Below are 57,671 nucleotides of genomic sequence, written 5' to 3' on the forward strand. Positions count from 1 at the left end.
ATCCTTGTCGACCGAGGGGATATTAAAAGTAGGCAAGCCGTTTTTAAGAGAGCCCAGAAGCGCATTGAAAGTGGCCTAAGTATTTGTATTTTTCCAGAGGGAGGTGTCCCCCCAGAATCGGTTGTTTTAGACCGTTTTAAGTTAGGGGCATTCCGTTTGGCCGTTGACCATCAATTACCATTAGTCCCCCTCAGTTTTCTAGATAACAAAAAAAGATTATCCTACACTATTTTTAGCGGAAGCCCCGGGAGGATGAGAACAATAGGGCATTCTTTTTTACACCCAAAAAATTATGGTAAAGATGCTGCAAAAAAAATGAGCAGTGCGGTCTATGACCTTCTGCTCAATTCTTTAAAAGGGGAATAAATTAATTTTCTGTCGTTTTAGACCCCGTCTTTGATGGCTGTTTTAATTTTTTCTTCAAGCTCGTCCATAAGGTCTGGATTGTCTTTTATCATTTGCTTAACGGCATCGCGTCCTTGTCCTAGTTTAGTCTCGTCATAGCTAAACCACGACCCACTTTTTTTGATAATTTCAAAATCAACAGCAAGATCGAGGATTTCACCAACTTTAGAAACTCCTTCACCATACATGATGTCAAATTCCACAAGTTTGAATGGAGGAGCAACTTTATTTTTTACCACTTTGACCCGAGTTTTGTTCCCACGAACCGTTCCGTCCGTGTCCTTTATTTGGGTCGACCGCCTAATATCCAAACGAACAGAGGCGTAAAATTTTAGGGCATTCCCCCCCGTGGTGGTTTCTGGATTTCCAAACATTACCCCAATTTTTTCACGCAATTGGTTGATGAAAATCATGGTACAGTTTGTCTTACTTATTGATCCTGTAAGTTTTCTAAGTGCTTGAGACATCAGTCGAGCGTGAAGCCCCATTTTTGAATCGCCCATTTCTCCCTCAATTTCACTTTTTGGCGTTAGCGCCGCAACCGAATCAATAACAATCATATCGATTGCCCCTGAACGGACTAGGTTATCCGCAATCTCTAGAGCTTGTTCTCCGTTGTCGGGCTGTGAAATGATGAGGTTATCAATGTCAATACCTAAGTTTTGAGCATAAAATCGATCGAAGGCATGTTCGGCATCAATGAATGCCGCAATCCCTCCTGCTTTTTGAGCCTCGGCAATAGCATGAAGAGTAAGCGTTGTTTTTCCGGATGATTCTGGTCCGTAAATTTCTACAACACGTCCCTTGGGGTATCCACCAACCCCTAAGGCAAGATCTAATCCCAATGAGCCAGAAGAAATAACATCCACATCAACCACAGGGGCATCACTCATTTTCATTACAGTGCCTTTTCCGTATGCTTTGTCGAGTTTGTCTAGGGTTAATTTTAGCGCTTTGAGTTTTGCTTCTTTTTCGTTGCTCATGTTTTAATGTTTTAAGGGTTGTTTTAGTCTTGCTAAAATACTATTTCTTTGCAAAATTCACGGTATTCAAAAACGCTTTTTGTATAAATTTAACGCGCCAGGTGCGGTTTTTTTGATAAACCATTTGCAAAACCATTTCACTTTCCTTGACAATTATAAAAAGTGTTACATTTGTAGCTGATATATTCATTAACTTAAACTCAGGTATAGCATGCAACTGTACAACAACTTAAGCAATAATGAAAGAGCAGATCTTATAAAAAAGGCAGGTAAAGATCGCCTTACCATCTCTTTCTACAAATATGCCAAAATTGGCAACCCAGAACTTCTTCGAAATCATTTGTTTATATTTTGGAACTCCATAGATGTCCTAGGCCGGATTTATGTTGCCCACGAGGGAATTAATGCACAGTTATCCGTGCCGGCAGAAAACTTTAATGTCTTTAAGGCTCATTTAGATACTATTTCATTTCTTGAACATGTTCGGCTCAACATCGCTATTGAACAAGACATGTTTTCTTTCCTTAAGTTGAAAGTGAAAGTGAGAAATAAAATTGTCGCCGATGGACTAAGCGATGAAACATTTGATGTGACTGACATTGGAACACATGTTGATGCGGAAAAATTCAATGAACTTATTGAAGACGAAAACACGGTTCTTGTTGATATGCGCAACCATTACGAAAGTGAAATAGGACATTTTAAAAACGCCGTAACTCCTGACGTAGACACATTTAGAGACTCCCTTGATTTGATAGAAGATCAGCTCAAAGAGCACAAAGAAAGTAAAAAGCTTGTGATGTATTGCACTGGAGGAATTCGTTGTGAAAAAGCCAGTGCTTATTACAAACACAAAGGGTTTAAAAATGTTTATCAGCTAGAGGGCGGAATTATAAATTACGCCCGACAAGTCAGCACTCTAGGGTTGGAAAATAAGTTTTTGGGTAAAAACTTCGTATTCGACCAAAGACGAGCGGAAAAGATCTCTGATGAAGTTATTGCACAATGTCATCAATGCGGTGCGCCTGCAGATATTCATGTAAATTGTGCCAACGAGGCATGTCACTTATTATTTATTCAATGCGATTCGTGTAAAGAAACCATGGAAAATTGTTGTTCATCATCTTGTATGGAGATCAACCGCTTACCCTACGAACAGCAAAAAGCGCTGCGCAAAGGTCAAGGTAATAGCAATGATATTTTCAAAAAAGGCCGTGCGGATCATCTACCATACAAAAAAGACCTCAGAAATATTTTTGAGACCTTGCAGAAGCAGCCCTAACTCAAACAGGGTTTTGTGTAATATCAATCTTTTTTAAGTTCCTAAATAAGCTTATATTTACCTATCGATTGAATTAATAAATAATTGTTTGTGTTTTTGACACAAACAGTCATAATATAAAGCAATATGGGGTGTGCAAGTTGCGCAACAAGTAAAAATGGCCAGCCAAAAGGATGCAAAAACAACGGGACTTGCGGCACAGATTCCTGCAACAAACTCACCGTATTTGATTGGCTTTCAAACATGAGTTTACCAAATGGTGCTCAGCCATTCAACTGGATTGAAGTCCGCTTCAAAAATGGGCGTAAGCAGTACTACAAAAACACTGAGAAGCTCACATTAAGTATTGGAGATGTGGTTGCAACAGAAGCTGAGTCTGGACACGATGTTGGTATGGTGACTTTAACAGGGGAGTTGGTAAAGGTACAGATGAAGCGTAAAAAAATACCAGAGACCGCAGAAAAAATATTAAAAATTTTCCGTAAAGCAACTCAAAGGGACATCGACACTTGGATACAGTGTAGAGATAAAGAAGAGGCGATGCAAGTTAAAGCACGACAGTTTGCTATTGATTTGAGGCTAGACATGAAAATCTCTGATATTGAATTTCAAGGGGATGGAAGCAAAGCAACGTTTTATTACACTGCAGATGCGCGAGTTGATTTTAGAGAGCTTATTAAGGTTTACGCTAGAGAGTTCAGAATCCGGATTGAAATGAGGCAAGTCGGTTTGCGCCAAGAAGCTGCTAGACTTGGCGGAATTGGCTCATGCGGCCGCGAGCTGTGCTGCTCAACATGGCTTACTGATTTTAGATCGGTAAGCACCTCTGCCGCGCGCTACCAACAATTGTCTTTAAATCCTTTAAAATTAGCAGGGCAATGTGGAAAGCTAAAATGCTGTTTAAATTATGAATTAGATGCCTATTTAGATGCACTTCAATCTTTCCCAAAAACAACGGTCAAACTAAAGACAGAAAAAGGAACTGCAGTTTGTCAAAAAACGGATATTTTTAAAGGCATTATGTGGTATGCTTACGAAGAAGAGTGGATGAATTGGTTCACCTTAACTACTGAGCAAGCCAATGCTATAATTGACTCTAACAAATCGGGGCAAAAAGTATCGAGTTTAGAAGAATACGCTCTTGATCTTTCCGCTACAACTGATACTAAAGTCGATTTTGAAAACGTTGTTGGACAAGACAGCTTAACACGCTTTGATCGCCCCAAAGGTAATCCAAATAATAGAAAAAGAAAACGCAGCAATAAACGAAAGCCTCGAAATGAACGCGCACAAAAAAATAATTCTACGAAGTCTAAAAAGAATGCGAATTAGACCTATATATGGCATTTTAGTTATTGTTTTGATGGCTTCTTGTAATCGAAACTCAACTTTTGATCATTACACTTCAATTGATGGTAATTGGGGGAAAGACGAGCTTATTTCTTACGATTTCACAATAACGGATAGTATTAAAAAACATAATCTATTTTTTAAAATCAGAACATCTGAGGACTATAAATACAGTAATTTGTATCTTATAGTCGATTTAAAGTACCCTAACGGCAAGCTGCAAAAAGACACTTTAGAATACCAAATGGCAAGACCAGACGGTTCTATGTTGGGGGATGGTCTAATGTTTATTAAGGAACACAAACTTTGGTATAAAGGACATCAAAACCCTTTTGTGTTTTCCGAAATTGGAGATTATACGATCAGTATACGTCAAGCAATGCGCGCACTGAACAAAGTCTCTGGGCTGAAATCTTTAGAAGGAGTTTTGGATGTAGGGTTTAGTATAGAAAACTTGGATTAATTATTAATGGCAAAGAAAAGAACAAATAAGAAAACAAATTTTTCAAAGCAAAAGCGCTGGTTTTGGCTCTTATTTATTTGCGGAATAAGTTTGATTCCTGTTATTTTCCTTTTGGCTTCTTTCGGTACATTTGGCTTTATGCCCGACCATACTGCACTTGAAAACCCCAGAACAAATTTAGCAACTGAGGTAATTTCATCGGACGGCGTTACACTTGGGAAATTTTACTACGAAGACAACCGTACGCCAGTCAGTTTTAAAGAGCTTCCAAAACACTTAGTAGACGCCCTTATTGCGACTGAAGATATTCGTTATTTTGATCATGCAGGAATAGATGCTCGTGGAACTTTAAGAGCATTATTTAAGTTTGGCCAAGGTGGTGGTGCAAGTACAATTTCACAACAGCTTGCCAAGCAGCTTTTTCATGGAGAAGGTTCAAGAAATACATTTGGGCGAATTACTCAAAAAATTAAAGAATGGGTCATCGCAACACGCCTCGAAAAACAGTACACCAAAGAGGAGATTATAGCTCAATATTTTAATATTTACGACTTTGGAAATAACGCTGATGGGATTCGAAGTGCTGCTCGAATTTATTTTGGAAAGGAACCTTCAGCTCTTAATTTAAAAGAATCAGCGATGTTGGTAGGGATGTTCAAAAATTCTTCCTTGTATAATCCCCGTCCAGAGCGTAATCCTGTTGGAACAAAAAACCGACGAAATGTCGTGCTTTCACAAATGGAGAAGTACGGATTTATCACTCAAACAGTCAAGGATTCCTTACAACAAACCCCATTAGATTTAAATTACACGCCAGAGTCGCACCGCGAAGGTATTGCTACTTATTTTAGAGCGTATTTAAAAACCTTTTTAAAAGACTGGATTAACAAAAGCGAAAATGTTAAGCCCAATGGCGAAAAATACAACATCTACAAGGACGGACTTAAAATTTATACGACAATCGATTCTAGAATGCAATTCCTAGCAGAGCAATCCGTCACAGAACACATGAAAGCCTTACAGGCCGAATTTTTTGTGCAAAACACACCCCGTCGCAATCCGACAGCTCCGTTTTTAGACCTTGAGGATGAAGAAATAGAAAGGCTGCTTAAGCTAGGGATGAAGCGATCAGAGCGTTGGCGAAAAATGCGGTATGATCTTAAAAAACCAGTACGAGAAATTATTGCTTCATTTGATAAGCCTACAAAAATGCGGATCTTCTCTTGGACAGCGCCCAATAATGAAATCGATACTATACTAACGCCAATGGACTCAATGCGTTATTATAAATTTTTCTTAAGGGCAGGGATGATGTCTATGGAACCACAAACCGGTTTTGTAAAGGCCTGGGTAGGTGGGTTTAACTACAAGCATTTTCAATACGATATGGTAAAACAAGGGAAACGACAAGTGGGCTCTACATTCAAGCCATTTGTTTATGCTGCAGCTATAGATCAATTACAGCTTTCTCCCTGCGACACTTTTCCAAAAGCGCAAATTACTATTCCAGCGTTTAAATATGGAAATATAAAGCCTTGGGCCCCAAAAAATTCCAGTAAAAATTATGCTGGTTTCGAAACCTTAAAATCTGCTTTGGCCAATTCTAGAAATACAATTACTGCGCGGTTGATGAACGAAATTGGCCCTCAGCCTGTAATCGATTTAGCAAAGAATCTTGGGGTAGAACAAAGAATTCCAGCGGTTCCATCTATTGCACTTGGGACGCCCGATTTGAGTGTTTATGAAATGGTGGCAGCCTATTCAACCTTCGCAAATAAAGGGGTGTATACAAACCCGGTCATGGTAACCCATATTGAAGATAAAAACGGGACACTGCTCTATCAGTTTTCTCCTCAAACCAAAGATGTTCTAAGTGAAGAGGTTGCTTATGTGGCGGTTAACTTGATGGAAGGGGTTACAAAGTTTGGCTCTGGTCAGCGTTTGCGCCACGATTTTGCCAAAAATCAAGCCGTCTACAAAGAAATTATAACAGGGTACCCCTATCAATTTGACAATCCAATTGCGGGGAAAACCGGAACTACACAGAACCATAGTGATGGCTGGTTTATGGGTATGGTCCCTAACTTAGTTACTGGTGTTTGGGTAGGAGGAGAAGATCGCGCAATACATTTTAAGAGCATCACCTATGGTCAAGGCGCCTCTATGGCGTTGCCTATTTGGGCAAATTTTATGAAAGGATGTTATGCTATAGAAGACCTTGAAATTTCAAAAGAAGAATTTGAAAAACCAGAACAACTTTCTATTGAAACGGAATGTGATACAACTCTTTCCGATGAAGAGGAAATGCCAGCCCAAGAGCTAATTATACCAGAAATTGACTTTTAATAAGGTAAAAAAAACACGCTTATGATTAATAAAAAAGTAGAAAATGTACAACAAGCATTGATGGGGGTTGAAAGCGGGATGACCTTACTCTTAGGAGGTTTCGGATTGTGTGGAATACCCGAAAATGCTATTGCTGAATTAGTTGCCATGAATGTCAACAATCTTACATGTATTTCCAACAATGCTGGGGTAGATGATTTTGGACTTGGTCTTTTATTACAAAAACATCAAATTAAAAAAATGGTATCTTCATATGTTGGAGAAAATGATGAATTTGAGCGTCAAATGCTTTCAGGAGAACTTGATGTTGAGCTTATCCCTCAAGGGACATTAGCAGAGCGTTGTCGCGCGGCTCAAGCGGGCTTCCCAGCAGTATTTACCCCTGCTGGCTTTGGCACTGAAGTTGCAGAGGGAAAAGAAACCCGTGAATTTGATGGGAAAATGTATGTTTTAGAACATGCATTTAAGGCCGATTTTTCTTTTGTCAAAGCATGGAAAGGTGACGCAGCAGGAAATTTAATTTTCAAAGGAACGGCTCGAAACTTTAACCCGAATATGTGTGGGGCAGCAACTATTACTGTTGCGGAAGTCGAAGAATTAGTACCCGTAGGCACATTAGATCCAAATCAAATTCATATTCCAGGAATCTTTGTTCAACGCATATTTCAGGGTAAAGATTACGAGAAGCGCATAGAGCAACGAACAATTACCCCAAAAAATTAAAACCAGAATGCTATGTTAGACAAAAATGGAATTGCAAAACGTATTGCAAAAGAAGTTAAAAATGGATACTATGTCAATTTAGGCATCGGTATTCCAACCCTTGTTGCGAATTTTGTTCGCGATGATATTGAGGTTGAGTTTCAGAGTGAAAATGGAATTTTGGGTATGGGTCCTTTCCCTTTTGATGGAGAAGAAGATGCGGATTTAATCAATGCGGGAAAACAAACCATCACTGCCTTGGATGGAGCTAGTTTTTTTGATTCGGCCATGAGTTTTTCAATGATCAGAGGGCAGCACGTCGATTTAACTATTTTGGGGGCCATGGAAGTGGCTGAAAATGGGGACATTGCCAATTGGAAAATCCCTGGTCGTTTAGTTAAAGGCATGGGCGGTGCTATGGACTTAGTGGCAAGTGCTGACAATATAATTGTTGCTATGATGCATACCAATAAAAAAGGCGCCTCCAAACTTTTGAAGCGGTGTACCCTTCCTCTTACAGGAGTTAATTGTGTGAAAAAGATAGTCACAAATTTGGCTGTTCTGGAGGTTACCTCCAAAGGATTTAAACTTCTTGAACGCGCACCAGGGGTGTCGGTTGAAACTATTCTAGAAGCTACTGATGGGCATGTTATTATTGATGGTGAAATTCCTGAAATGGATTTATAACCCTTTTGGAATAGCGTCAATCAGCCGCTTTGTGTAGGCGTTTTTTGGGGAGTTATAAACTTCATCGGCCTCGCCCTGCTCTACAATCTCACCCTTGTTCATGACCAGCAGTTGATCGGCCATATATTTCACAACAGCTAAATCATGTGAAATAAAAATGTAGGTGAATCCAAAATCTTCCTTGAGGGTGTTGAGCAAATTCAAAACTTGGGCCTGTACAGAAATGTCTAGAGCTGATACGGACTCATCACATAAAATTAATTTTGGTTCAACGGCTATAGTTCGTGCAATGCCAATACGTTGGCGCTGACCGCCTGAAAACTCATGCGGGTAGCGATCAAAAGAGGAAGCTTCCAGCCCAACTTTTTCTAGGAGCTCCAGTGTCTTTAATTTGCGTTCAGAGCTGTTATTGTACAGTTTATGAATTTTCATGGGCTCCATAATTGCTGCACCTACGGTCAATCTAGGATTGAGTGATGCAAAAGGGTCTTGGAAAATGATTTGAATTTCTTTTCTTAATGTGCGAATTTCTTTAGAGGTCATTTTACAGAGGTCTTTTCCTCTGTAAAAAACAGTTCCAGCAGTTGCTTTATCAAGTTGTAAAATGGTTTTTCCTAATGTTGATTTTCCACATCCAGACTCTCCAACAAGCCCTAATATTTCTCCTTCATAAAGCTTAAAACTCACCTTATGGACTGCTTTAAAAGCTACAGGTTTTTTTAAGAACCCAATTTTGCTGTAATAGGTTTTTTCAAGATTGATAACCTCTAAGAGTGGGGCGCTGTTGTACAATTGGGTATGCTTTTTAGCCCGATCGGCTTTTGAAATCTCTTTGGATGCGTTTGCATTAGCCAAAATCGAGGCAACCGTTGGCAGTTCTTTTAAGCGCACATTAAGGGACGGCCGAGCAGAAATTAAGGCTTTGGTGTACTCGTTTTTTGGAGCCTTAAATACACTTTTAGTAAGGCCTTGTTCTACTATTTTCCCTTTGTACATCACTAGTGTTCGTTTTGCAATTTCAGAAACTAAAGCAAGATCATGACTAATAAAAATGACACTCATTTCTGTCTCTTTCTGAAGCTCTTTAATCAGGGAAATAATCTTCTTTTGAACAGTCACGTCTAGTGCTGTTGTAGGCTCGTCCGCTATTAACAAGTCGGGTTTACAAGCGACTGCCATTGCTATCATAATGCGTTGTTGCTGACCTCCAGAAAGTTCGTGAGGGTATTTGTTAAACGCTTGGTTTGGAAGTGGAATTTTTACCTGCTCAAATAGACGAATAACTTCTGTGTTGGCTTCAGCTTCAGTTATTGTTTCATGTTGCAAAAGAACTTCGCTTACTTGTGTGCCACACTTCATTGAGGGGTTCAGTGCGCTCATAGGTTCTTGAAAAACCATACTGATTTTTTTACCTCTAATGCGTTCAATTTCTTTCTTTGATGCCTTGTTCAAATCTAAGCCATCAAAAACAATTGCACCTTCAATTATAGCATTGTGAAGCAATCTCATTATAGCCAAAGCGGTAATAGATTTGCCACTACCGGATTCTCCTACTAGACCTAAAATTTCATTTTTATGAACGTCAAAATTAATACCGTGCAGGGCGCTGTATTGAGCATCATTCTTTTTGAAGGAAATGTTTAGGTTTTTAACAGTAAGTAAATGCTGGTTTTTCATTACTTAAATATAAGCAATTTCAGCTTTGTCTAGTAGCATTTCTCCACGAAGGCGCAATAGTATTTGAGCTACAGCCAAGGTGTCTTTTTCACAGTAGTTAATGATCCGTTCAATGTTATTTTCTTTGTAAAAAACACCATACACTTCACTGCCATCTATATCATCTTTAGGGCTAGGAATTCCCAAGACATTGGTCATTAACTTAAGTGAGGTGTAATGTTTGTAGTCGCCAAATTTCCAGAGATCAAGAGTGTCTAGGTGAGGAACTTCCCATGGTTTTTTTCCAAAAAGGTTGAGTTTTGAAGGGAGCTTCATTTTGTTTATGATCATCCTTCGCGCGATGTATGGGAAGTCGAACTCCTTACCATTGTGGGCACATAGAATAAATTTGGGGTGTTTAAAATGGCGTTCAATTAGTGAATTGAATTGACTCAAAATTTCTTTTTCTTCGCCATAAAAAGAGGTGATTCGAAATGCTCTTGAGGGCGAATCGGACGCGAAATAACCTACAGAAATACAGATAATTTTGCCAAATTCTGCCCATATTCCTGCGCGGGGGTAAAACTCCTCTGCAGTATATTCGTCTTTACGCTGGTATTTGGATTTTTGTTTCCAAAGTGCTTTTTTTTCAGCTGTTAGGGCTGAGAAATCTTCAAACTCAGGGACGGTTTCAATGTCTAAAAACAGAACATGCTCAAGATTGATTTTGGAGATCATCATTTAACATTTTATAAGCTTCTTCGATGTAGATTGAGATGTCGTCAGAAAATATTTGGTTTGCTGCATCAGGCGATTTTTGATGCCCCAATCGGACAATAATGATATTGTCTTCGGGCTCTACTATAACATATTGACCAAGGTGACCACGCATCATAAAAAAGGATTTACCGTCGCGTTTTTGCATCCAAAATCCGTAGCCGTATTGTGGACTTTCAGCAAACCTTGGGGTAATTGACTTTGCAACGAATGCAGAATCCAAAAGCTGTTCGCCCTTCCATTTACCATGATCTTTATAGAGTTTTCCAAAGCGGGCAAAATCTTTAGCATTGCTTGCAATGCAGCAGTAGGCTTTTACCAAGTCGTGTTCTTTGCTGTCTACTTGCCATAGGGTCTCATTTTCACTGCCTAAGGGTTTCCAAAAACTTTCAGTGAGGTAGTTATATAGCTTTTTACCAGTAGCTTTTTCAATGACCATCGCCAATAATTGCGTGTCACCACTTGAATATTTATAGGCCTGACCAGGTTCTTTAATAACTTTAAGTCCAAGAATGATTTTTTTTAAATCATCATCAAAATAGGCTCTAGTGGTAATGGATAAAGGGGAGTAATATTTTTCAACCCAATTGGTACCTGAAGACATAGAGGACAGGTCACCCACAGTCAATTTGGCTGCTAGACCCTCGCTAAACTCAGGAAAAAAATCACTTACGGGCTGATCCAAACTTTTTATATACCCCTCTTCGATGGCCTTACCCATAAGCCCAGAGACATAGCTTTTGGCCATTGAAAAAGAGTTGGTTTTTGAGTTTTCATCAAACCCATCATAGTAGTTTTCAAACCAAATGCTATCATTTTTTATAATCACATAGGCGATGGCCCCATAAGCCTCATTGTATTTTTGAAGGCGCTCTGTTTCAGTAACGCTGTTGTAATCTTTGTGCTTTGGCCATGGTTGAGGCACATCATTCTCAATTTTTACATTATCAAACTCTTTATAGTCTTCTAGATAGGCAGTGGTATAGCCCTTGGCATAAATTGTTCTAACAGCCTTGAGCAGGTAGTCTGTGTCTGTAATATAAAGGATGGCGATAAGACCAACAACGGTCAGTAAGCCCCATTTTAGCGTACGCTTTAGTGTGTTCATGCTGTTTGTAATTTGGTCTAAAGATAATTAAAAAAAGGCTTCAGATTTTTTCCTAACCAAGAAGTTTCACTACCTCCTTGGCAAAATAACTGGCAATAAGGTCTGCCCCAGCGCGTTTAAACGCCATGGTGGTTTCTAGTACCGCTTGGTCGTGGTCTAACCATCCTTTTTCGCTTGCCGCTTTAATCATGGCATATTCGCCACTCACTTGATAGGCCGCAACAGGCACATCAAATTCATTTTTGACCTCTCTAATGATATCTAAATAGGGTAAGCCCGGCTTCACCATCACAATGTCGGCACCTTCATCAATATCCATCTCTGTTTCGCGCAGGGCTTCAAAGCGGTTGGCATAGTCCATTTGATAGGTTTTTTTGTCTTTTGGAATATTGTTTTGTTCTGCTGGTGCAGAATCCAGTGCATCTCTAAACGGGCCATAAAATGAGGAAGCATATTTGGCACTATAACTCATAATGCCCGTGTCTATAAATCCATCGTCTTCCAGCGCCTCTCTAATGCTTAAAATGCGGCCATCCATCATGTCGCTAGGCGCCACAAAATTGGCGCCTGCTTCGGCATGAGATATACTCATTTGTGCCAAAACATCAACGGTAGGGTCGTTAACGATTTTTCCGTTTTCTAGAATGCCATCATGGCCATAAATGGAATAGGGGTCCAAGGCAACGTCTGTCATGACCAACATTTCTGGACAGGTGTTTTTGATGGTTTTAATGGCGCGTTGCATCAGTCCATTGGGGTTTAGGGCTTCTGTTCCACGGTTGTCTTTTAACTTATCTTCAACTTTGACAAACAACAAAACGGCTTTAAGCCCCAAAGACCATAAAAGTTTTACCTCCGCTTGTAGCGTATCCAAACTAAAGCGGTAGTAATTGGGCATCGATGGAATTTCGTCTTTAATTCCTTTACCTTCTACCACAAAAAGAGGGACTAAAAAGTCATTTGGTGTAATATTGTTTTCACGCACTAAACTTCGAATGGTTGCGTTGGCGCGTAAACGTCTGTTTCTTCTTAATGGATACATAATTAATAGTTTTAAGCTTTAAGCTGAAGCAGCCCATTCAATAGGGTTTTTTAAGACTTCAATTAATTTTTCTTCTTCGCTACCTTTTTCAGGGTGGTGATCGTACACCCACTGCACGTGTGCGGGCAGACTCATTAAAATACTTTCAATTCTACCGTTAGTTTTTAGTCCAAACAAGGTGCCTTTGTCATGAACCAAATTAAATTCCACATAACGCCCTCGTCTGATTTCTTGCCAATCGCGTTGGGCTTCTGTATACGTTAGGGTTTTTCTTTTCTCGACAATTGGTGTATAAGCTTCCAAGAAACTATCGCCAACTTCTGTTACAAAAGCGTACCATTGTTGCATATCCATGGTGTCGTTGGCTTTACAATAATCGAAAAACAATCCACCAATACCACGACCCTCATTTCTGTGGCTGTTGTAGAAATATTCGTCGCAACGTTTTTTGTAGTCTTCGTAAAAGTTTTTGTCGTGTTTGTCGCATGCAGATTTACAAACGCTGTGGAAATGCTTTGCATCTTCTTCAAACAAATAATATGGGGTTAAATCTTGTCCACCGCCAAACCACTGATCTACAATAGCCCCCTCTTTATCATACATTTCAAAATAACGCCAATTGGCATGAACTGTGGGGACCATGGGGCTTTTCGGATGAATAACCAAACTCAAACCGCAAGCAAAAAAATCGACTTCACCAACATTAAAATAGGCCTGCATTGCTGGAGGAAGTGGGCCATGGACTTTAGAAATATTGACACCTCCTTTTTCAAATACAGCACCATTCTGAATGATACGTGTGCGGCCACCGCCCCCTTCCTTGCGCACCCATAGATCTTCTTCAAATTTTGCCAGGCCATCAATCGCTTCTAGACTAGAAGTGATTTGATCTTGTAGCCCTTCAATATAGTTGTAAAATTGATTCTTCACAGCTGTTGCTTTTGGGGTTAGTTCGAATAGGATTTTACCGCATCAATAAATGCTTTGGCATGATCGACAGGAATGTTAGGGAGTATTCCATGACCAAGATTCACAATGTATTTATCTTTACCAAAAGCATCAATCATTTGATGTACCATTGTTTTGATTTCGGAAGGTGGAGAAAGCAATCTTGAAGGGTCAAAATTACCTTGAAGTGTGATGTTCCCCCCCGTTAAATATCTTGCGTTTCTAGCCGAGCAAGTCCAATCGACACCCAAGGCAGACGCATTAGATTTTGCCATTTCCCCTAAGGCAAACCAGCATCCTTTACCAAAGGCAATTACGGGGGCATCGTCTTTAAGAGCTTCAATTATTTGGTTAATGTACTGCCAAGAAAACTCTTGATAATCCGTAGGGGAAAGCATACCGCCCCAAGAATCAAAAATTTGTACAGCATTCACACCAGCTTTTACTTTTTCTTTTAAATAAGCAATAGTGGTATCTGTAATTTTTTGTAATAATTGATGTGCTGCAATGGGATTTGAAAAACAGAATGCTTTTGCTTTATCGAAATTTTTACTGCCTTGTCCTTGAACACAATAGCACAAAATTGTCCATGGAGACCCTGCAAATCCTATTAAAGGAATTTCATCGTTAAGCAGTTCTTTTGTGGCTTTAATAGCTTTATACACATAATCTAATTCTTCTTTTACGTCTGGAACAATTACATGATCAACATCTTTTTGCGTGCGTACAGGGTGGGGTAAATAGGGCCCAAAGTTTGGCTTCATTTCGACCTCAATGTTCATCGCTTGAGGAATGACAAGTATGTCGCAAAATAAAATTGCGGCGTCCATTCCAAATCGACGAATAGGTTGAACGGTAATTTCACTTGCAAGCTCGGGAGTTCTACAGCGTGTAAAAAAATCATATTTTTCTTTAATGGCCATAAATTCAGGTAAATAGCGTCCTGCTTGACGCATCATCCATACAGGAGGGCGTTGGACGGTTTCCCCTTTTAGTGCACGTAAAAATAAATCGTTTTTAATCATTTTTTTTGTCTTTAGCAATGTAGTGTTCATTGACCATTTCAATGACACTTTCTATTGTTGGGATCTTTGCAATACGAACGTCGTTGAAGTATTGTTTTGCCTCTTTGGCTGTTGTTTCGCCTATGCAATAGGCGGTACAATTAGGAGTGTTATTTTTCAGGAAACTCTGCACAGTTGATGGGCTATACAACAGTACTCCTTCAACGGACTCTGGTAATTTTGGCGCTTCTAGTTTTGTGCTGTACACCACAATTTCGTTAACTTTAATATTATTTTTAGCTAAGATTGATGGTAAATCGTCCATTCTAATGTCGCTACAGAAATAAGAAACTTCGCTGCCATTCATGAATTCCACAAGATGTTCTGCAAGTACTTTTGCGTTTTTAGCGCTGTGTTTGACAGGGCCAATTTTCTGCTCAATCAATTTTTTAGTCCGTCGTCCTACACAATAGATTGTCTTGAACTTCAAGTCCTCTACGGCACAATTATTTAGCAGTGCTTCAACTCCATTTTTGCTTGTAATTACGACATTTTCATGTACGGCTTTAAGTATTGATCTTTTAATTCTATTTGGTGTAGTTTTTATGAAATCTGAACTTTCAACTTTAATAGCATCAGCAAACAAATCTTTTTGCCCTTCGCTAAGTATTTTTGAAGAAAAGATATTGGTTTTTTGTGGTTTTAAGGCCGTTTTACTTACCAAGTTTTTCCCTCCTCGCTCTACAATAAATGCGACACATTCATCCACTATACCTTGATGTTTTCCCAAAGGAGCGCTGCGCTTTGCTTCAACTTTTTTTGTGCCGTCTTCACTCAGTATGATACCATGGAAATGAACTTCTTCGTCTTTTATGAAAGCCAAAGCGCCAATGGGTGCGCTACATCCGCCTTCTAATTTATTTAGGAAAGCACGCTCCATATGTGTGCAAATTTCAGTTTCTTCGTGATTTAATGCCGAACAGATTTCCAAAGTTTCTTTATCCGATTCTAAACAGGCAATCATGATAGCGCCTTGTGCAGGCGCAGGAACCATCCATTCTAGATTAACGGCATTTTGTGGCGTCAGACCAATTCGGCCAAGGCCTGCGGCAGCAAAAATAGCCCCGTTCCAATCGCTATTGTTTTCTAGCTTTTGTAGTCTTGTGTTGACATTTCCTCTCAACCCAACAAGGGTGTGCGTGGGGTACCTGTTAAGCCATTGTGCTTTTCTTCTAAGGCTGCCAGTAGCAATAATTGCATTTTCTTGCGCCAAAAACTCCTCGTTTTTTTTGAACACAAGCGTGTCTCTAACGTTTCCACGCTTAAGCACAGTTGCCTGAACTATGCCTTTTGGGAGTAGGGTTGGAACGTCTTTTAAAGAATGTACGGCGATATCAATTTCTTCATTGAGGAGTGCAATATCTAGTGTTCGTGTAAAAACACCAGTAATTCCTAGTTCATAAATGGGCTGGTTTAGCATTAAATCTCCAGTAGACTTTACAGGCACTAGTTTTGTCTTGTGCCCTAAGTGTTCGAGTTGTTCTTGAACAGTTTTTGCTTGCCAAAGCGCAAGTTGGCTATCACGAGTTCCAATGCGAATAGTTTTTGACATAATTATGAGTCTAGTTGAAAGATTTCCTGAATCAATTCCAAGCTTTTTTTGCCAGAACTAGCCTCTTGTTTGAGGTGATGTGCAAAATGATTGGTAATTTTTTGCACAATCTGCGCGCTGATAAGATCGGCTTGTGTTTTATTGAAATCTTCTAGTTTTTTGCGCTGCACATCAATTTCTGCTTCTGCAAATACATTGAGTTTTTCTTTCAACGCTTTGATCGTTGGTGCAAATTTACGGTACTCTAGCCATGCTAAAAACGCATTTTTAATCTCTTCAATTATGGCTTCGGCTACAGGGATAAATTCTTTTCTTTTATTTAGTGTCTCATCGGTTATGTTTGACAATTCATCCAAATGCGTTAGGGTTACGTTTTTCAAGTCTTTCACGTTCTCATCTACATTTTTAGGAAGTGACAAATCCAAAATAAGCAGCTCTTTTTTGTTTTGTATGAGTTGCTTATCTACGGTAGGGTTTTGTGCTCCAGTAGCCACAATGAGGATGTCAGTGTTTTTAATTTCCTCTGGTAGTTGACTGTAATCTTTCACCAAAACCTTGAACTTTCCAGCGATTTTTTCTGCCCTATCCCTTGTTCTATTGATCAAGGTAATGTGTTCATTTTTGGTGTGTTTGATGAGGTTTTCACAAGTATTTCTTCCAATTTTCCCCGTCCCAAAAAGAAGAATATTTTTGGTGGTTACATCCTTTACCGATTTTAGAATGTATTGTACAGAAGCAAAAGATACCGAAGTTGCACCCGAAGAAAGCTTTGTTTCTGTTTTAATGCGTTTGCTGGCCTGAATTACAGAATTTATGAGCCGCTCGAGAAAGGCATCTAAAAGACCATATTTTTTTGATACTCTTGCGCTCGATTTCAGTTGGCTAATGATTTCGAAGTCGCCAAGAATTTGGCTGTCCAATCCCGCCCCCACGCGAAACATATGCTCAATGGCTAGGCTATCTTTTAAAGTATATGCCACTGGCTCTAATGCTTCGATCGTCCCAACGGTATTATTGCACAATAGCTGTACCAATTCATTAGGGTCATTTACAAAAGCATAGATTTCGGTACGATTACAGGTTGATGTGGCTACAATACTTTGAATTCCTGATGTCTTGGCTTGATTGAGTAAACGCGCTTTTTTTGTAGGACTTAAACTAAAGTCTCCGCGAAGTTTAGCATCTGCTTTTTTGTAGCTTATGCCGATAACATAAAAAGAAGTTTTTTTAGTGCTTCCGAGTTGCTCCATTTATTTGGGTAATGTGTGCGTTCGTGGGCAAAAATAGCATCTAAGCTAAACAAAAAATAACGCTAGAGGAACTTTATTTGTCGTTTAGGGTTTTGTCTGTAATAATTCCTTATTTTTGCAATTCAATTTCAAACAACAGGTTTAAATTGATTAAAAATGCAATTTTTATTTATAATGAATCTAAATAAAGAAAATTCTTATTCGTTAAGTCCATCCTCAAAAAGTGTCGCTACAGGGACTTTTTTAGAAACTTCTATTGAGTCTGGGTTTTTGGTGATGACATTTCAAAACGAAACGGATAAGCTTAAGTTACTAGAAAAAGACATAGATAACTCCTACATTCAATTTCATTTTTGTTTAAAGGGTTCTGCTCAATTTTGTTTTAATAACAATACGTACACGCTTGATATTCCTGAAGAAAACTCTTTATTGTTGTACAATCCTCAACGCGATCTGCCAATTCATATGATTACTCAGCCAAATACTTGGGTTGTCTCTGTTTTAATTTCTATCAAGAAGTTTCATGGCTTGTTTTCTCATGAGGCAAATTACATCACCTTTTTAAAAGACGACAACAAGCTTAAGAAGTATTATAAAGATGGATATATTTCGCCATCTATGGCAATCGTTTTAAATCAAATCATTAACTATAATTTGAATTCTAATCTGCGTGAGCTGTACTGTAAAGCTAAAGTATACGAATTACTCAGCCTTTACTTTAACCGCGGAGAAGATGCAAACATAGAGCAGTGTCCTTTTCTGGAAGACGAGTCTAATGTTTTGAAAATAAAGAAAGCGAAAGACATAATTATTCAGCGTATGGCAGAACCACCAACACTTGTCGATCTCGCCAACGAAATAGAGCTTAGTTTAAAAAAGCTAAAAGAAGGGTTTAAGCAAATCTACGGGACTACCGTCTATGGTTTTTTGTTTGATTACAAAATGGAACTTGCTCGTAAATTATTAGAATCTGGGGGGCATAATGTTAATGAAGTTGGCCTGAGGGTTGGTTACAGTACAGCAAGCCATTTTATATCTGCTTTTAAAAAACAATACGGGACCACTCCAAAAAAATATATTCAATCCTTAAATTAATTATACAAAAAAATGAAAGGTGTTTTATTAGTCAATTTAGGCTCACCGGATAGCCCAAATCCAAAAGATGTTAAGAAATATTTAGGCGAATTCCTAATGGACGAACGTGTTATTGATGTCCCAAAGTGGGCGAGAACACTTTTGGTCAAGGGGATTATCTTGAACACTAGGCCTAAGGCTTCAGCAAAGGCTTACAAGAAAATTTGGTGGGACGAAGGCTCTCCTTTAATCGTGTTATCGGAACGTCTCAAAGACAAGGTTCAACAACAAATAGAACTGCCACTGTCTTTGGCTATGCGCTATGGTAGAATGTCTATTAAATCAGGGTTACAAGCCTTGGCAGACAAAGGAGTCACAGACGTCTTGATCATTCCATTATACCCACAATTTGCAATGGCAACAACAGAAACAATTTTGGTCTTAGCCGAAAAGTTGCAAAAAGAATTCTTCCCCCAAATGAATTTGGAAAATTTACCTCCTTTTTATAACAATCCAGACTATATTAAAGTTCTTTCGGAGTCAATAAAAGCATATTTGAAAGGAAAAGAATATGATCATTTGTTGTTTTCATACCACGGAATTCCAGAGCGCCACATCCGCAAAAGTGATGTTACAAAATCACACTGTAAGATTGATAAATCGTGTTGCAGTACAGCTTCTGAGGCACATGCATATTGCTATAAACACCAGTGTGTTGAGGTGACCCGTTTAGTGGGCGAGTATTTAAAAATGTCACCCGATACGTTCTCCACGTCCTTTCAGTCACGATTGGGGTTTGACCCATGGCTTCGCCCTTATACCGACCGTACGATAGAGCGTTTAGGAAAAGAAGGAACAAAAAACATGGCTATAGTTACTCCTGCATTTGTTAGTGATTGCTTGGAAACTTTGGAGGAAATTGCTATGGAAGGCGAAGAAATTTTCCACGAAGCTGGAGGAAAAGTATTCAACACTATACCGTGTTTGAACGATGATCCACAATGGGTTGCTTTATTGGCACAATGGATCCAAGAATGGGCAACTAAAGCTGTAACTACTACTTAGATGTCTAAACCAATAGTGTCAGACTTTGGAGCAGAGCCTATAGGAAAATTACTTGTGCGTCAAGCTGTTCCTGCATCAATTGGTATTTTGGTGATGTCTCTCAATATCTTAATCGATACTATTTTTGTTGGGCATTGGATAGGTGCCCAAGCGATTGCCGCTATAAATGTGGTTTTGCCAGTTTCTTTTTTTATAGCTGCCTTGGGGATGTCTATTGGTATAGGTGGATCCTCAATTATTTCGAGAGCTTTAGGGTCCAAAGCGAAACCCAAAGCCCTAACTACTTTCGGCAATCAAATTTCACTCACGCTTTTGCTTACCCTAACTCTTGTTGTTTTTGGGCTTTGTTTTATAGATGAAATCATCCCTATTTTTGGCGGCAAAGGCACTATTTTTACTCCGGCTAAAACATACTACAGAATTGTGCTTTATGGAGTGCCACTATTAGCACTTTCTATGATGGGCAATACGGTGATTCGCGCTGAAGGTAAGCCAAAATTTGCTATGTATGCCATGATGATACCTTCTGTTACCAACCTAGTTTTAGATGTTATTTTGATTAAGGTTTTGGATTTAGGCATGCTTGGCGCTGCATGGGCTACTACAGGATCTTATGCATTTTGTTTTCTTTTTATTTTATGGTTTTTCTTCTCCAAATACTCAGAAATGAAAATTGATTGGCATCATTTTGGCCTCAAAAAACCAATAGTCTCAGAAATAAGTAGCTTGGGCCTGGTGACCTTATCTCGTCAAGCTGTAGTAAGTGTAACTTATCTATTAATGAATAATATTTTATTCGATTTTGGTGGAGAAACTTCAGTCACAGCCTATGCCATTGTTTCTAGAATGCTCATGTTTGCTTTATTCCCCATATTTGGTATCACACAAGGCTTTATCCCCATAGCAGGATTTAATTATGGCGCTAAAAACTATGTCCGTGTGCGTCAATCCATTAGTATTGCCATACGTTATTCTATGATTCTAGCAACCTTAGTTTTTGTGGCTTTAATTGGGGCTCCAGAACTCATTACGAAGATGTTTACCACAGATCCGTTGGTGTTGCAAAAAACGCCAAGCGCTATGCGTTGGGTTTTTGCAGCCACACCAATTATCGCGGTACAGCTTATTGGCGCAGCTTATTTTCAGGCTGTAGGAAAAGCTACACCAGCCTTATTACTTACCCTTTCCAGGCAAGCATTTTTCTTTATACCTTTAATTTTTATCTTACCTTTATGGTATGGAGAGCTCGGCGTTTGGATGGCATTCCCTGCCTCTGACGTCTTATCTACTTTAGTAACTGCTTATTTTTTGAGGAAAGAAATGAAACAAAATTTAAAAGAATCCTAATGGAATATTACAACTACATTAAAGCGCTGCATTTGATTTTTGTGATCACTTGGTTTGCAGGGCTTTTTTACATTCCACGCTTGTTTATTTACCATATAGAAGCCAGTCAAAAACCCTTAGTGGAAAGCGAAATTCTCTGCACACAACTAAAGCTAATGTCGAGCAGGTTGTGGTATATCATTACATGGCCTTCAGCAATATTAGCTACTTTTTTTGCATTATGGTTGTTACATTTGGCTCCATACTGGATGGAACAGTCCTGGATGCACGCAAAGCTTGCCTTTGTGGTGTTGCTCTTTGCATACCACATCAAAACCCACATGATTTTCAAATCATTACAAAGCGATAAGATCAATTACTCATCAAATTTTATGCGTATTTGGAACGAAGGTGCGACCCTTATATTATTTGCTATAGTATTTTTAGTAATCCTCAAAAACACATTAGATATGCTTTACGGCCTTTTAGGCCTTTTGGGCCTTGCTCTTGTTTTAATCTTAGGAATCCGTCTTTATAAAAAGACAAGAGGTAGCTAGGGTTGCAAATCCTTCATTTTTCATATATTTATAAAAAAGAGCTCAGTATGGCAAAACGCAGTCTGTCTTTAAGTTCAAGAATTTTCTTTTACATGATCCTTTTGGTGGTTTTGGCTTCCATTTTGATTGCTGCAGTTACTGTTTACCAATACAATGAGCAATCCCAGGATTACCACCGCAAAAGATTGGAGCGTAAAGAGGTGCAACTCATGTCAAGCATAAATTATGTTTTGAAGGAGTCGAGCTGGGAGATAAAAACAGACAATTTAGAGCTCATTTTTAAAGATAAGATTTATGAAATTGCCAATATTCACAATGTTGCTTTCAATCTTTATGATCTAAAAGGAAAGCTGATCAAATCTTCTAAACCTTGGCTGGAAAATGATCCAGTTCCAGACCAGCTTCCCAGTTATATTATGGATACTTTAGCACTGATTTCATCAAAGCGTTTTGTAGAAAAAAACAAACTGTTGGATGGTAATTACCGTTCTTCTTATTTGATTCTTAACGCCCCTTCATCAAAGCCCCTAGGAATTTTAAATGTACCCTACTTTGACGATGATTCTTTGAATTCTGGAGAGTTAAAAGAATTTTTAATTCGGCTCGGATATGCGTATATCATTATGATGCTAATTGCCATAGCATTTGCATATTTTATGTCCAAACTAATTACAAAGTCGCTAAAGGCTATAAGTGATAAAATGTACCAAACCCGTTTTGAAAAGCGCAATAAAAAAATTGCACTAGACGGGGCTACTTCCGAAGTGATGTCGCTTGTAGAATCCTATAATAACATGATTGATGCTTTGGAGGAAAGTGCACAAAAATTAGCTTCAACTGAACGCGAACAAGCATGGAGAGAGATGGCAAAGCAAGTCGCTCATGAGGTAAAAAATCCCTTAACCCCAATGCGCTTGAGTGTACAAAGTTTTCAACGAAAATTCAATCCAGATGACAAAGACATTCTAAAAAAAGTAGACGAATACAGCAAGACGCTTATCCAGCAAATTGATACTATGAGTAAAATTGCCGAAGCCTTTTCTAGTTTCGCTAAAATGCCCACACAAAAGATAGAGCACCTAAATGTTGTTAAAGTGGTTGAACACGCTTTAGATATTTTCCCTGATTCATCAATCGATTTTTCGAGTACCGCACAATTGATTCAAGCAGATTTTGACAGAGATCAGCTTAACAGAATTGTAACTAATTTGGTCAAAAATGCTATTCAAGCGATTCCAGAAGACCGAACAGCTGCTATAAAAGTCGAACTCTCTGAAGAAGCCCATCATATCTTTATTAAAGTAAAAGACAACGGAAGCGGAATAGAAAATGGAATAGGGCAGAAAATATTTGAACCAAAATTTACAACTAAAACTAGCGGAATGGGACTAGGTTTGCCAATGGTAAAAAACATAGTTGAAGCCTACAATGGGGAAATTACGTTTAATACAACTTTAAATAAAGGGACTGTTTTTGTAGTTTCTTTTCCAAAAAAACAATAAATCATGCAGTTCAATAATCTTCTCTTACATATTGATCAAGGTGTTGGTGTTATTACAATCAACCGACCGAAAAAATTAAATGCTTTGAACAAGGAAACTATTCAAGAATTGCACGATGCTGTAAAAAGCTTGAACGCATCTAAAGATATCCGCGTTATTATCATCACTGGAAGTGGCGAGAAAGCATTTGTAGCAGGTGCTGATATTAGTGAATTTTCCGATTTTAGCGTCCAACAAGCAGCGCAATTGGCTCGTGAGGGGCAGAATATATTATTTGATTTTATTGATCAACTATCCACACCTGTCATTGCAGCTGTAAATGGTTTTGCTCTTGGCGGGGGCTTGGAGTTGGCTATGGCAGCGCATTTTAGAGTCGCTAGTGCTAATGCACGCATGGGGCTTCCAGAAGTGAGTTTGGGGGTAATCCCTGGTTATGGAGGAACACAGCGCTTGGCACAATTAATTGGGAAGGGAAGAGCTTTAGAAATGATCACCACAGCACAGATGATTGATGCCTTGAAAGCAGAGCGTTGGGGTCTTGTAAATGCGGTAATACCTCAAGATGAATTACTTTCATATTGCCTGTCATTGGCTGAAAAAATCAAGCGAAATAGCCCTTTGGCAATAGCCGCAGCAATAAGAGCCGTAAATGCCAATTACCAAGAGGGTGTACAAGGGTACGATGTCGAAATTTCTGAGTTTGCTAAGTGTTTTGGGACAGATGATTTTTCAGAAGGGACGTCGGCATTTTTAGAAAAGCGAAAAGCAAAGTTTTAAGGCTAATTTCTGAGCATAAAAAAACCCAAAAACAGATGTTCTAGGGTTTATGTTTTTTCAAAATTTTGTTATTAATCTGCTAAGACAATAATTTTGTTGGCGTTCATTTCTATTGTTCCAGAGCTTATTGCAAGCCAATACCCTTTTTCTTTTTGTTCAAATTTTGAGGCATTGTTTTCATCCAGATTAATCGATCCACGAATCTTTACAAAACCTTCTTTTAAAATTGAAACAATTGGCGCGTGATTATTTAGCATTTCAAACTCTCCATTGGCACCAGGGACAGAGACACTATCGACCTCGCCTTTAAAAAGCGTTGTTTCAGGAGATACAATTTCTAAATACATATGTTTCAGTATTAAGCCTCAGCCAACATTTTTTCACCTGCTTCAATCGCTTCTTCAATAGTCCCTTTAAGGTTGAAAGCTGCTTCTGGCAAGTGGTCCAATTCACCATCCATAATCATAGTAAATCCTTTGATGGTTTCTTTAATGTCTACAAGTACACCTGGAATTCCTGTAAATTGCTCAGCAACATGGAATGGTTGAGATAGGAAACGTTGTACACGACGAGCACGCCCTACGGCCAACTTATCTTCTTCCGAAAGTTCTTCCATTCCTAAGATGGCAATAATATCTTGTAATTCTTTATAGCGTTGTAACAACTCTTTTACACGTTGCGCACAATCGTAGTGCTCACCGCCAAGAATGTCTGCCGTCAAAATTCTAGAGGTTGAATCTAGAGGATCTACCGCAGGATAGATACCGAGCTCGGCAATTTTTCGAGACAATACTGTTGTTGCATCCAAGTGCGCGAATGTAGTTGCTGGCGCTGGATCTGTAAGGTCATCCGCAGGAACATATACTGCTTGTACTGAAGTAATAGAGCCTTTTTTCGTTGAGGTAATGCGCTCTTGCATTGCACCCATTTCTGTAGCTAGTGTTGGCTGATATCCTACCGCTGAAGGCATACGCCCTAGTAGGGCTGACACCTCAGAACCTGCTTGCGTAAATCGGAAAATATTGTCAACAAAGAACAAAACATCTTTTCCTTGACCATCGCCTGCACCGTCACGGAAATATTCGGCAATAGTAAGTCCCGATAGCGCAACACGTGCACGTGCTCCAGGGGGTTCGTTCATTTGACCAAAAACAAAAGTTGCTTTGGATTCCTTCATGGCAGCTTTGTCAACTTTTTTCAAGTCCCATCCACCGTCTTCCATAGAATGCATAAAGTCATCACCGTACTTTATAATACCTGATTCTAACATTTCGCGAAGCAAATCATTTCCCTCACGCGTACGCTCTCCAACTCCGGCAAATACTGATAGTCCTCCGTGTCCTTTGGCAATGTTGTTAATTAGCTCTTGAATCAATACGGTTTTCCCTACACCTGCACCACCAAATAGTCCAATTTTTCCTCCTTTGGCGTAAGGCTCAATGAGGTCAATAACTTTTATTCCTGTAAAAAGAACTTCAGTTGAAGTAGAAAGGTCTTCAAATTTTGGTGCTTCTCTGTGTATTGGAAGTCCGTCTTTTCCAGCTTTTGGCAAGTTACCTAGGCCATCAATAGCATCACCAATGACATTGAATAAACGCCCGTATACATCATCGCCAATAGGCACTTGAATAGGTGCTCCAGTGGCATTTACTTCTGTACCACGGCTTAATCCATCGGATGAGTCCATGGCAATTGTACGGACTGAATTTTCGCCAATATGTGATTGCACTTCTAAGACGAGTGTTGAGCCATCTGGACGATTGATTTCTAGAGAATCATATATTTTTGGAAGGTCTGTTCCAGAACCAAATTCTACATCGATAACTGGGCCAACAATTTGAGAAACTTTACCTGTAACTTTTGACATTACTTCTTTGAGTTTTATTTTTAGCTAAAATTTTGTTTAAAAACCACTGGTTTTTGCGCTGCAAAGATAGATAATATAATTAAAAAACCCAGAGCAAAACTCCGGGTTTTTTTAAATTTTATAATCTAATTTTAGAATTGGATTTTGGCACCTCCATAGTATAGAGAACCAATATTTCCTGAACCAGGGATACTGACATATTCGCGTCCAGCGATATTGTTTCCTCCGATTTCAAACTTAACGTTGCTTAATGCATTTATCCCAAATGTAACCTTCGCATCTACGACCGTGTTTTCTCTAATCGTCGCGTCAATAAATGAAGATTCATAATAATATTCAGAATTGTATCGTGCATTTGCAGAGATTGTAAGGTTTTCACTAACATTAGAAGTAAGCCCCAATTTTATTCGGTGCTTAGGCGTATTCCAAGATAATTCAAAATCAGAATTTGCTTTGGCTTCGTAATCTAACTCATTATACTCGTAAATGAAATTCATTGAAGTAGAGGCGTTTAAGCGTTGAATGGCCTCTAAGCTGAATCCGTAAGTATCAAATGGAACGTCTAAGTTAGCATCAACTCCAAATTGAGCGTACGCACCTAGACCCATAGCTACTGCTGCAGGCTGTCCAATTGCCGCAGGCACATAAACACTATTAGTTCCTATAAAATTTTCATATTGGCTGTAATAAGCATTCATATCAAGAGTAAAATTTCTTGAGTTGTAGCGGTAACCAAGATCGTAAGAAGTTACTTTTTCTGCTTCAACATAACTTAATTCTTCTGAAACTATGCTTCCATCTGTATCAAAAGCACTTTTGTTCAAAGCAGTTTCAAAAACTTGACTTCCTGTCCAATCAAAACCACCTAAATTAGTATTAAATCTGTCAATATTTTCTTTAGTAGACCCAAGTAACACCTCTTCACCATTGTATAGGCCAATAAATTTATCTTGATTGGTTGGGTTTCTGTACCCAACTTGTCCAGAAACTCTAATGTTTGATTGTTCAGATAATTTAAACAACAACCCTAGTCTAGGCGTTACATTAGCGTCTTCCATCACACTTTGTTTGTCGTAACGCATCGATGCGGTCATGGAAACATTTTCATTGAATAAATCTTTTTGTACTTGAGCGTAAACTCCAAATTCGTCGTATTCAATCGGGTCATCATAATCAGTGTACAGGGTTCCATCAGTATCTAATGTAAAATTCCTGTATAAACCGCCTACAATTACATTGGCAAAACTTATTTTGTCCTCAAAGTCATAATTGGCTTCAAATGTGGATACTGTTGAGATGTCTTTAATAAGTGCGCCTAAATCACCATTATCGTTAAAAGTCAATAAAGCTTGATTTGTAGAATTTGATATTGCTGTATTAAATGCATCTGTTCCAGGTTGCAGCATTAATTCATTTGCTCCAGTTATTCCTAAGGCAGGATTTCCATATCTAGATATGAAGTGTGCATTAAGGCTATTTTCAGGACCAACAAGATCATTAATATCCTGTCCACCAGTACCTACATCACCTAATATTTGCCCTAAAAATGCAGGAATATTAGCTGCTCCACCCGCTAAGACGCCTAGGTAGTTTCCTAAATAAGCTGCGCCCCAACCATTTTGGATCCCTCCTGGCATTGCGTTGGCAACTGAAGTTCCTAAAGCGGTGCTTTGTGTTGTTTTACCTGCATCTTCTTTTGTGTAAAAAGCTAGTGCGGTTAACCCACCTGATTTAAGTTCTAATTTATGTAATTGTACTACAAAATCCTTGATGTTGTAGCGTGCATTACCAGCAGGCAGTGGTGCTTCCCCTGTTCCAATAAGTGAAGAGAAAGAGATTTCAGTGTCATCATTCGGGCGGAAATAAATTCCAGCGTTACCTTTTATGTTTCTCGCTTCATTTCCAAATAAATCTTGTTCCATGTAACCTGTTGAGCGAATATCATCCCAATAATTAGGTGCTGCTGCTCCTGCATTTAGAACTGCTTGAGCAGTAGCTCCAGTTGGGTCTAATTGTTGGGTAAAACCTGCTACAGCTTGCCATATTGTAGGGGAGTCAATCAGTCTTTGCCCGTATTCATTTACTGCGTCGAAATCAGGTGATCTTGGATCGTAATTTTCTACGATACTGCCGTCACCACAATTAGAGCATTCTCTTTTGTGTCTTCTGTCTCCAGCGGCCCATTCTGTACCCTCTTTGGCCGAAAAGGATAATTTAACAGCCCATTTGTCAGATAATTTTTTTGCCAAGCGAATTCCGAAGTCTGTAAAGGCGTTATTCCCACCAACTTTTTGTTGGGTAGTTCCTGAGCGGTAATAACCACTAATACCTTCGTGTTCAAAAGGATTTTTACTTTGAATTGACATAATTCCTTTATAAGCATCCATACCATAAAGAGCGGAAGCTGACCCTGGAAGCAATTCTACACTTAGGACATCAAGTTCGTTTATTCCAATGAGGTTACCTACAGCAAATCCAAAAACAGGTGCTTGTGTATTCATCCCATCAACTAATGTCACGAAACCTTCGTTGTAAGCGGTTCCAAAACCTCTAGTGTTTACCTGACTAAAAACTAAACCTGTTTGGTTCATTTGAACGCCCTTAACGTTTTGCAACCCTTCAAAGAAATCTGCAGAAGGTGTGCGCTGAATCTGCTTTAAGCTGTATTTTTCAACTGTGATTGGAGATTCAAAAATTCTTTGAGGAACTCTTGAAGCCGTAACCACAACTTCGTCGAGGAAGCTGCCCTCGAGTAGCACAACTGTAATGTTTTGGTTATTTGAAGTGATTTCTTCGTTTGCAGAAGTAAACCCTACACTACTTATTTGAACTGTAAAAGGCGGTTCTTGATTAACGGTTAGCGAGAATTTACCGTCAAAATCTGAAATCGCTCCAGATGATGTGCCGACGACAATAATGTTTGCTCCAGGAAGCGGTAATCCACTTTCGTCATTGATGGTTCCTGTTACAGTTGTTTGTGCAAAGGAAAATACACCAAAGAGTAATGTAAAAATCTTTAAAAATGTTTTCATTAGTTATAATTTTTTTGGTTTGCTTGTTATTTAATTAATAAAGATATTAAAATTATTTATAAAAATTAATAATTTACCAATAAATAGCCCTTAAAAAAATAAAAAGCATAATTTAAAACAAATTTATAAACCTGCTTTAGAGGCTTTTTTTTAACTATAAATCAGTTATTCTGGATTTAAGATAATCGTTTAAGAAACGCCGCATACGATGTAACCTAACGCTCCAAATACATTGGTTTAGTTGTTTGGTTCCGTATAATAGACTCGTAATTTCACTTTTTTCAACTCATCATTTGAGTTGCTTCCTTGAAGGATTACGCTTCTCGGGGAAAGTATTGTCCCCATCGGGATGGCTTCTACGTCTTCATCATATTGTTGAAGTTTTTTCATATCAGCTGCCCCTACATTCGAGCTGATTAAGAGCCCTATTTTCACGTTAGTAGAGTCTTTTGCAACAATATTATCTAAGTGGCCTGTTAGGCGAACTTTGTATTTTTTGTATTCATTTCCATCATCGTCTGTTTCAGTACCAAGGGGTACTAGATGAGAGAATTTTGAATCAGATGTAGCTGGATTTACAGATGAGTCCAAGAAGTAGTCAATAAGGGGGATATTGTTATTCAAGTCGTAGACAAAAACTCGGTTTGGAAACTCGGTTTGGCTGGCCGTTGAGGATTCATCCACATAAAATTCGATGTAGGCTTCATTAATGAGCCGCTTGATAACAGTTTCATCTTCAACTGTGTCTCTAAAGTCAGTGATAAAATCATCGAAATTATTACCTGCTTGGTCTTCTGAGAACAGTTCAATTACAGCCATTGAGCCTTGCCCGCCTTTTAAGTACAAAAGTTCATCGCCGTCTTGGGTATTAGCGTTCGCAATCTCTTGTTCAATATCGGTATTAAAGTCGTTTTCAAAAAGGTTAATACGTGCACCACTGAAACTCATTTCATAAGTTCCTTGTCGCTCTGTTGTTTCGTCAGTTGTTGGTGAGGTACTTTGGTAGGTGTAATGAAGTTTTACGTCTGCGCCTGAAGAAGAAAAGTCCAATTGAATCAAGTGGCCTTTATCAGCGTTCAATGGCTCAACTTTAAAATAAAGTCCTCTAAAATAATCATAGAAGTTGTTGGCAGAACTTAGCTCATCGCCCTCTTCTTTTGCGAAAATTAAATCTTCCCAGAAATTTTCAGGTAAGCTACTGTGCTCAAGTTTGACCCTAAGGCTTGGTGCCAAGGTTGCAGTCGTTTCGCTTTCGCCCTCGCTGTTCAACGCTGTGAGCTTAATTTCTTCATTGCTGGGAAGAAAATAATTGGACTCATACAGCAATTGAGCTTCTAGCGCAGCCGGATTGAGTTGCTCAGAAGGCGAGAGGCTGCCGTCTGAATAGTAGCTTTGATTTTGATCTAAATCACTAGCAGGATCAAAATCGCGTATGAAAAAATCATTTTTATAAACCGATAAGCGCACAGCATCATCACCGTAAAGTGAATCTATGGTGTAAGTGGTATCATCAATTCTACGACTGGTATAGGGTATCGTCAAAACAACAGAATCCAAAACGGGCTCATCCCCGAAGTTGACTATATAAGATTTTGGGGTTACCTGTGCTAAAATATGTGCTGTACTGCGTCCAAAAATAGGATCGACATGATAGCCTAATAGGTTTTTTGACAAGGTATTGGACTGAAACGGGGTAATGCGTTTGTTATAGGTTTTTACGGGGTATGTTTGCAGTTTTATTTCAATATTTGGGGTTCCAACAATTCCAGAGCCGATTTCAGAAAATTCTTTTTCACAAGCGTAGAAAAGAGAAAAAACCAAACCAAGGATAAATAATTTTGAGAAATTACGTTTCATTTGTTTCATAAGAGATTATGTGGGCCTAACTTAAAATTTCATTTGTATAAAACTCAGTGTACGCTTCTGCAAACTCTTCAGGATATTGATACTCCAAAACGGGCTTGTCGGAACTAGAAATGTAGTCTTCTAATTCTTCTGGCAATTCTTTGGAGCCCTTTATTAGACCATCGGAAAAGTCTATTGCAGTTTTCATGAGATTAACATAATTTGGCGTAGCTAAATTTTCAAGATGACCAGCTTCAATTTCGTCAAACTTAACTTTATTAATCAGCTCAGGGTTTAATGATTCATCAAAACTTTGCCCATATACAGAGGTAACTACTTTACTACCGTTGAATAAGGGCTCATCTTTATAATATTCTTTCAAGTACAACGGCAATAATGATGCCATCCATCCGTGAACATGAATAACATCTGGCGCCCAATTGAGTTTTTTTACTGTTTCTATAACTCCTTTGGCAAAGAAAATTGCACGTTCGTCGTTGTCTTCAAAAAGCTTTCCATCTTCGTCTGTAAGCGTAGCTTTCCTTTTGAAGTAGTCTTCGTTATCTATAAAATAAACTTGGATTCTTTCTTTTGGTATTGAGGCTACTTTGATGATCAAAGGCATATCTAAGTCATTGACCACTAGGTTTATCCCAGACAAGCGAATTACTTCGTGAAGTTGGTGGCGTCGTTCGTTGATGTTGCCATAACGTGGCATGAATATTCGTATTTGCCCGCCTTGTTTATTAACCATTTTGGGTGCTTCAAAGGACATGGAAGAAATCTCTGTTTGTGGTAAATAGGGAATTACTTCGGATGACACGTACAATATTCTCTTATCTTTCATAAAATCAACAGCTTTATTATTATCAACAAAAACGATGCAAAAATACAAAATTTTATGCAGATTAACGCTAATAGCTTAAGTTTGCAAGCCGTTAATTTTATCAGCATGAATGTTTTTACAACAAAACACGCGCTTCAAAAAGCAATATCAGCCGTAAGGGAGGTCAATTCTACTTTGGGTTTTGTGCCTACTATGGGGGCCTTACACGAAGGGCATTTGTCTTTGATTCAGACTGCTTTAGACGAAAACGAACTTGTTGTCGTTAGTATTTTTGTCAACCCCACACAATTTAATAATTCATCAGATTTAGAACACTACCCTAGAAGTTTGGCCTTAGACAAGACCAAGCTAGAATCTCTAGGGTCCTCAAAGATTTTAATCTATGCCCCAGAAGTTGATGATGTTTATGGCGAAGCTATTTCTACATCTACTTTCGATTTTGGAGGCTTAGAGGCACAAATGGAGGGGAAATTCCGACCGGGACATTTCGATGGTGTTGGAACTGTAGTGCATCAGCTGTTTAAAATTGTTTCGCCTGATTTCGCTTATTTTGGAGAGAAAGACTTTCAACAATTAGCAATTATAAATAAACTAGTAGAACTTACGGAATCACCAGTCCAAATAGTGGGCTGCCCAATCGCCAGAGCAGAAAACGGCTTAGCCTTGAGTTCTAGAAATACACGACTCAGCCTTGAAGAACAAGGTCATGCCGCCAAAATATTTGCCATTTTAAAAGAAGTAAAACAAAAATTTGGCACAAAAAATGCCAATGAACTCAAAGAATGGGTCAATCATCAATTTGATAACGATGCTGTTTTATCATTAGAATATTTTGAAATTTCTGATGAAATAACTTTAAAACCAATGCGCAATAAACAGCCCAATACAGTTTACCGTGCCTTCATTGCTGTGCACATCCGCGATGTTCGTTTGATTGATAATATCGCATTAAATTAATTACCTTTGCACCATGCTAATACACGTCGTTAAATCAAAAATACACCGCGTCAAAGTTACCGGCGCAGACCTTAACTACATAGGCAGCATCACCATTGACGAAGATTTAATGGATGCCGCTAATATTGTGCAAGGGGAAAAAATTCAAGTTGTTAACAACAACAATGGAGAGCGCTTGGAAACATATGTTATACCTGGGCCAAGAAAATCAGGAGAAATTACGCTAAACGGCGCCGCAGCTCACAAGGTAAATATTGGCGATGTTTTGATTCTGATCACCTATGCTATGATGAGTATGGAGGAAGCCAAAATGCACAAACCGTATTTGGTTTTTCCAGATGAGGCTACAAACCTTTTAAAATAAACGTGTTGAATACCACTCTTAAAAAGGGAATAAAAGTTGTGTTGCCACTTTTGTTGGGCGGTACACTAGTTTGGTATTCTCTGCAAAAAATAGCACTTAGTGTTCTAGCCGAATACTTCAAAAATGCCAATTACTTTTGGATTGGTCTGGGGGTATTTTTTGGGATTTTAAGTCACCTTTCTAGAGCTTATCGTTGGAAATTTATGATCGAACCCATGGGATATAGACTGCGGCTTCCCAACAGCACAATGGCTGTTTTTGCGACTTACCTTATTAATTATACCATCCCAAGAGCAGGAGAAATATCTCGTGCAACAATTTTAGCTAATTACGAGGGCGTACCTTTTGAAAAGGGATTTGGCACCATAGTCGCTGAGCGCATCGCAGATTCGTTGGTTATGCTTCTCATTATAGGGATTGCCTTTTTTTTAGAATTTGATGCCGTTTATGGGTTCTTATTTCAAGATTTTAATCCTAAAAACCAGTGGTGGATATTGGGGAGTTTAGTGATGGCCTCTTCCTTTATTTACGTACTTTTTAAGAAAAGTACTCACCCAATAATATTAAAACTAAAGACATTGTTTAAAGGGTTTTTAGAAGGCGCGTTAAGTGTTCTTAAAATGAAAAAAAAGTGGGCTTTTATAGCACATACTTTTTTTATTTGGGGGATGTATGTTTTGATGTTTTATGTTACATCACTATCAATTGAGGCAACGTCTGACCTCCCGCTGTCTGCTGTTCTAATTGGTTTTATTGCAGCAAGTTTTAGTATTGCCGCGACCAATGGAGGTATAGGTTCCTATCCCTTGGCTGTTTATGCAGCGTTTACAATTTTTAATGTAGCCCAAGACCCAAGCCTCGCCTTTGGATGGATCATGTGGAGTTCACAAACAATCATGATAATTATTTTGGGGGGCTTATCGCTTATTTTACTGCCTGTTTACAACAAGCTTCACCCAAAACACTTAGGAAACAAACTTTAGATTAACTTCTTTTTTTTTAGTTAATTACTTAACTTGTGGGTTCAAATTAATAATTAGTTCAATGAAGCGCTTAACCTTATTTATTTTGTTTTGTACCGTTATTTTATCGGCTCAAACTCAATACGAGCTATTAGACACCCAAAGCTTAGGAGAACGTGAATTAAAAATTCAACTCCCCAGAAACTACGAGGAAAACACAGAGACTTTTTACCCACTTATTCTTACCCTTGATGGCGATTATCTTTTTGAAATTGTAGCTGGGAATGTCGATTATACGGCCTATTGGGACGACATGCCAGAGGCTATTGTTGTGGGGGTCAATCAGATTGAGACGAGAGCTGACGATTTGTATGTTTCGGACAATACCTTTTTCCCGGTCAAATCTGGGGCTCAATTTTTTGAATTTATTGGTGATGAACTCATTACATTTTTGGAAGACAATTACAGAGTGAATGAGTTTAGGGTTGCTGTGGGTCATGGAGCTTCTGCTAATTTTATTCAGTTTTTTGCCTTCAAAAATAAGCCTATTTTCCAGGCTTATATTTCAATTAGCCCTAGCCTATCTCCATATATGTCTGATAACCTAACGGCCCTTTTTGGTGCGCTCAAATCGCCCTTGTTTTTTTATATGTCTACAGCTAGCGAAGATTTCAAAGCCAACAGAACAGAGGCACTTGAGCTAAACACCAAGTTAGAGGCAATAGAATCCGCGCAATTATATTATGCTTTTGATAATTTTCAGGAAGCCAATCATTATGCATTAGCAAGCCGATCTATTCCGCAAGCTTTGGATCATATTTTTTTAGTCTACCAGCCGATTTCTAGAACAGAATACAAAAAACACATTCTACCCCTTGAAACCTCTCCTGTTGATTATTTGTTGGAAAAATACAACACAATTGAGAAGCTTTTTGGGATAGAAAAGCAAATATTGATGAATGATTTTCGCGCAATTTCAACAGCTATAGAAAAGAACAAATCCTTTGATTATTTCAAGGATCTAGCAAAATTAGCACGCGATGCCTATCCCGAAACTTTACTGAGCAACTATTATATGGGCCGATTTTTTGAGGCCACGGGGAATATAAGAAAAGCCATAAAGGCCTATCAAGAAGCGTATATTTACCTAGAAATTGACGGCATTACAAAAGATGATTTATTAAATCGGGCAGATCGTTTAAAAGCAGAATTCGGATATTAATGGCAAAACTTAAAACAACATTCTTTTGTCAGAGCTGTGGTGCACAATATGCCAAGTGGCAGGGGCAATGCACTTCCTGTAAGTCATGGAATACGATTGTTGAAGAACTGATCAAAAAGCCTGAAAAAGTTGCTTGGAAAACAAGCAGTAGTTCAGCCAAAGAACGGGTTTCTACCCCTCTAAAAATATCAGAAATTGACACGACTAAAACCCCTCGATTGGATACCACCGATGCGGAACTCAACAGGGTTTTAGGGGGTGGTATTGTACCGGGATCACTTATTTTGTTGGGCGGTGAACCCGGGATTGGCAAAAGCACTCTGATGCTCCAATTATCTTTAAAATTGCCCTACAAAACCCTGTATATTTCGGGTGAAGAAAGCCAAAAACAAATAAAACTTCGTGCAGAGCGCATTCACCCAAGTAGCGAACAGTGTTATATTTTAACCGAAACGAAAACGCAATACATTTTCAAACAGATCGAGGATCTTGCTCCTGACATCCTTGTTATTGATTCTATTCAAACGCTTCAAAGCGATGTTTTGGAAGCATCGGCGGGGAGTGTTTCTCAAATTAAGCAGTGCACTTCAGAATTGATGAAGTTTGCTAAAGAGACAGCGACACCTGTCATTCTTATTGGGCATATTACTAAAGATGGCAGCATAGCAGGGCCTAAAATTTTGGAGCATATGGTAGACACTGTATTGCAGTTTGAAGGGGACCGCAATCATGTTTTCAGGATATTGCGCGCGCACAAAAATCGTTTTGGTTCCACTCATGAGCTGGGAATATATGAAATGCAAGGCACTGGCTTAAGAATCGTAGAAAATCCTTCAGAGATTTTAATTTCAAAAAAAGACACTGCTTTATCTGGTAATGCTATTGCTGTTACTTTGGAAGGGATGCGGCCATTGTTGGTAGAAGTTCAGGCCTTAGTGAGTTCTGCAGTCTATGGCACGCCACAACGCAGTGCTACAGGGTTCAATGCGAAGCGGCTCAATATGTTACTGGCTGTTCTTGAGAAACGCGCTGGCTTTCGCTTGGGGGCCAAGGATGTTTTTTTGAACATCACGGGCGGGATTAGTGTGGATGATCCTGCTATTGATTTGGCGGTAGTTGCAGCCATTTTATCATCAAATAACGACGATGCCCTAAGCGATAATTTTTGTTTTGCAGCTGAGGTCGGTCTATCTGGAGAAATCCGTCCTGTGCAACGCGTTGAGCAGCGCATTATGGAGGCCGAAAAACTTGGTTTTACGGCTATTTTCATTTCGAAGCACAATAAGTTGGGGCTTAAACCCAACAAAATAGAAGTCCACTTAATCTCTAAAATTGAAGATCTGTTGCGCTTTATTTAACTTATTAATAAAAAAAAGCCCTGATAATTCAGGGCTTTTTTATTGCATTAGCAATATTCGTTATAGGCGTTTGTCAAGTTTTCCGCAATGAGTTCTGCAGGCCTGCCTTCAATATGGTGGCGTTCAAGCATATGCACTAGTTCTCCATCTTTGAATAACGCCATACAAGGCGAACTCGGTGGAAAGGGAATCATGTGTTCACGCGCCTTATCTACGGCCTTTTTATCAACACCTGCAAAGACGGTTACTGTTTGTGTTGGACGTTTATCGTTTTGCAAACTTTGAATTGCGCCAGGGCGCGCGTTGGCAGCTGCACATCCGCATACAGAATTAACCACAATAAGCGTGGTTCCTGATTTTGCCAAAGCAGCATCAACGGCTTCAGCACTATATAATTCTTCAAATCCTACCTGCGTAAGATGCTCACGCATTGGTTTTACTAACTCAGCTGGGTACATAGGGTTGTTTTTTCAATTAAAGTACAAAGATAAACAATTGTGGTTCAAAACACAGGCCTCTTCTTGGTAATAAATGTTAAATTCAATTTAAAATAATAAACTTATTTCCGTAGGTTTGGTGTTTAATTAGTGAACTATAACTATGAGTTTTGCAAAGTGGATTGGGGCTTCTCTAGGCTGGTCTTTTGGAGGCCCTATTGGAGCAATTTTAGGTTTAGCATTAGGGAGTTTAATCGATAAATCTTCTGTAAAGACAAAGACATATTCCAGGCCCAATATGCGAACTCAATCCGGTGATTTTGAAGTGAGCTTACTTATTTTGGCTTCTTTGGTGATCAAGGCCGACGGCAAACAGGACCAGAGAGAACTGGACTTTGTACGCCGCCAATTTGTACAAATGTATGGTAGGGACCGTGCAAATCACGCGTTTCGATTGTTTAAAGCGATAAATAAACAACCCAATATATCCTTGCGCCAAGTGTGTCTGCAGATTCAGCAAATGATGGATCATGCGTCGCGCTTACAGTTGTTACATTTTTTGTTTGGAATAGCGCAGTCCGATGGAGATGTGGCTTCAAGCGAAGTGATTATCATAGAGCGTATCGCCAATTACCTTCGGATAAGTCATAGAGATTTTGAAAGTATAAAAGCGATGTTTTACAGCTCAAAAACAAATGCGTATAAAATTTTGGAATTAGATAAAGACGCTAGCCCTAAAGATATCAAAAGTGCATACAGGCGAATGGTTAAAAAATTTCACCCAGACAAGGTACAACACTTAGGCAAAGAACATCAAAAGGGCGCTGAGGAAAAATTCAGAAAAGTACAAGAGGCTTACGAACAACTTCAGAAAGACCTCAAATTTTAGTGTGTTTTATTTTTGTTTCAGTTTAGATTGTATCGCAAACCAAAAAACAAACGTCGACCTTGATTTGGCGCATAGATATAAGTGGGGTCGAATGTTAGACCATAGGGATTATTTGCCGTTACTATCGCGCTTCCATTGTTGTCGAAACTTACGTTATCATCAAATGGATCATCTGCTCTTGCTATAATAAACGGATTGCCTTTGTTTGGCGTCCAATTCAAAATGTTTTTTAATCCTGTGTAGAGCTCAATATTTTTAAATTTTTTAAATGTAAATAGGATGTTTTGTATACTCCATATTGGCGCATTTTTTTGTCTTGGGTCTAATGGGCCAAGAACAGCTAGACGCATCGGGCCATATATATTTCCTGTGTAATCAATTGTAAAATTATTTTTCAAATTTGTATAGGTAAGCGCCCATGTTCCAGAAAACTTTTCGGTGAGAATTTGTTGCCTACGAATACCATTTTCTTTTTGGGAAACATCTTGGATTGTTCCGCCAATTAAGCCTTTGAAATGGGGAGATATAACGGCATCAAGGCTAAAACTTAGTCCGAAGCTAGTAGCGCTGCCCTCTAAATTATCGTAAATAACCAAATTAGGGTTTGTGTCGTAATCCGGGCGTATTGCATTTGTAAAGTAAGTGTACCATGTTGACCAATCCAAGCTCAAGATTTGGCCTTTTTTAGTATATATTTTTTTTAAATAATTGGCGTTAATATTGAAAGACTGCTCAGGTTTTAATTTGTTTTGTATAACAAGGTCTCTTGACCCGCTTAGCGCTGCATGTTCTTCAGTAAATAGATTTACTATTCTAAACCCTGTGCCGGCATTGACGCGAAAAATATCGTCATCAGTAGGCTTGTATCGAAAAGCCAGCCGAGGTGTAAAAATACTTCCATGCCTATTGTCATAATCGTATCTACCACCTAAAAGCAGTTTATGTTTTTTAGTCAGTGATATTTCATTTTGAACAAATAAAGAAGGCACCACAACTTCATCTGAAGTATTGGTAACTGTGGTGTTGTCGTTGTAGTAGTTGTACCTTGCGCTTAGACCGATTAACCAATCAGATTTCGGCTCCGAAAAATCCCATAATAATTGACCAAATCCAATGCGTTGCTTTGCAAGATAATAACGGTCTCCATAGACAGAGTTTTGATCGTGATCCGAGTAAGAGAATTGGAAAAATAGTTTCTCTTGCAGGGGAAGTTGATAATTTCCAATAAGTTCGAAACGGGAGGTGTAAATACTTTCTCCATATACTTCAGTTCCTCCACGATTTTTGGATTTCCATTGCATTTCACCCCCCCAGCGGTCTTCATAGAAATAGCGACCTGCCAAGGAAAACAGCCGATTTTTTGGGCGGCTAAAACTCCATTTTTGAAAAACCGAAATTCGATCTTGAAGGGCAAGATCTGTAAAATTATCGTTGTTGTTATCTATGGGATTGTTATAATTAAAATAATTGACCCCAAATAAAACGCTAATCTTATCCCCCAGCAAAGCCTTGAGTCCTACATCTAAATTGTACTCATTCCAGTCTGTTAGAAATGAATCAAAAAATAATAATGGGGTGTTTTCGGGGTGTTTAGTAATGATATTAATTAACCCCCCTACGGCTTCACTGCCATACAAGGATGAAGCTGGGCCTTTTATGATTTCAACCTGATCGATTAATGCACTTGGAATTCCTGACAATCCATAGACGGTAGATAATCCACTTACAATGGGCATTCCGTCAATGAGGACAAGCGAGTAAGGGCCTTCTAGGCCATTGATGCGGATATTTCCAGTATTGCATACGCTGCAATTGAGTTGAGGACGAACCCCATTTACAGTCTGCAGGGCTTCAAAAATATTTGCTGTTGGGTTTTTCTTTAAAAATGCTGCGGTAAAAACTTCGACAGGGATGGGGCTTTCCGAACGTTTTACAGGCTTTAAGGTGCTCGTGATAACAACTTCATCCAGTACGGGACTGGGTTCTAAATCAAAGTCGATTTCTATACTCTTGCTTATAATTTGCACGTTCAGAGTGCTGCTTTTATATCCTATATATGAGGCCTCTAAAGTGTACACCCCCGCTTTTAGATTGGGGATGTTGTATTTTCCTTGCTCATTGGCTATTACGCCATTATTACTGTTTTTAACCACAATATTAGCAAAAGCCAATGGTCCATTTTCTGAACGTACCCTTCCGCTTATGCTGAAGTTCTGAGCAAGCAAAGAATTAAACCCTATGGTAACACACAACAAAAGCCTAATCATCTCTATAATTTTGGCGAATATAGTTTAAAATTTAGACAAGACTAAAAATTTATTTACATTTGTATAAATATTTAATATTTTGGTGACATTATCAGAAGAAAATTATTTAAAAGCAATTTATCATTTAGCGAAGCAAGACAAGGCATCGGTAAGTACTAATGCTATAGCTACAAAGATGATGACTAAGGCTTCTTCGGCTACGGACATGATAAAGAAGCTCGCGGAAAAGGGTTTAGTGGATTACCAAAAATACCAAGGGGTTCATTTGACTGAAAAAGGCCGTTTTGCCGCAGTTTCTGTAATTAGAAAACACAGGTTGTGGGAAGTTTTCTTGGTTAAAAAACTCAATTTTTCTTGGGATGAGGTTCATGAGGTAGCCGAGCAATTGGAGCACATTAAATCAGAGAAGCTCACCCAGCAATTGGATGCATTTTTGGATCATCCTAAAGAGGATCCTCATGGCGATCCTATTCCGGATTGCGAAGGTAATCTTCCTTCTACCCAAAAAATATTACTGGCTCAAATCGAACGTGCCGAAAGCTGTATTTGTGTTGGTGTTAAAGATTCTACATCACAATTTTTACAGTATTTAGACAAGCACAATATAGCGTTAGGCACAAAGATTGAGGTTTTATCGAAAGAGTCTTTTGATGAGTCGATGAGTATAAACGTTAATAAATATCAATTGACGATTTCTAAGGAAGTCGCTCATAATTTATTTGTAAAAATCAATTAAGTATGTTAGATCAAATTATCATTTATTTTGAATCCATAGATCCAATATTAGCTGCCTTGTATGCTTCTTTATTTACATGGATTTTAACAGCTCTTGGTGCAGCATTAGTATTTTTCTTCAAGGGGATGAACAGAGGATTACTCGACGGTATGTTGGGATTTACTGGGGGAGTAATGGTTGCTGCAAGTTTTTGGAGTTTACTCGCTCCGGGCATTGAAATGAGTCCGGGAGAGGGCTTTGTTAAGGTAATTCCAGCAGCCATTGGATTTGGTTTAGGAGCTTTATTTTTGTTTGGTTTGGATAAGATTTTACCGCATTTACATATAAATTTCAAGGAAAGCGAGAAGGAAGGCGTCAAATCGCCTTGGCACAGAACTACTCTGTTGGTTTTGGCTATTACCATGCACAATATTCCAGAAGGTTTGGCTGTAGGGGTATTATTTGGCGGAGTTGCTGCGGGTATTCCGGAGGCGACTATAGGTGGTGCTGTAGCCCTAGCTTTAGGCATAGGAATTCAAAATTTCCCAGAAGGCATAGCAGTTTCTATGCCTCTTAGGCGTCAAGGGGTAAGCCGTTTCAAAAGTTTTTGGTATGGTCAATTATCGGCTATTGTAGAGCCGATTGCTGCTGTAGTTGGGGCCTTGGCTGTTACGTTTTTTACGCCCTTACTACCCTATGCTTTGGCTTTTGCTGCGGGCGCAATGATTTTTGTGGTGGTCGAAGAAGTGATTCCGGAAACACAGCGGGATAAGTATACAGATATAGCAACGCTTGGCTTTATCGGCGGATTTATAGTGATGATGACTTTAGATGTGGCATTGGGCTAGCATCCACAGTCGCCTCCGCCACAATTTTTGTCCTTTTTTTTTGGCCAAATTTTTTTTCTAATCAAGAACAAAACTGCCGCAATTGCAACACAACTTACAATGATATTTTCCAGCGCTGTATTCAAATTATTAGTTTAAGATTTGAAATGCAATTAGTGCAAAAATGTAGGCAATAGTACTCATACCTATGAGTTGAATCATAGGCCATTTCCAACTTTTTGTTTCTCTTTTTACGATGGCTAATGTGCTCATACATTGCATGGCAAAGGCATAAAAAAGTAAGAGCGAGATGCCTGAGGCAAAGGTGAACACTTTGCTTCCATCTTCATAAATTTCATTGGACATTTTTGTTTTGATGGTATCGATGCTTTCATTTTCTGTAGCACTTCCGACGCTATAAATAGTAGCAAGAGTTCCGACAAATACTTCACGTGCGGCGAATGAAGCGACCAAGCCAATTCCTATTTTCCAATCGTAGCCCAAGGGCTTTATGACTGGCTCGATGGTTTTCCCGATGATTCCAATGTAAGAATGTTCTAATCGGTAGGCCGCCACTTTATCGTCTATTTTTGCATCAGAAAGATCCGCATATTGTTCAGCGACAATAGCTTCTGCATTATTGAATTTTTCGCCTGGGCCGTATGAAGCGAGTACCCATAAAATCACGGAGATTGCTAAAATAATTTTACCGGCTTCAAAAACGAATGTTTTTGTTTTTTCAAAGACTGTAATGAGAACATTTTTAAGCAAGGGTAGTTTGTAATTTGGCATTTCGACCACAAAAAAGGTTTTGCGGTTGGTTTTCATGATGCGGTCCAACACATAGGCCGAAAACACAGCCATTCCAAAACCAATAAGATAAAGTAACATAAGGGTCAGTGCTTGGTAGCTTAGGCCAAAAATATAGCCTTCGGGGATAACCAAGGCAATGATGATCAAGTAGACGGGTAAGCGCGCCGAACAAGTTGTAAAAGGAGTTACTAAAATGGTGATGAGGCGTTCTTTCCAGTTTTCGATATTTCGTGTTGCCATAACAGCAGGAATCGCACAAGCTGTGCCTGAAATGAGTGGAACTAAACTTTTACCGCTGAGCCCAAAACGCCGCATGATACGGTCCATCAAAAAGACCACGCGGCTCATGTAGCCACTTTCTTCTAGAATTGAAATGAATAAAAATAAAAAGGCGATTTGAGGGATGAAAATAACAATACCCCCAATGCCAGAAACAATCCCTTCCGCAACTAAATCAGTGACTTTACCCCCATTGGGATAGCTGCTTTTTACCCATTCTGCAAGTCCTGCAAAAGTTGTGTCGATCAAGTCCATGGGGAACGTAGCCCAATCGTAAATGGCTTGAAAAATTGTGAGTAAGATAATGAAGAAGATAACGTATCCCCAGACTTTATGAATCAAAACTCGATCGAGTTTGCTTCTTAAATCTCTAGCTTTAGAGCGGTCAATATTTTGTCCTTCTTTCAGTACATTATTTATAAATTGGTAGCGTTTTATGGCTTCTTTTTGCTGCAAACGTTTCAGCTCTGAAGTAGATTTGGTTTTAAATTTTGAGACGTCTAACTCTTGACGCGAAACTTTACCAAAATTAGCATCCTGAGTAATGACCAACCAAAGCTTGTAAATGTCTTGATTTGGGAAGGCTTTTTGTAGGCGTTCAAAATAAGCAGGTTCAATAGTAGAGGCATCTAAACATTGTTTTTTTGGTAATATTTTGTACTGCTCAATTAGTTTTTTTAGTTCTTGAATGCCCGTGCCTTTTCGCGTACTCACCAATGCAATTTTGGTGTTAAGTTTTTCTTCTAAAACGTCAACATCTAAAGATATTCCTTTGCGCTTCATGACATCACTCATGTTAATGACCAAAAGAGTGGGGATTTTTAAGTCTTTAATCTGAGTGAATAAAAGAAGATTTCGCTTCAAATTTTCGACATCACTCACAATGACCGCTACATCAGGATAATCTTTATCATTTTTATTAAGCAATAATTCGATGACAACATTTTCGTCCAAGGACGAGGCATTGAGACTATAGGTTCCGGGCAGGTCTAAAATATGGGCTTTTACGCCTCGAGACAATTTACAAATGCCTTGTTTTTTATCGACTGTAATCCCAGGGTAATTACCTACTTTCTGATTTAAGCCAGTGAGGGCGTTGAAAACCGATGTTTTTCCCGTATTTGGGTTGCCTATGAGCGCAACGTTGATCTGTTTACTCATTTATTTTTTCGATTACAATTAGGGACGCTGTTTCTTTGCGTATAGCCAAAAAACTATCGTTAACATTCAAATACATCGGGTCAGAAAAGGGCGCAAGTTGCAGCAATTTGACTTCGTTGCCAGGCAAACAGCCCATTTCCAGCAGCTTTAGTGGAATATCGTTTGAAGAGCTGTCTGTAATCACAGCACTTTCTCCTTTTTTTAAATCGGCAATTGTAAGACTCACGCTTATTTAGATTCATTTTAAAGAAGCAAAAGTAATAAAAGATCAGTGATTGTCAGTTGCTTTTAACACTTTTATATCATCCAAAAGTGTTTCTATGGCTTTTGGATCAGTTCCATCGTAAAATCCACGTATTTGTTTTTTCTTATCGATAAGCACAAAATTTTCGGTGTGTATCATATCATAAGGGCCTCCATCTCCATTGGTTTTTACGGCCAAATAAGAGGTTCTTGCCAGATCATAAATTTGTTTTTTATCTCCGGTAACTAAATTCCATTTAGATGCATTTACTAATTTCTTTTTAGCGTAACGTTTCAATTGTTCTACAGAATCTATTTCAGGAGTGACCGTGTGTGAAAGCAGCAGAACCTCAGGATCTGAAATGGTTTGTTTTTGAATCTCGTACATGTGGTCTGTCATGATTGGGCAAATCGTCTGACAGGTGGTAAAAAAGAAATCGGCGACATATATTTTGTCCTTATAAAAATCTTGAGTGATGCTGTCACCGTTTTGATTAACGAGCTTAAAATTGGCAATAGTATGGTATTTTTTTTGATGTTGAATTGTGCTGTCGACCAATTCAAAATTAACTTGCGCAGGCTGATATATAGGGAGGACTTTTGCGGGTTTAAGGATGCTGTAAAAGGCAGTCATAATGATGACCGAAAGCAGCAGCATAGTACCGATAAAGAGTTTGTATTTTTTTAGCGTATTGCGCATGAATTAACAATGAACCACAAAGGTACAATACAAAGCTTTAAAATTGAATTAAATCGCCTTAGAAATCTGTTTTTATCTTGGTTTTGTTCCTAATGCGAAAACCGCTACATTTGTGGACCAAATTATGATATCTGTTTATGGAATTTTTCATTAAAATAAGTCAATTTTTACTTAGTCTTTCACTTTTAATTGTACTGCACGAGCTTGGGCATTTCATTCCGGCTAAGTTGTTTAAAACGCGTGTCGAAAAGTTTTATCTGTTTTTTGATTTAAAATATTCCTTATTCAAAAAGAAAATCGGCGAAACGGTGTATGGCATCGGCTGGTTACCTTTAGGGGGTTATGTCAAAATTTCGGGCATGATAGATGAAAGTATGGACACTGAGCAGATGGCGCAAGCACCACAGCCGTGGGAATTTAGATCGAAACCCTCGTGGCAACGTTTAATTATTATGTTGGGTGGTGTTACGGTAAACTTTATTTTGGCCGCAGTCATATATATTTTTATGGCGTTTTTTTATGGCTCTTCTGATGTGGATGCCAATAGTGTAAAGGGGGGTTATGCTGTTTACAACCCGGTTTTACAAGAGATTGGCTTAAAAGACGGAGACAAAGTTTTGTCTATTAATGACTATAAAATTGAGTATTTTTCTGACATCCGCAAGTATATTTTGGAGGCCGAAACCATGACCATAGAACGCGAGGGCCAACAACAAACCATTAATTTTCCTGTAGACTTTTTGGGGCAACTGAGTGCCAGCAAAAAAAGAGGGCTCATAGAGCTGAGACCTCCGTTTATTTTTGATTCTTTTCAGGAAAATTCGATAAATGAAGGCGTTGATCTTCGTAAAGGCGATATTTTTAAAACTATAAATGGTCAATCAGCGGAATTTTTTGATGAGGTCGTTTCGATACTTCAAACGTTAAAAAACCAGACGGCCACGGCTACAGTAGAGCGCGATGGGGCTTTAATTTCTCGTGAATTACAAATTAATTCAGAAGGCGCTTTTGAGCTTATTGTTTCTCAATCGCTGAATGACTATCAAGATGCTGGCTATTTTGATATCATTCAAAAAGAATACGATTTTGGAGAAAGTATTGGTGTTGGTCTAGATCGTTTTGTTTCTCAAATATCGTCTTATTGGATGCAATTAAAGCTCATATTTTCGCCAAGCACTGGCGCTTATAAAGGAGTAGGTGGCTTTATGGCAATTTTTGATATCTTCCCAGACACCTGGAGTTGGGAATCGTTTTGGGGCATTACGGCCTATTTATCCATTATGTTGGGGGTTCTAAATTTGTTACCGATTCCTGCTTTAGACGGAGGACATGTTATGTTTTTGCTATACGAAATGGTTTCTGGTCGTAAGCCAGGCGATAAGTTTATGGAGTATGCCCAGACGGTTGGCTTTTTTATCTTAATCGCTTTGGTATTGTTTGCTAATGGGAATGATATTTTTAAAGCCTTTTTTGGGTAATTATTTTTTGTTTTCTATTTGTGTAAACTAAAAAATGATATATATTTGCGCTCGCGCAAGCGAAAAACAGTCCTCCTTAGCTCAGTTGGTTAGAGCATCTGACTGTTAATCAGAGGGTCCTTGGTTCGAGCCCAAGAGGAGGAGCAAAAGCCTTACAGAGATGTAGGGCTTTTTTTGTGCCTTGTAACATTAACATCAAATTTAGCGAAAAAACACAACAACTGTCTCATTACTGGCAGTAAATAGGCAGTTGATTAGTGTAATAATTTAGAATCTCTTTTCCTAAAGCTCTTTTATTTGAAAAAGGTTGTAAAGGAGTATTTTGAGCACTCCCCCAAATTAAATTAGTATTAAACTCACCAAGATTTAATTTGTAATGATCTATTGTAAATTCCAACTGTTTTCTGTTTTCGGATAGTTTACCTTTTTTTGTTTTTATTCGTTTTATAAAATCAATAGGTAATAATTTTAGACTCTCTTTTTTAAGTGACATTAAGATTAAATCCGGTTTCAATTCAATCACAAGCTTTTTCCATATTTCAAAACCTTCATTTGAAAGTTTCCTCTTTTGGTCCTTATTTAGATTAGACCATGTTGGATTAGTTGCTAACGGACTAAAAATATCAGTATGTAAAGCAACATTTTTTTGAGTTCCTTCATAATAACACGTTCCCAAGCCATTAAGTAATGGTAAAAACCCGTTATTACTTTTATTAGGAATACCAAACCATTTTTTGTAAGGATTTGTTTTAAAGTAATTATCTAATGATAGTTTTAAAGATTCAATAGTGTTTTCATATTGGGGAAATCTGATGAAACTAGTATTTGAGTTTTTAAACTCCTTGAATTCTGCATCCGATGGGTTTAAGGCAGCAGTTATAACCTTAAAATTTGATTTAAAGTAAGCACCAGAATTTCCGAAGTATAAGATTGGTAAACTAGGTTTAACTACAAAATCTAATTGAGAGTACTTATTATAATGATTTAGGCAAATACTATAAAGATTGTCACTTAAAACCATGTATCATCTAACTGAATTTTAATCTTTTTTTCTGTTTAACACATACTCTTGAAGCGTAGTAAATTTGTCGCTCTCAATAAATTCAAATGATTCGTATTTTGGTTCGTGTTCAATTACATATTCTTCATCTAATTTATCAAATTTTTCAGCACCAAGGGGCTTATTGACATCTTCATCATACTCGCCTCCAACATAATATAACCTTTCCCCATTTCCAGTATATTCAACAACATCTGAAACCGAATTTCCATCATAATCATAATCTCCATAATAAACATGTCTGCACACAGTTATATATTTCCCTGGGAATAAATTGTCTATTATATCCTCTGACTGACCAGGAGAGGCATAAATCTCATACTTATCATTATCAATTTCATTCATGTCTCCTCCAATTAGGTCCTCAATAACTCTTCTTACTTTTTCATATTCGTTAGTAAATGTTATGTTCCCAAATTCAAATTCACTTTTGTGTGTTAAAGATTTTACTAATTTCCCGTCTTTTATTAAATTAATGTCAACATCTTTTCCAAAGGTTTCTTTGATAAATGATAAAAACAATTTCTCATTTCCATTAAAAGTTATATCCTTTTCAAAAGACTCCATGGTGTCTAAATTATTATACTCCAATACATCGTTTACATCCACAGTATTTAAAACAGATTCAAATTCACAGTATTTGCCGCTTTTATCTAAATAAAACTCTCCAAAAGAGTTTGATGCTCCATAATCTTTGCTAATAAAGTCTTTAAATTCAGCTTCATTATAGAATATAGAAATTCTATGAAGAACACAATACTTTTCTTTATCATTTTCTATCCAATTTTCACTTTTTTCGTCCCATATATTTTCATTCCAGAACTTAAATTTTTGTATTCTAAAAAATAAATCTCCTTCATATGATTTTGGCTCTTTTAAATTGTATTTTTTTCTAAGTTTTGATTCCGTTTCTTTCATAAAATGAGGAATTAAATTCATTTGAGTTATTTCATTGCTTTGCTCATCAAAATATAGCTCAATTTTTCCTTCATTATATGTTCTTATTTGATAAATAACGCCGTTTTTATGGTATTTTTCGGTGATATTTAAGTCTTCGTAATTATATTTCAAACTTTCAATCTTGCCATTTACATAAAATGATTTAACATTATCGTAACGAATACTTTTTTCGCTCTCATAAGAAGAAATTGATTTGATGTTCCCATTTTTATAAAAGGTTTTTTTCTCTCCATTTTTTATATTTAGTTCTTCCTCGATATATCCTTCTTCGTGGTATGTAATTTTGTGTCCATTTTTTGTTTCTCTCAACAAACTACCGTCTTCCATTTGGTACCTAATTTCTATCTTCATGCCTCCTTCGTAAATATAGTCACCTCTTAAGGCACCATTTTTCCAAAATAATTTTTCACTAACTTCTTTACCGTCTTCATAGTGTTGAATAGAAAACCCACCATATTTTTCTTCAAGCACTGATCCGTTGTAAAGATTGTTAGATTGGTAAAAAGTTTGGTCTTTTTCTTTTAACATGTCAATTCCAACACATTCTCGCCCCTCTAACTGATTAACTCCTTCCGAATCAAAATAACTAACCACTTTTACACATTCGTCTTTTGAATATTCCATTTGCATCATAATACTACCTCCTTCATAATATTCAGTATCCATGCCCTCTTTTAACCCATTTTTCATCTCAGTCTCATAAATAATTTGCGAATTATCATTTAACTCAAATAGCACACCTGTTAAAGGTTTACCTTTATAATGAGTAACTTTACCAATGTCTTCACAATCGTTAGAATTCGCACGAACGAATTCATTGTTATTCTTATTTTTCCCTCCAAAAAGTTTATCAAATAGCCCCATATCTGCTTGTATAGTATTGTTGTATTGTAAAACTAATGAAAAACTTTCAATAATTAGTCGTTGATAATCTTACGTGAAGCTATTTTCTTGAAACTACTGCCGTCTTTACCTAGCTTACCCTCTCTAAGCTCTTTTCTGAGTCTTTTGCTAGCCTTGTGATAGCGGTGCTTCTTCTCAACTTCCTCAACTAGCCTAGGATTGATTCTAACTATTCTAGCCTTAAGCTTAGCATAAGCATCACGAACTAGGGATACGTTACTATGTTTAGTGTGAATTAGTTCCCAAAGATACAATGGGTTATTAGTTATTAGTTGCTGAATTGAACGGCGTTCTTTATCAAAACTTAGAATATCGTTTAGCTTGTACTTATCACTAAGCCTACTGTTAAGTTTTAATGTCTTGTCAGAGTTTTTGTTCATATCTTCCCTTGAAGCAGTAAAGATAACCTGGCTGTAAATTCAATGCAATATCAAAAGTCATTTTTGCGAATTTCGCAATGCAAAAACTTAAATATTACTAAATTTTGCTCAAAATCAAGGTAAAAGAGACTGGTGAGCATCAATACAATTTTTATTGATAAATTCTCAAAAAAAAGCCATATTTTTTTGAATTATGGTATTAAAAAAAAGCGTCTATTTACTCTTTTTTTTGTTCATTTTGACTAAAAGACGTCAATTTTTGAGTTTTTATTGAAAATAGCTAGATTTTTTTATTCGTTTCTACTATTTTTAAAAACCATTATATCCTGATAAAGTGAATTATAAACAAATATTTAAATCGATTGTCAACTGGGATAACTTTGTAAGTTCTCTTTCCGACCTTTCAAAAAAGGAAAAAGGAGATGCTTTTGAGTTTTTAACAAAGTGCTTGTTTGAAATTAAGCCCCAATACACTAAGCTTTATGACAATGTGTGGTTACTCTCTGAAGTTCCTCAAAAGGAACTTGAGTATCTTGAACTTCCTTTCCATGATTTAGGTATTGACCTCATTGCTAAAACTGGAAACGAATATCACGCAATACAATGCAAGTACCACTCGGACAAATACCAGTCAGTAACATTTAAAGAAGTTTCCACTTTTACAACTCTTGTTGAAGGTAATCCAAAGATAAGTAAAGGATACATTTGTTCAAGTGCTCTAAGCACATCTAAAAACCTTGATAAAGTTAGTAAGGGGAGTATCATTAAGCTACTTGGGGATACCTGGCAAGATTTAGATGAAGAGTTTTTTAAAAATGTAAATAAGAAGCTTCAAGGCAAAGCGGTTAAAATCACTCCTTACAAACCTTTTCAACATCAAAAAAAGGCGATTAAAGATGCTGTAAAACACTTTGTTCAGGACGAGGAATCAAGAGGTAAACTTATTTTTCCTTGTGGCGCTGGTAAGAGTTTAACAGGCTATTGGATAATTAAAGAATTAAACCCAAAATCAACAATTATAGCAGTGCCTAGCCTTTCTCTTGTAAAGCAAACCTTGGAGGTTTACTTACGAGAAATGGTAGCTAATAAAGCCAGTGTAAAATGGTTGTGTATCTGTTCCGATGAGGGTATCGGAAAAAATGATGATGTTGCCTTCTTTACAGACAATTTAGGAGTTCCATGTCAAACAGATCCTAATTACATTGAGAGTTGGTTAAAAGCAAATAAAGAAGAGAATAAAGTCATTTTCACTACCTATCAAAGTGGTAGAATCATTGCAGAGCTTTCCAAAAAACTCAAGATAACTTTTGATGTTGGAATTTTTGATGAGGCGCATAAGACTGTAGGGGCTGACACAAAATTATTTAGTCATCTATTATTTGAAAAGAATATCAACATCACAAAGCGAGTGTTCATGACAGCAACCGAGCGATTTTACGCTGGTTCTAGAGATGATATTATCTCAATGGACGATGAGGATATCTACGGAGAAACATTCACTCAAATGAGCTTCAAAGAAGCCATTGATGCGAAGCTTTTAACCGACTATAAGGTTATAACCATTGATATTAAAAAGTCTGAAATAGCAGAGTTTATAAAAGACAATAATCTTGTACAACTAAATAGCAGATGGAAGAAAGAAACAGAAGCTAGATCCTTAGCCTCAATGCTAGCTTTGAGAAAAGCTATGAAGCGTTTTAACATCAAAAATGCTGTATCATTTCACTCGTCTATTGAAAAAGCTACTAGGAATAAAGAACTTCAGAAATACATCACAGAGACCTATAAATATAAACCAATAGATACCTACACTGTTTCTGGTAAAATACCTACAACCAAACGAAATGATATAGTTCAAGAGTTTGCCAAATCCCAAAAAGCTTTAATTACAAATGCTCGTTGTTTAACTGAAGGGGTTGATGTTCCAAACATTGATTGTATTGTATTTGCTGACCCAAGAAAAAGTAAAGTTGATATTGTACAAGCGCTTGGTAGAGCACTTAGAAAAAAAGAAGGTAAAGATTGGGGTTATGTTATTCTTCCAGTTGTTTATGATGGAAATACAAATGAAATAGATAATGATAATTTCAATGAAATTCTCTCTATTGTAAGGGGCTTAGCTGCGAATGATGAGAGAATAATTGAGTACTTCAAAGATAAAAGTTTGGGAGAGGGCTCAAAAGAAAGGTCTGGGGGTGTTAAACTGTTTGATATGATTTCTGAAACCCTTTCAGAGTCAGACTTTGCAGAACAGCTTTCAATCAAACTTTGGGAGAAATTGTCAAGGTTTAGCTGGATGCCATTTGAAGAGGCAAGGGAATTTGTGAGAACTTTAAATATTGAAAATCAGGAAGAATATTGGACTAAACATAAGGCAGGTTTAATCCCTAAAAACATTCCTTTTTCACCATATAATGTATATAAGCAATCAGGCTGGAAGTCTTACCCTGATTTTCTAGGCTATGAAAGTCTTTTTAGAACTTTGCTGAGTTATGAAGCCAGTAAAAAAATAGTTCAAAAATTTAAATTAAAAAGTTCAATTGATTGGAGAAGTTTAGACAAATCTAAACTACAATTAAACATTCCCAAAAGACCCAATAGCTATTATAAAGACAAAGGTTGGGTTAGCTGGGGCGATTGGCTTGGATATGAACCTAGAAGGAAAAACAATGCTAATTATTTAAATTATGAAGAGGCCTGTAAATTCGTTAATGGTTTGGGTTTAAAAAGTAATGACGATTGGCTAAAGTATTGCAAAACAGGAAAAATCCCAGTTAATATCCCAAAAGACCCAAGAAAAATTTATGCCAGTAGTGGTTGGGTTGGGCTCGGTGATTGGCTTGGAACAGGAAGAATAGCAGACCAATTAAAAAAACATCAATACTTATCATTTGAGGAAGCAAGGAAATACGTTCAAAGTCTCAACCTGAAGAATTCAAGACAGTGGGTGGAGCATGTCAAAGAAAAAAACATCAAAAACATTCCAAGAAAGCCAGATCAAACCTACAGTCTCAAAGGGTGGAATGGTTGGAAAGATTTTCTGGGTATAACAAACAATAAAAAATTTGATTCTTTTCATAAAGCACAAGAATGGGCTTTGAAAAATAATATTAAAACAAAAAAGGAGTGGAAAGAAAGTCAATTAAGACCAGATTGTTTTCCTAAAAATCCAGATTACAGTGCGGAGTATAAAAAAGAATGGATTAGTTGGAATAAGTTTCTAAATAAAAAAGATTATTTGGGGTTTATCGAAGCAAAAAAATTTATAGCCAGTCTAAAATTGAAAAATCAATCTGAATGGCGAAAATATTGTAAGTCTTCTGAATTCCCCTCCTTTATTCCTAAAAACCCAAAGAAAGAATATTCCGATCAATGGTTAGGTTTAGGTGACTGGTTAGGAACCGGAAGAGTAGCTGATCAATTAAAGGTTTTTAGAAGTTTTGAAGATGTAAAAAAACTTGTTAAAAATCTAGGTATTAAAAGCCAAAAAGAATGGTTTCAATATGCAAAATCTGGTGGTAAACCAGAAGATGTTCCATATAAGCCATATAGATATAAAAAGGAGTGGAAAGGCTGGGCTGATTTCTTGGGTAAGGAGTAAAACTTTATGTCTAGAAAGAACAGAGTGTATAACCCCTACCACCAAAACACCACATTTTAGGTTTTCAAAAAATTAACCACCTATAAATATAAATATAGCATTAAGTTAGTGTGTGTAAGTGATGAGTCCCCTCCCTACAGAAACCCCACACCAAACTTGCTGTGATGGGTGTGCCCCCCTTTTTTTTCTATTGTTTTCATCTTTGATTATTCATTTGTATTATGTAAATTTGTGATGCATCAGGAACGCTTTAAGCGTACCAACCGACTTACTCGAAGCACGGTGGTTTAGAATGCGGGAACTCTCCAAAATTAACGAGTAATCCACATCCTTTCTTGTTGCAATTTATGTCAAACTTAAATTGTAAAACAATGAAAAAAACAAAACAAATTCAAGTCAAATTCTTCAAAGAAGAATCCATTTTCAATCTTATTGATTTAGAAAGCCTAGAGCTTTATCGTCAAATGATGGCTGACCGCTATGGCAGTCTAAATGATGAAGAGGAATGAGCGCTAAGCTTAGTGGGGAAGTCATCTTTAAAGTGACATTTGATCAGCATGGGTTCCCTATTGGTATGTATACTACTGCAGCTATAATTCACATGTGTGCTGAGCAAATACACGCTAGATCTCCTTTTAATAATCCAAACAAGCCGAAGAAGCTAGATAATTTTAAAGTTGAATTAATTTCAAAAAAAGTAATATGAAAGAAGAAAATAAATATGGGAAACATAAACAACCAATTGAGTGGTATCAAAGCAAATTGGTTGAGTATATAAAAAAAAATAATCCTGAAAAGCTAAAGTTCAATCCTACAGTTATAAAGATTCAAAATGATCAATTAACCTTTGGAATGGAAAAACACTCCGGGAGGTTAGTAATGAGCCTCAAAACACTTGATGATTTTCATACTGATCAGATGAAAAAAATTTATGCCAGGTTGTGGGGAGATAGTCAGTTAATGGAACAATTAATATTAGATGATGAGCAATGAGACTAAAGACATCAGAATAGCCATACCTTGTCCTTGGGGACCTACATTAAGGTTCATAGAGTTAAAGGACTGGGTGGACTGTGATGTGCACCAGTGGCTTTCAATGACCCATCTTGTGGTGAGAACTTCTAAAGAAGACTTTAAAAAAGCATATAGATTTAAACTAGAACCAATAATTGAAAAAAAATGAAATATAATCCTATTACTACACAGCTTTTTACAGAAAAAGGGGAGCTGATAAAAGAGCTTTATTTATAAGATCCCATTCTTTTTTTAATTAATTTTTAATCCTGCTTTGTCTTTTTAATTGCTAATCCTATTGCTTTTGCTAAAAGTGGCGGTACTGCATTTCCAATTTGAACCATTTGTTTCCCTTTAGCACCTTTAAATATAAAATCATCAGGGAAAGATTGTAATCTTGCCATTTCCCTTACTGTTATTACTCTTGGTTCAATAGGATGGATATTTACACCTCCGTGATTTTCTTTTATTGTACAACTTGCCTCATTCCAAGGACATTTTTTCCAAGAATCAGAGTAATTATCATAAAGGCTTTTTCCCTCTGCAACTAAAGCTAATCTTTCTTTCATATCATCACTATGTTTTGTTCTAACGTGATTAAATTCTTTTTTATCTTTAAGTTTTATTAAATCTTCAATAGCTTCTTTTGTTGTGATGTAAGAACCTGATTCAAGGAGAGGAGAAGGGTGATGATTTTTTTCCCCTATTCTATTTGCTATAAAAATAATTCGTTCTCTTTTTTGAGGAACATAATAATCTGCTGAATTTAAAATAGTTACATTAACATCATAGCCAAGTTTTTTTATATCGTTTTTTATTTTATCCTCAACTTTTCCTTTCAACATTGAACGTAGCCCTTTAACATTTTCAGCAACAATAAATTCTGGTTGTAATTCTTCAATTATTTCGAGCATATCTTTGTAAAGAGAATTTCTCTCATCTTCCACAATTCTACTTCCAGACATACTAAAACCTTGACAAGGAAAACCACCAGAAAGAACAGTTAAGGATTTGCCTTTGAGTTGTTTTTTTATGGTATTTATAAATTTGTCTTTTATTTCTCTTTTTGTAATATCTCCTTCAATTAAAGGATGGTTAAAGTTGTGTCGGTAAGTCATGCCAGCTTCTTTAAACCAATCTAAGCCACATACTTGATTAAATCCTGCTAACTCAAAACCTTTAGCCATCCCTCCAGCACCACAAAATAAATCTGCTGAAGTAAAAATACTTTTTTGAGGGGAATCCCACTCATCTGAGATATCCATCCAATTTATCAAATCAGTTTTTGTTGATTTGGGTTTTTTCCACTCTAATTCTCTTTCAGGTTCTTTATCATAAATAGATGATTTAAGAAAATCTTCTAATTCAGTTTCTGATATGCGGTGTACACCTCCAATTTTGTTTGATTTTAATTTACCAGAGTGAATATATCTTCTCACTGATTTTTGAGAAACATTTAATTCATTTGCTACATCTTTAATTCTAAGCATTTGATTATTTATACCCATATTTGTCTCTATTTGTCTCTATTTGTCCAAATTTAAAAATTCTCAATTGATTTTAAAACTAAATTCTTTGTTTTCATTCTCAAGAATGTAAATACATTTTGAAATTACTGTTTCATATCTAACGAAATCTACCCCAAGACGAAGCTTTTCTACAAAAGCATCGTATGCTTTTTCCTTTAATTTCCAGTGGCATCTGAGGTAAATACTTCGTTCTTGATTGTGAAATGAGTGATGTACAATAAATAATCTATTTTGAATCTTATATCTTATACCTTTACTTTGATTCTCATAATAAAAATTAATAATTTTTTTTTCATTATTTGTATTAAAATTTTTTCTCATAGATTTTGGAACAACTGTTCCCTTAATGTCAAATCTCAAACCATTATTATTGTAGAACACAATATCCCAATCTTGATCTTTTGGATTGGGGTTTGCCTTAACATTAAATGATTTACAAAATAAATATTCATCTATTCTTGAACATTGCCATATAAACCACCTTCTTCTTAAATAAATTTTTTCATTTTCATTCAAACCGCAAATTACTTTTTCTAGTTGACCTATAGTATAACAAGCAAACATATTGATTTTTGAATCAGTTTTGTTATTTTGAATACGGCCCCAGTATAAAGGAATACTTTTTATTAAGTTTTGTAATTCTTTGCCAATTCTAATGTACTCGCTTTCATCCATACTATTTTAAATTCAACAAACTCCAAAAATTAAATCTGAATTTTAATGAATTTCTTGCAGAATGTACTTGAAACTCACCCAATGAAATACTTTTTGTATTACCATACTTTATTGTAACGCTGCTTTTCTCTGTGAAATCGTTTGAAAAATCAATTAAGTTTGGTTCAAAATTTATATTTTCTAGCTCTTTTTTAGTAATTAATTTTGAAGAAATATCTTTTTCATTAAGATATAATGACCACAATAAATAGTCGCATTCATTTAGAAACCTTACATATTCTTTTAATAAAAGAACTAATTTGTTTTTGTCTTTAACTAAAATTCTGAATTTTTCCTCATTCATTTCTCCTTCATACCAACCTTTATGAGCAAAGTGTAAATCAAATGTTTTTGGAGAAGGTTGCCCAATTTCAGGAGGGCAAACTTTGTAAGATTTAGATTTATTTGTTTTTAAAGATAGGGTATTGTCCTTTTCTAAATAAAAATCAATTCCGCTTTTACTATTTCCACCTCTTTTTCTTTTCTCTGTTCCAGAATATTTTACAGGTTTTAGTGGAAATAAAGTTATTTTATTATTGGTATAATGTTTCTCAAATATTGATAAAATTGACTTATCAGAATTATTTACAAGTCTATCACTATTTATACCAGGGTCGAGTTTGAAAATATTGCATATTGCTAATTCTGCTGTATCACCTAATATTGAGTTATTTATTACTTTTTCTATTTTTAGTAATTCAGGGAAATTATCTCTGTGAAGTCTAATCTTATAGCCACTTCTATTTGTGTGAAGTTGTAATTCCATTACTGTTTTCCCTTTATACTTTACAGTATTAGACTCATTCCATGCTTGAGTAGTTGGTTTTGTAAAAGTAAAATCTTTAGCATCAAATGTTAAATCTGGTAAATCATCTCTTTTAATTATTTCGTAACTAAAACTTTTATTTTTGCGATAAAACCAACAGTTATAATCACTTACCAAAGCATAGTCTATTACGATTGGCATAATTTCAGAAATATTTTCTAAGCAAAATTCTTTAAAGTTATTTCTGTTTATTTTTTCTTGATGTAAGTGCCCAAAAAAATGATTAAATGTCAAGTCCCCTGCTTGTCCAACAACTTTTGGGGCAAACATTTTTCCATTTCCCATAAATGTTTTTATAGAAAATGTTTCTTTATTTTCTAGAAGAAAACTGTGAGGACATCTTGTAATAAATTCAGAAGTGAATTCTTTCGTTTTGTATAACGACTTTAAAGGGTTGCTTTTACTTTTAAATATTTCCTTAATAATATTTGATTTTAAGAAAGAGGATAGTAATTTTTTATCAACTCTAGTATTTGATATATTATTTTCTAAATTATATTCATAA

Annotated in this window: 52 protein-coding genes, 1 tRNA gene and 1 riboswitch (2 of these 54 cut by a window edge); of the genes, 27 read left to right on the forward strand and 26 right to left on the reverse strand. The window is 37.3% G+C overall.

The genetic code is table 11. The features are described 5' to 3' along the window. Positions 1–366, forward strand: the 3' end of a protein-coding gene (locus tag FORMA_RS06040) for a lysophospholipid acyltransferase family protein (RefSeq protein ID WP_069675464.1). 369 nt of this gene lie to the left of the window's left edge; only the last 366 of its 735 coding nucleotides appear in the window; its start codon lies off the left edge, out of view; it ends in the stop codon at positions 364–366. Positions 367–383: 17 nt separating this feature from the next. Here the strand turns inward: FORMA_RS06040 and recA are convergent, their stop codons facing one another. Then, positions 384–1,388, reverse strand: coding sequence for a recombinase RecA (gene recA, locus FORMA_RS06045; protein ID WP_069674814.1), 1,005 nt, complete (start codon positions 1,386–1,388; stop codon positions 384–386). A 211-nt stretch (positions 1,389–1,599) separates the two neighbouring features. On the opposite strand from recA, the gene trhO reads away from it, so the two are divergent. The 6 genes from trhO (at position 1,600) to FORMA_RS06075 (ending at position 8,218) form a co-directional block, all read left to right on the forward strand. Beyond that, positions 1,600–2,670 carry an oxygen-dependent tRNA uridine(34) hydroxylase TrhO gene (gene trhO, locus FORMA_RS06050; RefSeq protein ID WP_069674815.1) on the forward strand — a complete coding sequence of 357 codons (1,071 nt, stop codon included), beginning with the start codon at positions 1,600–1,602 and terminating at the stop codon, positions 2,668–2,670. Positions 2,671–2,796: 126 nt separating this feature from the next. Continuing rightward, complete coding sequence (locus tag FORMA_RS06055; protein ID WP_069674816.1) at positions 2,797–4,002, forward strand: PSP1 domain-containing protein; 1,206 nt, start codon at positions 2,797–2,799, stop codon at positions 4,000–4,002. Beyond that, positions 3,992–4,483, forward strand: coding sequence for a gliding motility lipoprotein GldH (locus tag FORMA_RS06060; protein ID WP_069674817.1), 492 nt, complete (start codon positions 3,992–3,994; stop codon positions 4,481–4,483). The genes FORMA_RS06055 and FORMA_RS06060 overlap by 11 nt, the downstream gene beginning before the upstream one ends. 6 nt (positions 4,484–4,489) lie before the next feature. Further along, positions 4,490–6,829: a penicillin-binding protein 1A gene (locus FORMA_RS06065; RefSeq protein ID WP_069674818.1), complete on the forward strand. Its 2,340-nt coding sequence runs from the start codon at positions 4,490–4,492 to the stop codon at positions 6,827–6,829. A 21-nt stretch (positions 6,830–6,850) separates the two neighbouring features. After that, positions 6,851–7,552 (forward strand): CoA transferase subunit A, encoded by a 702-nt coding sequence (locus tag FORMA_RS06070; protein WP_069674819.1) that lies wholly within the window; start codon positions 6,851–6,853, stop codon positions 7,550–7,552. A 12-nt stretch (positions 7,553–7,564) separates the two neighbouring features. Then, on the forward strand, positions 7,565–8,218 hold the full coding sequence (locus FORMA_RS06075) for a 3-oxoacid CoA-transferase subunit B (protein WP_069674820.1): 654 nt from the start codon (positions 7,565–7,567) through the stop codon (positions 8,216–8,218). Here FORMA_RS06075 and FORMA_RS06080 read toward each other — a convergent pair. From FORMA_RS06080 to hemA, 8 genes are read right to left on the reverse strand one after another with little or no spacing between them, the layout of a single operon-like run. Continuing rightward, positions 8,213–9,895: an ABC transporter ATP-binding protein gene (locus FORMA_RS06080; protein ID WP_069674821.1), complete on the reverse strand. Its 1,683-nt coding sequence runs from the start codon at positions 9,893–9,895 to the stop codon at positions 8,213–8,215. The genes FORMA_RS06075 and FORMA_RS06080 overlap by 6 nt on opposite strands. Before the next feature lie 3 nt (positions 9,896–9,898). Then, on the reverse strand, positions 9,899–10,612 hold the full coding sequence (locus FORMA_RS06085; protein WP_069674822.1) for a 3'-5' exonuclease: 714 nt from the start codon (positions 10,610–10,612) through the stop codon (positions 9,899–9,901). Continuing rightward, positions 10,590–11,759: a serine hydrolase domain-containing protein gene (locus tag FORMA_RS06090; protein WP_069674823.1), complete on the reverse strand. Its 1,170-nt coding sequence runs from the start codon at positions 11,757–11,759 to the stop codon at positions 10,590–10,592. The genes FORMA_RS06085 and FORMA_RS06090 overlap by 23 nt, the downstream gene beginning before the upstream one ends. 52 nt (positions 11,760–11,811) lie before the next feature. Further along, complete coding sequence (gene hemB, locus FORMA_RS06095; protein ID WP_069674824.1) at positions 11,812–12,801, reverse strand: porphobilinogen synthase; 990 nt, start codon at positions 12,799–12,801, stop codon at positions 11,812–11,814. A gap of 18 nt (positions 12,802–12,819) precedes the next feature. Next, positions 12,820–13,731, reverse strand: a complete 912-nt coding sequence (gene hemF, locus FORMA_RS06100; RefSeq protein ID WP_069674825.1) for an oxygen-dependent coproporphyrinogen oxidase — start codon at positions 13,729–13,731, stop codon at positions 12,820–12,822. A gap of 17 nt (positions 13,732–13,748) precedes the next feature. Next, positions 13,749–14,774, reverse strand: a complete 1,026-nt coding sequence (hemE, locus tag FORMA_RS06105; RefSeq protein WP_069675465.1) for a uroporphyrinogen decarboxylase — start codon at positions 14,772–14,774, stop codon at positions 13,749–13,751. Continuing rightward, on the reverse strand, positions 14,767–16,365 hold the full coding sequence (hemC, locus tag FORMA_RS06110; protein WP_069674826.1) for a hydroxymethylbilane synthase: 1,599 nt from the start codon (positions 16,363–16,365) through the stop codon (positions 14,767–14,769). Before hemC ends, hemE begins: the two co-directional genes overlap by 8 nt. A gap of 2 nt (positions 16,366–16,367) precedes the next feature. Then, positions 16,368–17,615, reverse strand: a complete 1,248-nt coding sequence (gene hemA / locus FORMA_RS06115; RefSeq protein WP_069674827.1) for a glutamyl-tRNA reductase — start codon at positions 17,613–17,615, stop codon at positions 16,368–16,370. Between the two features lie 174 nt (positions 17,616–17,789). Between hemA and FORMA_RS06120 the strand changes: the two genes are divergently transcribed. Genes FORMA_RS06120 through FORMA_RS06145 form a run of 6 tightly spaced genes read left to right on the forward strand, consistent with a single transcriptional unit; the run spans position 17,790 to position 23,916 of the window. Then, positions 17,790–18,710 carry a helix-turn-helix transcriptional regulator gene (locus tag FORMA_RS06120; RefSeq protein ID WP_069674828.1) on the forward strand — a complete coding sequence of 307 codons (921 nt, stop codon included), beginning with the start codon at positions 17,790–17,792 and terminating at the stop codon, positions 18,708–18,710. Between the two features lie 12 nt (positions 18,711–18,722). Further along, on the forward strand, positions 18,723–19,754 hold the full coding sequence (gene hemH, locus FORMA_RS06125; RefSeq protein ID WP_069674829.1) for a ferrochelatase: 1,032 nt from the start codon (positions 18,723–18,725) through the stop codon (positions 19,752–19,754). Further along, entirely contained in the window at positions 19,755–21,101 is a 1,347-nt protein-coding gene (locus FORMA_RS06130) for an MATE family efflux transporter (RefSeq protein ID WP_069674830.1), read from the forward strand. It abuts the gene before it with no gap. Continuing rightward, the gene (locus FORMA_RS06135) at positions 21,101–21,637 is read left to right on the forward strand and encodes a CopD family protein (RefSeq protein ID WP_069674831.1); all 537 of its coding nucleotides are present in this window, start codon (positions 21,101–21,103) and stop codon (positions 21,635–21,637) included. The genes FORMA_RS06130 and FORMA_RS06135 overlap by 1 nt, the downstream gene beginning before the upstream one ends. 47 nt (positions 21,638–21,684) lie before the next feature. Next, positions 21,685–23,139, forward strand: a complete 1,455-nt coding sequence (locus FORMA_RS06140) for a sensor histidine kinase (protein WP_069675466.1) — start codon at positions 21,685–21,687, stop codon at positions 23,137–23,139. Positions 23,140–23,142: 3 nt separating this feature from the next. Continuing rightward, positions 23,143–23,916: an enoyl-CoA hydratase/isomerase family protein gene (locus FORMA_RS06145; protein WP_069674832.1), complete on the forward strand. Its 774-nt coding sequence runs from the start codon at positions 23,143–23,145 to the stop codon at positions 23,914–23,916. Between the two features lie 71 nt (positions 23,917–23,987). Here FORMA_RS06145 and FORMA_RS06150 read toward each other — a convergent pair whose 3' ends face one another. The 5 genes from FORMA_RS06150 to FORMA_RS06170 all read right to left on the reverse strand — a co-directional run bounded on the left by FORMA_RS06150 (position 23,988) and on the right by FORMA_RS06170 (position 31,507). Then, a complete protein-coding gene (locus FORMA_RS06150) occupies positions 23,988–24,263 on the reverse strand; it encodes a FoF1 ATP synthase subunit delta/epsilon (RefSeq protein ID WP_069674833.1) in 276 nt (91 codons plus the stop codon). 11 nt (positions 24,264–24,274) lie between these two features. Beyond that, entirely contained in the window at positions 24,275–25,783 is a 1,509-nt protein-coding gene (atpD, locus tag FORMA_RS06155; RefSeq protein ID WP_069674834.1) for a F0F1 ATP synthase subunit beta, read from the reverse strand. Between the two features lie 131 nt (positions 25,784–25,914). Next, the gene (locus FORMA_RS06160) at positions 25,915–28,815 is read right to left on the reverse strand and encodes a TonB-dependent receptor (RefSeq protein WP_069674835.1); all 2,901 of its coding nucleotides are present in this window, start codon (positions 28,813–28,815) and stop codon (positions 25,915–25,917) included. A gap of 237 nt (positions 28,816–29,052) precedes the next feature. After that, positions 29,053–30,672 (reverse strand): DUF4270 domain-containing protein, encoded by a 1,620-nt coding sequence (locus FORMA_RS06165; protein ID WP_231924974.1) that lies wholly within the window; start codon positions 30,670–30,672, stop codon positions 29,053–29,055. Between the two features lie 25 nt (positions 30,673–30,697). Further along, positions 30,698–31,507, reverse strand: a complete 810-nt coding sequence (locus FORMA_RS06170) for a glycogen/starch synthase (RefSeq protein WP_069674837.1) — start codon at positions 31,505–31,507, stop codon at positions 30,698–30,700. A 105-nt stretch (positions 31,508–31,612) separates the two neighbouring features. Between FORMA_RS06170 and panC the strand changes: the two genes are divergently transcribed. The 5 genes from panC to radA all read left to right on the forward strand — a co-directional run bounded on the left by panC (position 31,613) and on the right by radA (position 36,370). Next, positions 31,613–32,464 carry a pantoate--beta-alanine ligase gene (panC, locus tag FORMA_RS06175; protein WP_069674838.1) on the forward strand — a complete coding sequence of 284 codons (852 nt, stop codon included), beginning with the start codon at positions 31,613–31,615 and terminating at the stop codon, positions 32,462–32,464. Positions 32,465–32,477: 13 nt separating this feature from the next. After that, positions 32,478–32,828, forward strand: a complete 351-nt coding sequence (gene panD, locus FORMA_RS06180; RefSeq protein ID WP_069674839.1) for an aspartate 1-decarboxylase — start codon at positions 32,478–32,480, stop codon at positions 32,826–32,828. Between the two features lie 5 nt (positions 32,829–32,833). Further along, positions 32,834–33,811 carry a lysylphosphatidylglycerol synthase transmembrane domain-containing protein gene (locus FORMA_RS06185; protein WP_069675467.1) on the forward strand — a complete coding sequence of 326 codons (978 nt, stop codon included), beginning with the start codon at positions 32,834–32,836 and terminating at the stop codon, positions 33,809–33,811. Between the two features lie 61 nt (positions 33,812–33,872). Further along, on the forward strand, positions 33,873–35,012 hold the full coding sequence (locus FORMA_RS06190) for an alpha/beta hydrolase (protein WP_069674840.1): 1,140 nt from the start codon (positions 33,873–33,875) through the stop codon (positions 35,010–35,012). Further along, positions 35,012–36,370, forward strand: a complete 1,359-nt coding sequence (radA, locus tag FORMA_RS06195) for a DNA repair protein RadA (RefSeq protein ID WP_069674841.1) — start codon at positions 35,012–35,014, stop codon at positions 36,368–36,370. The genes FORMA_RS06190 and radA overlap by 1 nt, the downstream gene beginning before the upstream one ends. Positions 36,371–36,417: 47 nt before the next feature. On the opposite strand, the gene FORMA_RS06200 is transcribed toward radA, so the two are convergent. Then, on the reverse strand, positions 36,418–36,828 hold the full coding sequence (locus FORMA_RS06200) for a BrxA/BrxB family bacilliredoxin (protein ID WP_069674842.1): 411 nt from the start codon (positions 36,826–36,828) through the stop codon (positions 36,418–36,420). Positions 36,829–36,970: 142 nt separating this feature from the next. Between FORMA_RS06200 and FORMA_RS06205 the strand changes: the two genes are divergently transcribed. Next, the gene (locus FORMA_RS06205) at positions 36,971–37,696 is read left to right on the forward strand and encodes a TerB family tellurite resistance protein (protein WP_069674843.1); all 726 of its coding nucleotides are present in this window, start codon (positions 36,971–36,973) and stop codon (positions 37,694–37,696) included. A gap of 17 nt (positions 37,697–37,713) precedes the next feature. Here FORMA_RS06205 and FORMA_RS06210 read toward each other — a convergent pair whose 3' ends face one another. After that, positions 37,714–39,963 carry a TonB-dependent receptor gene (locus tag FORMA_RS06210; protein ID WP_069674844.1) on the reverse strand — a complete coding sequence of 750 codons (2,250 nt, stop codon included), beginning with the start codon at positions 39,961–39,963 and terminating at the stop codon, positions 37,714–37,716. An 82-nt stretch (positions 39,964–40,045) separates the two neighbouring features. Here FORMA_RS06210 and FORMA_RS06215 point away from each other — a divergent pair, with 82 nt between their 5' ends. Both FORMA_RS06215 and FORMA_RS06220 read left to right on the forward strand, forming a co-directional pair. Further along, positions 40,046–40,699, forward strand: coding sequence for a metal-dependent transcriptional regulator (locus tag FORMA_RS06215; RefSeq protein ID WP_069675468.1), 654 nt, complete (start codon positions 40,046–40,048; stop codon positions 40,697–40,699). Between the two features lie 2 nt (positions 40,700–40,701). Further along, positions 40,702–41,526 (forward strand): ZIP family metal transporter, encoded by an 825-nt coding sequence (locus tag FORMA_RS06220; RefSeq protein ID WP_069674845.1) that lies wholly within the window; start codon positions 40,702–40,704, stop codon positions 41,524–41,526. On the opposite strand, the gene FORMA_RS09395 is transcribed toward FORMA_RS06220, so the two are convergent. The 4 genes from FORMA_RS09395 to FORMA_RS06235 are packed head-to-tail and all read right to left on the reverse strand — an operon-like array spanning position 41,523 to position 44,701. Continuing rightward, positions 41,523–41,651, reverse strand: a complete 129-nt coding sequence (locus FORMA_RS09395; protein ID WP_257784692.1) for a FeoB-associated Cys-rich membrane protein — start codon at positions 41,649–41,651, stop codon at positions 41,523–41,525. The two genes, FORMA_RS06220 and FORMA_RS09395, sit on opposite strands and share 4 nt — an antisense overlap. 4 nt (positions 41,652–41,655) lie before the next feature. Further along, entirely contained in the window at positions 41,656–43,758 is a 2,103-nt protein-coding gene (gene feoB, locus FORMA_RS06225; protein WP_069674846.1) for a ferrous iron transport protein B, read from the reverse strand. After that, on the reverse strand, positions 43,751–43,984 hold the full coding sequence (locus FORMA_RS06230) for a FeoA family protein (RefSeq protein WP_069674847.1): 234 nt from the start codon (positions 43,982–43,984) through the stop codon (positions 43,751–43,753). Before FORMA_RS06230 ends, feoB begins: the two co-directional genes overlap by 8 nt. Positions 43,985–44,026: 42 nt before the next feature. Continuing rightward, complete coding sequence (locus FORMA_RS06235) at positions 44,027–44,701, reverse strand: SCO family protein (RefSeq protein ID WP_069674848.1); 675 nt, start codon at positions 44,699–44,701, stop codon at positions 44,027–44,029. Between the two features lie 137 nt (positions 44,702–44,838). Here FORMA_RS06235 and rseP point away from each other — a divergent pair, with 137 nt between their 5' ends. Both rseP and FORMA_RS06245 read left to right on the forward strand, forming a co-directional pair. Continuing rightward, entirely contained in the window at positions 44,839–46,179 is a 1,341-nt protein-coding gene (rseP, locus tag FORMA_RS06240) for an RIP metalloprotease RseP (RefSeq protein ID WP_069674849.1), read from the forward strand. Between the two features lie 70 nt (positions 46,180–46,249). After that, positions 46,250–46,323, forward strand: a tRNA-Asn gene (locus tag FORMA_RS06245). Between the two features lie 85 nt (positions 46,324–46,408). On the opposite strand, the gene FORMA_RS06250 is transcribed toward FORMA_RS06245, so the two are convergent. Genes FORMA_RS06250 through FORMA_RS06260 form a run of 3 tightly spaced genes read right to left on the reverse strand, consistent with a single transcriptional unit; the run spans position 46,409 to position 49,482 of the window. Then, positions 46,409–47,200 carry a hypothetical protein gene (locus FORMA_RS06250; RefSeq protein ID WP_069674850.1) on the reverse strand — a complete coding sequence of 264 codons (792 nt, stop codon included), beginning with the start codon at positions 47,198–47,200 and terminating at the stop codon, positions 46,409–46,411. An 18-nt stretch (positions 47,201–47,218) separates the two neighbouring features. Then, positions 47,219–49,063, reverse strand: a complete 1,845-nt coding sequence (locus tag FORMA_RS06255; RefSeq protein ID WP_069674851.1) for a hypothetical protein — start codon at positions 49,061–49,063, stop codon at positions 47,219–47,221. 53 nt (positions 49,064–49,116) lie between these two features. Next, complete coding sequence (locus FORMA_RS06260; RefSeq protein ID WP_069674852.1) at positions 49,117–49,482, reverse strand: hypothetical protein; 366 nt, start codon at positions 49,480–49,482, stop codon at positions 49,117–49,119. Positions 49,483–49,816: 334 nt separating this feature from the next. Between FORMA_RS06260 and FORMA_RS06265 the strand changes: the two genes are divergently transcribed. From FORMA_RS06265 to FORMA_RS06275, 4 genes are all read left to right on the forward strand, one after another. Beyond that, the gene (locus tag FORMA_RS06265; protein ID WP_069674853.1) at positions 49,817–53,083 is read left to right on the forward strand and encodes a restriction endonuclease; all 3,267 of its coding nucleotides are present in this window, start codon (positions 49,817–49,819) and stop codon (positions 53,081–53,083) included. A gap of 231 nt (positions 53,084–53,314) precedes the next feature. Continuing rightward, positions 53,315–53,407: riboswitch (SAM-I-IV-variant riboswitch) on the forward strand. Between the two features lie 47 nt (positions 53,408–53,454). Next, complete coding sequence (locus FORMA_RS09295) at positions 53,455–53,592, forward strand: hypothetical protein (protein WP_157506044.1); 138 nt, start codon at positions 53,455–53,457, stop codon at positions 53,590–53,592. After that, positions 53,589–53,789: a hypothetical protein gene (locus FORMA_RS06270; protein WP_069674854.1), complete on the forward strand. Its 201-nt coding sequence runs from the start codon at positions 53,589–53,591 to the stop codon at positions 53,787–53,789. Before FORMA_RS09295 ends, FORMA_RS06270 begins: the two co-directional genes overlap by 4 nt. Then, positions 53,786–54,076 (forward strand): hypothetical protein, encoded by a 291-nt coding sequence (locus tag FORMA_RS06275; protein ID WP_069674855.1) that lies wholly within the window; start codon positions 53,786–53,788, stop codon positions 54,074–54,076. The genes FORMA_RS06270 and FORMA_RS06275 overlap by 4 nt, the downstream gene beginning before the upstream one ends. Before the next feature lie 284 nt (positions 54,077–54,360). Here FORMA_RS06275 and FORMA_RS06285 read toward each other — a convergent pair whose 3' ends face one another. The 3 genes in view from FORMA_RS06285 to FORMA_RS06295 are tightly spaced (at most 42 nt apart) and all read right to left on the reverse strand, a layout consistent with a single transcriptional unit that may run on beyond the window. After that, complete coding sequence (locus FORMA_RS06285) at positions 54,361–55,605, reverse strand: DNA cytosine methyltransferase (RefSeq protein WP_083236568.1); 1,245 nt, start codon at positions 55,603–55,605, stop codon at positions 54,361–54,363. A 42-nt stretch (positions 55,606–55,647) separates the two neighbouring features. Beyond that, positions 55,648–56,301 carry a hypothetical protein gene (locus tag FORMA_RS06290; RefSeq protein WP_069674857.1) on the reverse strand — a complete coding sequence of 218 codons (654 nt, stop codon included), beginning with the start codon at positions 56,299–56,301 and terminating at the stop codon, positions 55,648–55,650. 1 nt (position 56,302) lies between these two features. Further along, positions 56,303–57,671: the 3' portion of a hypothetical protein gene (locus FORMA_RS06295; RefSeq protein ID WP_157506045.1), read on the reverse strand. It continues 59 nt past the right edge of the window; the window shows 1,369 of its 1,428 coding nt (coding positions 60–1,428); its start codon lies off the right edge, out of view; its stop codon occupies positions 56,303–56,305.

The sequence above is a fragment of the Formosa sp. Hel3_A1_48 genome, from assembly GCF_001735715.1.
GTDB lineage: Bacteria > Bacteroidota > Bacteroidia > Flavobacteriales > Flavobacteriaceae > UBA3537.

Excerpts from the sequence above, each read along its gene's own strand:
- FORMA_RS06260 (WP_069674852.1), bottom strand. The coding sequence starts at position 49,482 with ATGAACAAAAACTCTGACAAGACATTAAAACTTAACAGTAGGCTTAGT.
- FORMA_RS06290 (WP_069674857.1), bottom strand. The coding sequence starts at position 56,301 with ATGGATGAAAGCGAGTACATTAGAATTGGCAAAGAATTACAAAACTTA.
- trhO (WP_069674815.1), top strand. The coding sequence starts at position 1,600 with ATGCAACTGTACAACAACTTAAGCAATAATGAAAGAGCAGATCTTATA.
- feoB (WP_069674846.1), bottom strand. The coding sequence starts at position 43,758 with ATGAGTAAACAGATCAACGTTGCGCTCATAGGCAACCCAAATACGGGA.
- FORMA_RS06275 (WP_069674855.1), top strand. The coding sequence starts at position 53,786 with ATGAAAGAAGAAAATAAATATGGGAAACATAAACAACCAATTGAGTGG.
- hemH (WP_069674829.1), top strand. The coding sequence starts at position 18,723 with ATGAAAGGTGTTTTATTAGTCAATTTAGGCTCACCGGATAGCCCAAAT.
- FORMA_RS06190 (WP_069674840.1), top strand. The coding sequence starts at position 33,873 with ATGAAGCGCTTAACCTTATTTATTTTGTTTTGTACCGTTATTTTATCG.
- FORMA_RS06090 (WP_069674823.1), bottom strand. The coding sequence starts at position 11,759 with ATGAACACACTAAAGCGTACGCTAAAATGGGGCTTACTGACCGTTGTT.
- hemA (WP_069674827.1), bottom strand. The coding sequence starts at position 17,615 with ATGGAGCAACTCGGAAGCACTAAAAAAACTTCTTTTTATGTTATCGGC.
- FORMA_RS06270 (WP_069674854.1), top strand. The coding sequence starts at position 53,589 with ATGAGCGCTAAGCTTAGTGGGGAAGTCATCTTTAAAGTGACATTTGAT.
- FORMA_RS06220 (WP_069674845.1), top strand. The coding sequence starts at position 40,702 with ATGTTAGATCAAATTATCATTTATTTTGAATCCATAGATCCAATATTA.
- FORMA_RS06285 (WP_083236568.1), bottom strand. The coding sequence starts at position 55,605 with ATGGGTATAAATAATCAAATGCTTAGAATTAAAGATGTAGCAAATGAA.
- hemB (WP_069674824.1), bottom strand. The coding sequence starts at position 12,801 with ATGTATCCATTAAGAAGAAACAGACGTTTACGCGCCAACGCAACCATT.
- FORMA_RS06065 (WP_069674818.1), top strand. The coding sequence starts at position 4,490 with ATGGCAAAGAAAAGAACAAATAAGAAAACAAATTTTTCAAAGCAAAAG.
- FORMA_RS06255 (WP_069674851.1), bottom strand. The coding sequence starts at position 49,063 with ATGGGGCTATTTGATAAACTTTTTGGAGGGAAAAATAAGAATAACAAT.
- FORMA_RS06140 (WP_069675466.1), top strand. The coding sequence starts at position 21,685 with ATGGCAAAACGCAGTCTGTCTTTAAGTTCAAGAATTTTCTTTTACATG.
- hemC (WP_069674826.1), bottom strand. The coding sequence starts at position 16,365 with ATGTCAAAAACTATTCGCATTGGAACTCGTGATAGCCAACTTGCGCTT.
- FORMA_RS06150 (WP_069674833.1), bottom strand. The coding sequence starts at position 24,263 with ATGTATTTAGAAATTGTATCTCCTGAAACAACGCTTTTTAAAGGCGAG.
- FORMA_RS06135 (WP_069674831.1), top strand. The coding sequence starts at position 21,101 with ATGGAATATTACAACTACATTAAAGCGCTGCATTTGATTTTTGTGATC.
- recA (WP_069674814.1), bottom strand. The coding sequence starts at position 1,388 with ATGAGCAACGAAAAAGAAGCAAAACTCAAAGCGCTAAAATTAACCCTA.
- rseP (WP_069674849.1), top strand. The coding sequence starts at position 44,839 with ATGGAATTTTTCATTAAAATAAGTCAATTTTTACTTAGTCTTTCACTT.
- panC (WP_069674838.1), top strand. The coding sequence starts at position 31,613 with ATGAATGTTTTTACAACAAAACACGCGCTTCAAAAAGCAATATCAGCC.
- FORMA_RS06200 (WP_069674842.1), bottom strand. The coding sequence starts at position 36,828 with ATGTACCCAGCTGAGTTAGTAAAACCAATGCGTGAGCATCTTACGCAG.
- FORMA_RS06120 (WP_069674828.1), top strand. The coding sequence starts at position 17,790 with ATGAATCTAAATAAAGAAAATTCTTATTCGTTAAGTCCATCCTCAAAA.
- atpD (WP_069674834.1), bottom strand. The coding sequence starts at position 25,783 with ATGTCAAAAGTTACAGGTAAAGTTTCTCAAATTGTTGGCCCAGTTATC.
- FORMA_RS06070 (WP_069674819.1), top strand. The coding sequence starts at position 6,851 with ATGATTAATAAAAAAGTAGAAAATGTACAACAAGCATTGATGGGGGTT.
- FORMA_RS06160 (WP_069674835.1), bottom strand. The coding sequence starts at position 28,815 with ATGAAAACATTTTTAAAGATTTTTACATTACTCTTTGGTGTATTTTCC.
- FORMA_RS06085 (WP_069674822.1), bottom strand. The coding sequence starts at position 10,612 with ATGATCTCCAAAATCAATCTTGAGCATGTTCTGTTTTTAGACATTGAA.
- FORMA_RS06235 (WP_069674848.1), bottom strand. The coding sequence starts at position 44,701 with ATGCGCAATACGCTAAAAAAATACAAACTCTTTATCGGTACTATGCTG.
- FORMA_RS06205 (WP_069674843.1), top strand. The coding sequence starts at position 36,971 with ATGAGTTTTGCAAAGTGGATTGGGGCTTCTCTAGGCTGGTCTTTTGGA.
- FORMA_RS06055 (WP_069674816.1), top strand. The coding sequence starts at position 2,797 with ATGGGGTGTGCAAGTTGCGCAACAAGTAAAAATGGCCAGCCAAAAGGA.
- FORMA_RS06210 (WP_069674844.1), bottom strand. The coding sequence starts at position 39,963 with ATGATTAGGCTTTTGTTGTGTGTTACCATAGGGTTTAATTCTTTGCTT.
- FORMA_RS06075 (WP_069674820.1), top strand. The coding sequence starts at position 7,565 with ATGTTAGACAAAAATGGAATTGCAAAACGTATTGCAAAAGAAGTTAAA.
- radA (WP_069674841.1), top strand. The coding sequence starts at position 35,012 with ATGGCAAAACTTAAAACAACATTCTTTTGTCAGAGCTGTGGTGCACAA.
- FORMA_RS06165 (WP_231924974.1), bottom strand. The coding sequence starts at position 30,672 with ATGAAACGTAATTTCTCAAAATTATTTATCCTTGGTTTGGTTTTTTCT.
- hemE (WP_069675465.1), bottom strand. The coding sequence starts at position 14,774 with ATGATTAAAAACGATTTATTTTTACGTGCACTAAAAGGGGAAACCGTC.
- FORMA_RS09295 (WP_157506044.1), top strand. The coding sequence starts at position 53,455 with ATGAAAAAAACAAAACAAATTCAAGTCAAATTCTTCAAAGAAGAATCC.
- FORMA_RS06130 (WP_069674830.1), top strand. The coding sequence starts at position 19,755 with ATGTCTAAACCAATAGTGTCAGACTTTGGAGCAGAGCCTATAGGAAAA.
- FORMA_RS06170 (WP_069674837.1), bottom strand. The coding sequence starts at position 31,507 with ATGAAAGATAAGAGAATATTGTACGTGTCATCCGAAGTAATTCCCTAT.
- panD (WP_069674839.1), top strand. The coding sequence starts at position 32,478 with ATGCTAATACACGTCGTTAAATCAAAAATACACCGCGTCAAAGTTACC.
- FORMA_RS06060 (WP_069674817.1), top strand. The coding sequence starts at position 3,992 with ATGCGAATTAGACCTATATATGGCATTTTAGTTATTGTTTTGATGGCT.
- FORMA_RS06250 (WP_069674850.1), bottom strand. The coding sequence starts at position 47,200 with ATGGTTTTAAGTGACAATCTTTATAGTATTTGCCTAAATCATTATAAT.
- FORMA_RS06145 (WP_069674832.1), top strand. The coding sequence starts at position 23,143 with ATGCAGTTCAATAATCTTCTCTTACATATTGATCAAGGTGTTGGTGTT.
- FORMA_RS06080 (WP_069674821.1), bottom strand. The coding sequence starts at position 9,895 with ATGAAAAACCAGCATTTACTTACTGTTAAAAACCTAAACATTTCCTTC.